38 protein-coding genes, 2 tRNA genes and 7 pseudogenes (1 of these 47 running past the window's edge) are annotated in these 57,671 nt (G+C 57.3%); 21 read left to right on the forward strand and 26 right to left on the reverse strand.

From position 1 onward, the window contains the following. Window positions 1–300 (forward strand): ATP-binding protein (locus N551_RS0118725; RefSeq protein ID WP_027568209.1); only part of this gene is annotated, 300 nt, incomplete at its 5' end. A gap of 954 nt (window positions 301–1,254) precedes the next feature. Here N551_RS0118725 and N551_RS37170 read toward each other — a convergent pair. The 5 genes from N551_RS37170 to N551_RS37175 all read right to left on the reverse strand — a co-directional run bounded on the left by N551_RS37170 (window position 1,255) and on the right by N551_RS37175 (window position 2,445). Beyond that, the gene (locus N551_RS37170; RefSeq protein ID WP_027568210.1) at window positions 1,255–1,455 is read right to left on the reverse strand and encodes a hypothetical protein; all 201 of its coding nucleotides are present in this window, start codon (window positions 1,453–1,455) and stop codon (window positions 1,255–1,257) included. Window positions 1,456–1,516: 61 nt separating this feature from the next. Further along, window positions 1,517–1,592, reverse strand: a tRNA-Thr gene (locus N551_RS0118735). A gap of 9 nt (window positions 1,593–1,601) precedes the next feature. After that, a complete protein-coding gene (locus N551_RS38145) occupies window positions 1,602–1,754 on the reverse strand; it encodes a hypothetical protein (protein WP_155809798.1) in 153 nt (50 codons plus the stop codon). Between the two features lie 199 nt (window positions 1,755–1,953). Continuing rightward, entirely contained in the window at window positions 1,954–2,103 is a 150-nt protein-coding gene (locus N551_RS38150) for a hypothetical protein (RefSeq protein ID WP_245287813.1), read from the reverse strand. Window positions 2,104–2,205: 102 nt separating this feature from the next. Then, window positions 2,206–2,445: a helix-turn-helix domain-containing protein gene (locus N551_RS37175; RefSeq protein WP_081747888.1), complete on the reverse strand. Its 240-nt coding sequence runs from the start codon at window positions 2,443–2,445 to the stop codon at window positions 2,206–2,208. Between the two features lie 453 nt (window positions 2,446–2,898). On the opposite strand from N551_RS37175, the gene N551_RS36660 reads away from it, so the two are divergent. Continuing rightward, window positions 2,899–3,144, forward strand: coding sequence for a PilZ domain-containing protein (locus tag N551_RS36660; RefSeq protein WP_051462829.1), 246 nt, complete (start codon window positions 2,899–2,901; stop codon window positions 3,142–3,144). A 143-nt stretch (window positions 3,145–3,287) separates the two neighbouring features. Here the strand turns inward: N551_RS36660 and N551_RS35830 are convergent. The 6 genes and pseudogenes from N551_RS35830 to N551_RS38160 form a co-directional block, all read right to left on the reverse strand. Further along, window positions 3,288–3,782, reverse strand: a pseudogene (locus N551_RS35830) (DNA ligase); the annotation flags it as partial. A 326-nt stretch (window positions 3,783–4,108) separates the two neighbouring features. Next, window positions 4,109–4,336, reverse strand: a complete 228-nt coding sequence (locus N551_RS0118765) for a hypothetical protein (RefSeq protein ID WP_155809799.1) — start codon at window positions 4,334–4,336, stop codon at window positions 4,109–4,111. A gap of 15 nt (window positions 4,337–4,351) precedes the next feature. Next, the gene (locus tag N551_RS38895) at window positions 4,352–4,516 is read right to left on the reverse strand and encodes a hypothetical protein (RefSeq protein ID WP_197031161.1); all 165 of its coding nucleotides are present in this window, start codon (window positions 4,514–4,516) and stop codon (window positions 4,352–4,354) included. Next, a pseudogene (locus tag N551_RS35835) lies at window positions 4,513–4,878 on the reverse strand (hypothetical protein). Before N551_RS35835 ends, N551_RS38895 begins: the two are co-directional and overlap by 4 nt. A gap of 170 nt (window positions 4,879–5,048) precedes the next feature. Further along, window positions 5,049–5,291: a hypothetical protein gene (locus N551_RS38155; protein ID WP_155809800.1), complete on the reverse strand. Its 243-nt coding sequence runs from the start codon at window positions 5,289–5,291 to the stop codon at window positions 5,049–5,051. Window positions 5,292–5,371: 80 nt separating this feature from the next. Further along, window positions 5,372–5,656, reverse strand: a complete 285-nt coding sequence (locus N551_RS38160) for a hypothetical protein (RefSeq protein WP_155809801.1) — start codon at window positions 5,654–5,656, stop codon at window positions 5,372–5,374. Between the two features lie 182 nt (window positions 5,657–5,838). Between N551_RS38160 and N551_RS37180 the strand changes: the two are divergent. After that, window positions 5,839–6,212: pseudogene (locus N551_RS37180) on the forward strand (DNA ligase); the annotation flags it as partial. Window positions 6,213–7,686: 1,474 nt separating this feature from the next. Here N551_RS37180 and N551_RS35845 read toward each other — a convergent pair. After that, entirely contained in the window at window positions 7,687–7,974 is a 288-nt protein-coding gene (locus tag N551_RS35845; protein ID WP_027568216.1) for a hypothetical protein, read from the reverse strand. 2,415 nt (window positions 7,975–10,389) lie between these two features. Beyond that, window positions 10,390–11,050 (reverse strand): annotated as a pseudogene (locus tag N551_RS35855) (NAD-dependent epimerase/dehydratase family protein); the annotation flags it as partial. Between the two features lie 76 nt (window positions 11,051–11,126). Between N551_RS35855 and istA the strand changes: the two are divergent. Then, window positions 11,127–12,434: pseudogene (istA, locus tag N551_RS39715) on the forward strand (IS21 family transposase). Further along, complete coding sequence (istB, locus tag N551_RS0118840; protein WP_027568218.1) at window positions 12,434–13,294, forward strand: IS21-like element helper ATPase IstB; 861 nt, start codon at window positions 12,434–12,436, stop codon at window positions 13,292–13,294. The pseudogene istA and the gene istB overlap by 1 nt, the downstream one beginning before the upstream one ends. A gap of 62 nt (window positions 13,295–13,356) precedes the next feature. Here the strand turns inward: istB and N551_RS0118845 are convergent. Continuing rightward, window positions 13,357–13,670: pseudogene (locus N551_RS0118845) on the reverse strand (NAD-dependent epimerase/dehydratase family protein); the annotation flags it as partial. 899 nt (window positions 13,671–14,569) lie between these two features. Here N551_RS0118845 and N551_RS38165 point away from each other — a divergent pair. After that, entirely contained in the window at window positions 14,570–14,785 is a 216-nt protein-coding gene (locus tag N551_RS38165) for a hypothetical protein (protein WP_155809802.1), read from the forward strand. A gap of 671 nt (window positions 14,786–15,456) precedes the next feature. Here the strand turns inward: N551_RS38165 and N551_RS35865 are convergent. Beyond that, a complete protein-coding gene (locus N551_RS35865; RefSeq protein ID WP_051462831.1) occupies window positions 15,457–16,587 on the reverse strand; it encodes an acyltransferase in 1,131 nt (376 codons plus the stop codon). A gap of 1,465 nt (window positions 16,588–18,052) precedes the next feature. Here N551_RS35865 and N551_RS0118860 point away from each other — a divergent pair. Then, window positions 18,053–21,733, forward strand: coding sequence for an Ig-like domain-containing protein (locus N551_RS0118860; RefSeq protein WP_081747891.1), 3,681 nt, complete (start codon window positions 18,053–18,055; stop codon window positions 21,731–21,733). Window positions 21,734–21,983: 250 nt separating this feature from the next. Here the strand turns inward: N551_RS0118860 and N551_RS0118865 are convergent, their stop codons facing one another. After that, window positions 21,984–23,834 (reverse strand): calcium-binding protein, encoded by a 1,851-nt coding sequence (locus N551_RS0118865; protein ID WP_051462833.1) that lies wholly within the window; start codon window positions 23,832–23,834, stop codon window positions 21,984–21,986. A gap of 524 nt (window positions 23,835–24,358) precedes the next feature. Here N551_RS0118865 and N551_RS0118870 point away from each other — a divergent pair. After that, window positions 24,359–24,433: transfer RNA gene (locus tag N551_RS0118870), tRNA-Thr, on the forward strand. 359 nt (window positions 24,434–24,792) lie between these two features. Here the strand turns inward: N551_RS0118870 and N551_RS0118880 are convergent. From N551_RS0118880 to N551_RS35875, 3 genes are all read right to left on the reverse strand, one after another. After that, window positions 24,793–25,710 carry an alpha/beta fold hydrolase gene (locus N551_RS0118880; RefSeq protein WP_027568223.1) on the reverse strand — a complete coding sequence of 306 codons (918 nt, stop codon included), beginning with the start codon at window positions 25,708–25,710 and terminating at the stop codon, window positions 24,793–24,795. Continuing rightward, a complete protein-coding gene (locus N551_RS36665; RefSeq protein WP_197031163.1) occupies window positions 25,698–26,360 on the reverse strand; it encodes a serine aminopeptidase domain-containing protein in 663 nt (220 codons plus the stop codon). The genes N551_RS0118880 and N551_RS36665 overlap by 13 nt, the downstream gene beginning before the upstream one ends. A 120-nt stretch (window positions 26,361–26,480) precedes the next feature. After that, window positions 26,481–32,801, reverse strand: coding sequence for a non-ribosomal peptide synthetase (locus N551_RS35875; RefSeq protein ID WP_051462837.1), 6,321 nt, complete (start codon window positions 32,799–32,801; stop codon window positions 26,481–26,483). A 310-nt stretch (window positions 32,802–33,111) separates the two neighbouring features. Here N551_RS35875 and N551_RS0118895 point away from each other — a divergent pair, with 310 nt between their 5' ends. Further along, window positions 33,112–34,575 (forward strand): oligosaccharide flippase family protein, encoded by a 1,464-nt coding sequence (locus tag N551_RS0118895; RefSeq protein WP_027568224.1) that lies wholly within the window; start codon window positions 33,112–33,114, stop codon window positions 34,573–34,575. 1,333 nt (window positions 34,576–35,908) lie between these two features. Then, a complete protein-coding gene (locus tag N551_RS0118900; RefSeq protein ID WP_027568225.1) occupies window positions 35,909–36,622 on the forward strand; it encodes a hypothetical protein in 714 nt (237 codons plus the stop codon). Window positions 36,623–36,754: 132 nt separating this feature from the next. Here N551_RS0118900 and N551_RS0118905 read toward each other — a convergent pair whose 3' ends face one another. Beyond that, window positions 36,755–37,870, reverse strand: a complete 1,116-nt coding sequence (locus tag N551_RS0118905) for a GNAT family N-acetyltransferase (RefSeq protein WP_027568226.1) — start codon at window positions 37,868–37,870, stop codon at window positions 36,755–36,757. A 12-nt stretch (window positions 37,871–37,882) separates the two neighbouring features. Next, window positions 37,883–38,713: a glycosyltransferase family 2 protein gene (locus N551_RS0118910; protein WP_027568227.1), complete on the reverse strand. Its 831-nt coding sequence runs from the start codon at window positions 38,711–38,713 to the stop codon at window positions 37,883–37,885. 867 nt (window positions 38,714–39,580) lie between these two features. On the opposite strand from N551_RS0118910, the gene N551_RS38170 reads away from it, so the two are divergent. Both N551_RS38170 and N551_RS38175 read left to right on the forward strand, forming a co-directional pair. Further along, window positions 39,581–39,844: a hypothetical protein gene (locus N551_RS38170; protein ID WP_155809803.1), complete on the forward strand. Its 264-nt coding sequence runs from the start codon at window positions 39,581–39,583 to the stop codon at window positions 39,842–39,844. 968 nt (window positions 39,845–40,812) lie between these two features. Then, window positions 40,813–40,995, forward strand: coding sequence for a hypothetical protein (locus tag N551_RS38175; protein WP_155809804.1), 183 nt, complete (start codon window positions 40,813–40,815; stop codon window positions 40,993–40,995). Window positions 40,996–41,215: 220 nt separating this feature from the next. Here the strand turns inward: N551_RS38175 and N551_RS0118925 are convergent, their stop codons facing one another. Next, window positions 41,216–42,676 (reverse strand): undecaprenyl-phosphate glucose phosphotransferase, encoded by a 1,461-nt coding sequence (locus N551_RS0118925; RefSeq protein WP_027568228.1) that lies wholly within the window; start codon window positions 42,674–42,676, stop codon window positions 41,216–41,218. A gap of 303 nt (window positions 42,677–42,979) precedes the next feature. Between N551_RS0118925 and N551_RS0118930 the strand changes: the two genes are divergently transcribed. From N551_RS0118930 to N551_RS0118940, 3 genes are all read left to right on the forward strand, one after another. Continuing rightward, entirely contained in the window at window positions 42,980–43,921 is a 942-nt protein-coding gene (locus N551_RS0118930) for a heparin lyase I family protein (protein WP_197031165.1), read from the forward strand. Window positions 43,922–44,062: 141 nt separating this feature from the next. Further along, complete coding sequence (locus N551_RS0118935; protein ID WP_051462840.1) at window positions 44,063–45,058, forward strand: glycosyltransferase; 996 nt, start codon at window positions 44,063–44,065, stop codon at window positions 45,056–45,058. Window positions 45,059–45,449: 391 nt separating this feature from the next. Continuing rightward, a complete protein-coding gene (locus N551_RS0118940) occupies window positions 45,450–46,580 on the forward strand; it encodes a polysaccharide biosynthesis/export family protein (protein ID WP_249802590.1) in 1,131 nt (376 codons plus the stop codon). A gap of 173 nt (window positions 46,581–46,753) precedes the next feature. Here N551_RS0118940 and N551_RS0118945 read toward each other — a convergent pair whose 3' ends face one another. The 4 genes from N551_RS0118945 to N551_RS0118960 all read right to left on the reverse strand — a co-directional run bounded on the left by N551_RS0118945 (window position 46,754) and on the right by N551_RS0118960 (window position 50,353). Further along, the gene (locus N551_RS0118945) at window positions 46,754–47,542 is read right to left on the reverse strand and encodes a heparin lyase I family protein (protein WP_027568232.1); all 789 of its coding nucleotides are present in this window, start codon (window positions 47,540–47,542) and stop codon (window positions 46,754–46,756) included. Window positions 47,543–47,621: 79 nt separating this feature from the next. Next, window positions 47,622–48,425 (reverse strand): 4'-phosphopantetheinyl transferase superfamily protein, encoded by an 804-nt coding sequence (locus N551_RS0118950; RefSeq protein ID WP_197031166.1) that lies wholly within the window; start codon window positions 48,423–48,425, stop codon window positions 47,622–47,624. A 25-nt stretch (window positions 48,426–48,450) separates the two neighbouring features. Beyond that, the gene (locus N551_RS0118955) at window positions 48,451–49,290 is read right to left on the reverse strand and encodes a hypothetical protein (protein ID WP_027568234.1); all 840 of its coding nucleotides are present in this window, start codon (window positions 49,288–49,290) and stop codon (window positions 48,451–48,453) included. Between the two features lie 139 nt (window positions 49,291–49,429). Continuing rightward, on the reverse strand, window positions 49,430–50,353 hold the full coding sequence (locus tag N551_RS0118960) for a cupin-like domain-containing protein (protein ID WP_197031167.1): 924 nt from the start codon (window positions 50,351–50,353) through the stop codon (window positions 49,430–49,432). A 352-nt stretch (window positions 50,354–50,705) separates the two neighbouring features. On the opposite strand from N551_RS0118960, the gene N551_RS0118965 reads away from it, so the two are divergent. From N551_RS0118965 to N551_RS0118990, 6 genes and pseudogenes are all read left to right on the forward strand, one after another. Then, window positions 50,706–51,740 carry a glycosyltransferase family 4 protein gene (locus N551_RS0118965; RefSeq protein ID WP_197031168.1) on the forward strand — a complete coding sequence of 345 codons (1,035 nt, stop codon included), beginning with the start codon at window positions 50,706–50,708 and terminating at the stop codon, window positions 51,738–51,740. Between the two features lie 194 nt (window positions 51,741–51,934). After that, window positions 51,935–53,248, forward strand: a complete 1,314-nt coding sequence (locus tag N551_RS0118970) for a nucleotide sugar dehydrogenase (RefSeq protein ID WP_027568237.1) — start codon at window positions 51,935–51,937, stop codon at window positions 53,246–53,248. Beyond that, window positions 53,232–54,551 (forward strand): glycosyltransferase family 4 protein, encoded by a 1,320-nt coding sequence (locus tag N551_RS0118975; RefSeq protein WP_027568238.1) that lies wholly within the window; start codon window positions 53,232–53,234, stop codon window positions 54,549–54,551. The genes N551_RS0118970 and N551_RS0118975 overlap by 17 nt, the downstream gene beginning before the upstream one ends. A 391-nt stretch (window positions 54,552–54,942) precedes the next feature. Next, a pseudogene (locus N551_RS39720) lies at window positions 54,943–55,092 on the forward strand (DapH/DapD/GlmU-related protein); the annotation flags it as partial. A 395-nt stretch (window positions 55,093–55,487) separates the two neighbouring features. Continuing rightward, window positions 55,488–57,395 carry an amino acid adenylation domain-containing protein gene (locus N551_RS35885; protein ID WP_051462842.1) on the forward strand — a complete coding sequence of 636 codons (1,908 nt, stop codon included), beginning with the start codon at window positions 55,488–55,490 and terminating at the stop codon, window positions 57,393–57,395. Further along, a protein-coding gene (locus tag N551_RS0118990; protein ID WP_027568239.1) for a hybrid non-ribosomal peptide synthetase/type I polyketide synthase crosses the window boundary here: on the forward strand, window positions 57,392–57,671 show its 5' portion. Its footprint extends 7,802 nt past the window's final position; the window shows 280 of its 8,082 coding nt (coding positions 1–280); the start codon lies at window positions 57,392–57,394; the stop codon falls past the right edge of the window. The genes N551_RS35885 and N551_RS0118990 overlap by 4 nt, the downstream gene beginning before the upstream one ends.

Consider the following 57,671-nt stretch of genomic DNA (forward strand, 5'->3'; position numbering starts at 1 on the left):
TACGAGCGCACGTCCATCGTCGTCACCACCAATCTCGCGTTCGGTGAATGGCCCAGCGTGTTCGGCGACGCCAAAATGACCACCGCGCTTCTCGATCGCCTGACCGACCATTGCGACATCGTCGAGACCGGCAACGACAGCTGGCGCTTCAAAAGCCGCGACGACGATCACGCAACCCGCGCTCGCACCGTCTCCGCAACCCCGACCAGCTCCGACGGTGCGAGCGCTACCGCCAAAACCCGCCGCTCGAAGGGGTCAAAATTGGACGCCGATACAGGGTCAAATTTGAACGCCGATTGACAGGCGCTATTCAACAACCTGGCAAAGCATGGCTTTTTGCTATCTCCTATCTGCCTTCCCGCGGACATAGCTACGAGAAGTGACAACGAGCAGGACGAAAGTGTCGCGGGGGCAGCACTCGGTAGAGCGGAGCCGAGCTCTGAAAAGTCGGCGGGCTCAGTGCCTCTCCCGCGCCAGCAACGTCCACACCGGCGACGTGCCGTCCCAACGTCGAAGTCGTCCGTAAAACCGTACCCCAACCCCGGCCTCTTTCAGTCGCGCGACTACGAGATGTAACGCAATCACGTCCCCCTCTGCTAGCTCCACACAACCCCGCTTGCGAGACCACACCGCCCGCAGATTTGGTTCTAAACTTGCGGCCGTTTTTATCCAAAAAGCCATTGCACCAACTTCCAGAATGCCCAGCCGATCGCGCTGATCCATCCTAGCATTGCTACGACAACTGCGACGGCCCAAATGATCTGGACATGCCAGCGGCGACCTTTTGTGTGCCTCCGCTGAATGTTCGCCGCATCGGCGTGACGCAACCCGTCGTCCCCTGTTCGCGCGCTCTCGCCAGGCTTTAATGCATTCGCCGTTGTGATCGTTGGGAACTCAAACTTCACATTACTGGTCCGTTGCGAAGCCACTCACCTACCGTTGCGATCGGCCGGTCAACGAGGGGTAAGGGCGGGACCCGTTGACTCCTCTCGGGTGTAGCACTCGCACGTTAGCATGCCGAATTGCAGACTCGAGTTCCGTCACCGCGACTTCAAGCCGCAAGTTCCGAAGTTCATCCATAGCCTTGCTAATCTCTTCTTCCGACAGCCGCGCCGGCTTTGAGAAAAAAGGTAGCCACATCGAATCGCCTCTCTCCAAGAGACGCCGGGTGGCTTGTTTGGTTGCTCCAGGTCAAAAAAAAGAAGCGGAGCCGGGAACTTGATGTGGATTGAGGCTTGGCAATGGCGGAATTGACTACTCCGACTGAGACGGCCAATTGATTGGCAGCGCAAAGAGATCCCGGCGATCAATCTCCCTGCGAATTTCCTCGGCTCGCTGTTTGGCCGCTTCACCCAAAAAATGGTATCGACCGTTGCTTATGTCGGCCGCGGCCTGCTGTCTGATGTTCTCGTAGTGATACAGAAGGCTGGCGTCGCTCAACTGCTCGTAGCTCATGGAGTCAAACCGCATCGAGAAAGGGCGAAACCAATCGACGCGCGCCGGCGTCAAAAGTAAGTGGTGCCAGTTGAGAGGAATCGAACCTCCGACCTCCGCCATACAGGGACGGCGCTCTGCCACTGAGCTAAACCGGCGCTGATATATCAGTGGAGCCAGACGGGCTTGCGGGCTGGTCTGGTCCGAGCAATCCATTTTTCAAGACGGCGTTGCATATCAACAATCATCGCGAGGCGTTCCTCGATCACCTCAATGGAATCCAACTGGCAATCACTGCGTGTCTGATCCGAGTCGCTCATGATGTCCTCGTAACGGTTTAAAATAGGCTGCAGTACAAATGACGCTTGGCGGACCGACCGGTAAAAATCCTTGAAATGAATTTAGGCTGCCGGCCCTGTATATCTTTATTGTGCGAGAACGTATCGGCGGAGGCAAGCTAGCCGTTGGATTAACCTAACCAAGCAAGGTTAGCAGCGGAAGTCGCCTCCAGAAGGCCATTCATTTGTACGCATCCATCACCCGCGTCATCGCCGGATGCGTCCGGTTCTTGACCTTGATCCAGTCTTTCGACCGGGAGCCGCCGTAGCGGCGATCGCGGCGTTTCGACACCAGGCCCTCGAGGCCCCACGCGGCGGGAGAAACAGGCATGGGCCGACTCCTTTCCCTTCGCGAACGGCGCCACGAACATGCGAGGCGGCTAGGCCCGAACAGCGGCAGCTTGCCGCAGGGATGGTTCGTACGTCATCCGATTCATTGCGCGAACGCGCGTCCGCTGGTGCGGTTTACTCGGCCTCGCTGCTTGCGGAAACGTTGCAGTCGACCATAGACGGCCTGACGCGACCGACCAAGCCGCTCGCCGATCTCGGTTGCAGTCTTCCCTTGATCGAGCAGCGCAAGCAGTTGTGCCTCTTCTTCATGTGACCACGGACGGACTTCTTGTCGATTGTTGGACATTGATTTCAAGCCAGCAAAAGCGCTGCGGACCATCATGCTACATCAAGATGGTAAATGACGCGTTCGAGGTGTTGAGGAGCGAACGTGTCCGGACTTGCTTTGCGGACCGAGCTTGTTCGTTGCCGCGCCGGCGTCCCAAGGTAGGGCGGTCCACGGGACTCGCGTAACTCTCTTTAAGTACTATGGATGTAAGATAAAGGCCTTTCAGCGCCGCCCCATTGTACAAATGAGATTGCCGTGACCCCAGACAATGATGATGAGCTCACTGTTTTGACGCGAGAGATCGCTGACAAGTCGACTTATGTGCACGATCAGACACTTCTGATCGAGGTTCTTGAGCAGGACGGACATGACCTGTCCGAGTATCGAAGTGAGCTAGCCAGGGAGCGATCCCATTTGGCAACGCGGATCGCAAGGCAGTTCAGATTACTTGAAATAACATCGGCTAGGAAAGTAGACGACTCATCCTCGTTAACTCAGGGATGATCGATGTCCGACCGCCGCAAGCTTGATCGTTCGGATGTGGACTTAGCAGCCTACATTTTCGGAGATGGAGGCAGCCGACGTTGCCGCGTGTTCAACATCTCAGAGAACGGCGCGGGGATCGAGTTACCGACGAAGCTGTACATGCCGGCCACATTCAAGTTGATGTTGGAAAGAGACCGCATCATTAGAGTTTGTCGTCTAGTCTGGTCTGGCGATACTCGCATCGGCGTCGTGTTCAAAATCGATTGAGTCGGCCACCAACTTTTTCCTGGCGAAAGCTCTCTCAGCCAAATGACTCCATTACCCGCGTCATCGCCCGGATGGGTCCGGTTCTTCACATTGATCCAGTCTTTCGACCGGCCGCCGCTGTAGCGGCGATCTCGGCGCTTGGACACCAGGCTCTCTAGGCCCATGCGGGCGGCGGCGCCGAACAGCTCGGTGCCGATCTCGCCTGGCTCGAACGGCGCGACGAACATGCCGTCGGGCCGGCCGCGCAGCAGCCGAGCCAGATTCGTCTTGCGTATCGACAGCGGCAGTGAACGCAGATCCCCGCTGCCGAGCGCGAGGGCGTCGAAGGCGTAGAGCTGCACTTCGTGGTCGTGCTTGCGTGAATGCAGCGCGTTGAAGTCGGACACGCCGTCCACGCCGAGCACCACGGCCTCGCCGTCGACCACGAATTGATGCTCGCGATTCTTCAGCGCCGCTTCGACGATCCAGGGGAAGCGCTTCGTCCAGTCATGGCCGTTGCGCGTGATCAGTCGCACGGCCTTACCCTGGCGCTCGACGCGCAGGCGATAACCGTCATATTTGATTTCATGGATCCAGCCGGGGCCGTTCGGCACCGCCTTTGCGGCGGTCGGCAGGCAAAATTCGAACGTTGTACGCATAATCGTCAGATAGGTCTCACAAAGGGAAAATTCTATCGGCGTGAGGTCGCGGGAGAGGGTCTTTTAACCACTCAAGACAAGAGCCGCGGCGGGTACATCGCTGCGGCTCTCGCATTCTTCAAAAGTGGCCGGGTTAAAAATGAAGGTAAGAAAATGGACCAGCCCCGGTCGGGAAAAAATAGCAACGAAAACCCTGCGAATCGAGTCGCTTCTTTCGACGGAACAATGATTTAGCTGGAACTGTGTGCACATTAACGAGCAGAAATTCCCGGATACTCAAGTTCGATAGGCGTGTGGGGGTGTGGGCCAGTAACCCCGGTATCCGGTCAACGCGGCTTCCGGCGCGGCTTCCCGGCCGCGTTCCTGACCAGCGGACGCATCGCGTCGATGCTGGTGAGGCTGGGGTCGAAACCCTTCGGCAGCACCGGCATCTCGTCCGGAGCGGCATCGGTGCAGTCCGGGCAGGGCTCGCCGGCGCCGCCACAGCCGCAGGCCTTCGGCCCGTCCCACGGGCGATCAGGATGATTTTCGCAAACCCAGCGGGCGCATGCCACGTCCATTTCCTTCCATCAGTGCGCCGTGGGCTCTTCCTCGATCTCCTGCCCATGCAGATGGTCGAGCACGTCGCCGAGTTCGCGCATGTCCAGCATCTTGCCGCAAACCGGGCAGCGGATGAAGTGCTCACACTCGCTTTGCGGCGTAGGGCCTGCCGGCTTGCCCTCGCGAAACATCATGCTGCGGCGCCCTTCAGCGGCAGCGTGAGCTGTATGTCGAACCGCCTGGTCGCGTTGACGCTGATGAAGCCCGCGAGGGCCGGGGAGACTTCGTTGTCGTTGTCGACCGCGCGCTGGGCCAGCGCATCGGCGACGTCGGATGTCACGTCCCGGACCCTCCCTCCATCGCGTTGAAGCACACGATCCGGACCGGATAGGCATACTGGCCGGAGAGGAGGGCCGTGCAGCACGGTCTCGAGATCGGTGTCCGCTTCATCAGTCTCGCGTCAGGCGCAGCCGGCACGGGCGCCAAAGTCTTCAAGGACAGGGTCGATGTCGCGATCGAGGCGATCGGCCGGTACGATCGAGGGCGAGGAACGCATACGCTTACTCATACTATCGGCCGGGCGGAGACACGGCCCCGGCTTCAGGGGGGCTCTTGAGGGTGGCCGGGGCCGCTCCGCCAGCTCGGGCGGTGAGCCAGCGGAGGTTAACTTTCAACTAAGTTCCATTGTTCCTTTCCGGGATTAGTGGCTGCACAATTTCGCGTATTTCAGTGTTCCGTTTTTCCGATGAGGTCTTTGCCATGTCCCAAGGAGTTGAAGATCTGCAGATGCTGCGCCTGATCACCGCCTTCCAGAAGATCGCAGACAAGGACGCGCGACGCCTTGTCTTGACGTTCGTCGAGAAGCAGCAGGCGCAGTCGCCTCAAAAGCCCGGGCGGACCGAGCACTAAGACACAATTGCGGGTGTTCGAGTTTGCCGGTAGCGCTTTCCAGCCGAGGAAGCGCTTCATGAAAGACATGCTCGAACATCTTGCGACACTGCGCGAGCAGATTGTGAAGTGCGAGCAGTTGAGGGACGCAGCAAAGTCCGTCATGAAGCGGGTCGTCGCTGACGCGCTTGCAGCATCTCCGAACGATCGGCAGTTAACTCTCCAAAGCGCGCTCCGATGAGCGCGGCTGCCCCCTCGTAGAGAACGCCTTCACCTTGGAGCTCGCGCGAGGAGGCTCGCTCGATGTACAGCTGGCCGACGACCAGCATTACCACTGCGAACACCTCAGCGAGCATTGCCGTCGAGAACTGGTGAAGCTCATCCAGGGTGCGGTAATCGGCAATGAAACGGCTTCGTTCCGAAGCATCGGTCAGTGCAAGAAACACAGTTAATCAAGCTCGCTCCCCGAGTTAGCGCTCCCCCACAAGCACACTCAGTCGGGGTTCAGTTTTACCAAAGCGTTTAGGCTCTGCTGCCCGCAAGACACGGGCGAGGACCGGCTACAGACTTTGCCGCTCGCCTACGCCGGCCAGGACCCGCGGCAGTTCAGCCTGCGCCTGGTCTAGCAGTGGCGTTTCAGCGAAAGAAACCGGAGGCAATCGGCGTAAAGGCGCCGCTTCCCGGATTCATCGAGCCAGCCTTGGCGACGTCGATCGACCGCGTGCCGTCCGGCGAACGCTGGGTCCATGAGATCAAGTTCGACGGCTACCGCGTCCAGGTGCATCTCGCCAATGAGACGGTCACCGTGTTCACCCGCCGCGGTCATGACTGGCCAACCGCTTCAAGAAGGTCGCCGCAGATGCTTGGCACATCGAGCCCAGCGCGGCGATCGTCGATGGCGAAATCGTGGTACCGGCCGCTGATGGCACCACGGATTTTTCGGTGTTGCAGAACGAGCTCAAAGGGACGTCGACCAAAATCGTCCTGGTTGCGTTCGAGTTGCGTGCTCGCAAGAAGGAGCACAAGGGCACTGGTCCGCTGATTGTTGGCGTCGATCCCGCCCGGTTCGGTGCTGACAGCACGGCCATTGCCTGGCGTCGTGGCAGCAGCATCGAGAGGATCGAAAAGCGGAACGACCTGGACACCATGCAGGTTGCGGGCTGGGTGGCTCAAATCATGCGGGACGACAAGCCAGCCAAGGTGAATATCGACGTGGGCGGCCTTGGCGCCGGCATCTATGACCGTTTGGTTGAACAGGGCTACGGCGGCTCATTCGGTAGTGGCCAGCTTAATGCCGTCAACTTCGGCTCAAAGCCGATCGATCCCCCGCCGTTGGATGACAGCGGCAAGCCTTCTGGCGGCCCTGCCAATCGCCGAGCTGAGATGTGGTCGCACCTGAAGACAGCCTTGGAGGGCTCTCACTTCTCCCTGCCTGACAGTGACAGCTTGCAAACCGACATCTGCGGCCCAGGGTACCGCTACATGAGCGACGGTCGGCTTCTGCTGGAGAGCAAGGACGACATGAAGAAGCGCGGCATGCCCAGCCCCGATGAAGGCGACGCGGTGGCGCTGTGCTTCAGCGAGCCTGGAGGAGCGCCCGTGGTCTCGAACGTCAATTTGAATCGGCCAATCGCTTACCCCGCCATGGGATATGTCTGATGATCGATCGCTTGGTGGAGGCCTGCGAGACCGGCGAGCGTGCTGCATGCGGCGTGGCGTGGGGGCAATATCCCTCAAGGGTTTTGAACTGCTTGCCAAGCAAGGCCTATGGGCAGATGCGGCGCAGGCAATCGTTGCTCTGGAGGCCGTACATCCCCGAGCACAATACCGGTTCGTGAATGTTTGGACGCAGCGGTCGTTTGCGCGCTACATCACCGATGAGACCTTGCCTGCTTGCCTTCTTGCGCAAGGTGATGCCGCCCTATCTCGGCGGGGACGTGGACCTTTTTCGCGGCCAGCGTAGCGACGACCGGCCAGGAGTGTCCTGGACGCTTCCCCCCACATCGCTTTGAAGTTCGCGATGTTTGGAGATCAGAATATTGACCGCATTGACCTGACGCTTGATGGACCGGGCAAAAGGCAACCCCGGTCGGATGGTATCATTCTGCAAGCGTGCGTGCCCGCTTCGAACATCATCTGTGCGCCATGCCTGCTGACCGGCCTTGAGGGCGAGTACATCATCGATCCGCGCGGGATAGTTCTCGGCTGCACCCGCCACTGATGCGGCAGGCTGGATCAGAGACGAGCTTGCAGGCGCGCTGGACGATCTGGGGGACATTGCTAACTGGGTCTGCGCCGTTGTGAATAGGCACGGGCGGCGACCTGATGAGCAGATAGACGGGCTCCTGAAACGAGCCGCAGATGAGGGCGACGCTGATGCGGGAGCCCTGATCGATAGTGGGCTGCTGCACCCGTTTTTAGTCCAAATAGTCTCAAGCCTCTGCGAACCGAAAGAACTGTCATGACTCCTGTGGCGTTAAACCTCGCGGCGCGGCTTGTCTACACCTACCAGCATCAACCTCATTTGCTCGATGATGCGGAGAGTCTCCGGGAGGTGACCGGCCTTGGTTCCAGCGCCAATGCTGAATTGCTCAGCATGGTTCGCGGCATCATCGAACGCCTGCAAGATGGGGACTCGAAAGCCCACATTTAGCGCGCCGAGTCTCTGAAGCAGGCAGGTCAAGACAAACTGCATCGCCAGGTTCTCGGCTGAGATTTTGACAACCTGTTCTTCAATCTCGGCCAGCAGATCACGTTCAGTCATAACGCCCTCATTCTTAGCCGCTCTCGGGGCGTGACTCAATCGGAGCGGACGCGCAAAGGCAATGCCGTCATCCACACTTAATCCGGTTGATTGCCATTGCCGAGCCCCGACTCAGGCGCGCCCTTCCGCAGCGCAATTAGATGCGATGGAATTCGACGGTCTTCCGACTTAGCGAAACGCCAACAGTTTTAAATCCAGCGCTTGTCCACGCTTTTGCGTGGCCGTGCCCAGCCTTAAGCGAGCTTTCGTTTCCCCACCAGGCGTTGAACTTGTAGGCCGACCGAGGTAGCGGTCTTCCAAGAATTTCCTCGATCTCGGAAAAGGTGAGTTGGATAGTAGTCTGTTGCAGACTCTGGAGCCAGCGGCGCAGCGGATCGTAAACGCTCATTGGACATGGTGTCCTTAAAGCACTGATCCAATCTCAATCCACGCTCGAGATCAACGTCGCGTTTTCATTCCGATCTTGACCAATTCAGCAGTGCCTCGATCGATACTATCGGCAGCCCGGTCTAGAACGCGTTGGTCGATCTTGGGCTTTTTTTGACGAAGCCTTCAGTCCGATCTCGACCAGGCGGCGGATGGCTTCGGCCCGCGTCGGCTGATCAGACTGCTGAGTTACCCAATGATCTAGGGCCGCTAACGGCGACGGCTGCATGCGGACAACAACTTGCGTGCCTTTGCCCGTTGCGGGAGGACCTCGTTTTTTCTTTGCTAGCACAGTTTTCTTTGCCATAGAACCATGCTAGCATAGAAACAGGCCGAAGAAAAGTTTGCACCCTCTCTCCGGCCCTAACCTCAACCACGAAGGGTATCCAATGATCGAGGCTGATAGCGTGCATAGCACGCCACCCCTAAACACGTCTGCTCTGTTTCACGGATGAGCTTCGCTGATTGTGATGGGCCGTCGAAATCGGAGCTCGTCGCGATCTTGGATTGCACGAGCTGCTGAGATGCCTTCCATCCGCTTGGTGCCTCGCCTAGCGTCGAGACGCATCCTTGTCGTCCAGAGGCAAAGTCAATGAGTGCCTCGAGTAGCTCGCAGGCAAGTTGCAGCGTCTCTTTTATTATCGAACGCTCAAGTGAGGCGCAGCGACAGAGTAGTACGTACGTCGCAGGCTGAGCGCTCACAAGGACGGAATTGATGCGGTTCGAGCGCGATGCTGACGGTGCCTCCGTCGGCGATCTCTGCAGCCGGTTGGAACTATTGTACCTTAGTACTTCTATCTGCTTCAATTTGAATCGATTTGCTTATCAACATGACCCAAGGCAAGTCTCTTCACCGGGGCTGGCTGCATATTTATTTGGATCTTTTTGCCCGGTTTATCCCTGACACGTATTTCGCGGGCCGTGTCGGTCCCGCATTCATATTTTGTGCCATAGCAATGGCCTCTTTTGAGAATGATCGTGAGATGCTTCACCTGATCAGTGCATTCAAGGAGATCAAAAGTCCGGAAATGCGCCAGGCGATAGTCTCCTTGTCGAAGAGCTAGCGCAGAAAAGGGATTTGGTTCGAAGGGCACCTAGAAAAGACGGTTAGCCGTCTTGTTGTGCCGGCCGTCTACTCGCGTTGGTAACCTGCAACACAAGTTCACTCCGCGTTCGCTGTCTCGCGCGAGGACGACTGCTTGGACGTATGACAGCCGAATGGAAAATTAAGCTACAGCTTGCGCCACAGAGGAGCCCGATTACGCTGTCGTCGAGCAGCAACTCGCCAAAATCGATGGAATTATTTCGAAAGGGGAGAAGGTCAAGATTGCCCAGCAGGCGGCTCAACTCTCCGGCAAATGCCCGCCTCCCGATCTTTTTAGCTCACCCAGTCTCAGCCGGTTAGCGAGAAAGCATTTGAGGTGATCATCGATGAACCTTCCCGACCCGGTCGAGACTAATGAGAGGACACGAAAGCGCGAGGGCAACGTGAGTCACGCTGATACAGCGAACGTTGGACCAGGGCCGGGTAGAAGTCGCCTCTGGCCTGCTTGCATAATTTGGGCTTTTGCATGCGTCGTGGCAATGCTCGGATGGACAAGCGCGCTCGCATGGGCATTCTGGAAGTTACTAGGCTGGCTCACAAACCTAGGCTGAAGAGCTGCGGGCGTCCCAACAAAATCTGCACCAGCTTGACCCCTGCGCAGATGATCATTCCCCATAATGCGATGTTGACTTGTATTGTTGTGTGCATAAACCACCTGGCGGGACCGCCTGCTGAATGCGTGGGGCCCAACAATTGCAACACAATGCCAATGATTCGATAAAGTTCCCTAGTAGAGCGATTTGTGCAGCGCACTTGCAGGCGGCTTTAGCAAGCTCAGGTTCTGCTGCGACACAATATTCAGGGACGTTGGGCGGCGTTGACGCAAAACAGGATCAGCGCGGATTAAGGTTTGCGGCCGATACCGTGCAATGCGGGCGCGCGAATTACCTGAGCGGGTGTGCTTTCTGGTGCCAAGTCCAGGCGGTGCAGATCACCGTAGCGAGGTCGGAGTGGCGCGGCACGAAGTTCAGCACCTTTCGTGCAGCGGATACATCGGCGACGAGATGGGATCGCGAGCGCGATGCGGCTTGACGGTGTGCGGCACCTCGCGCCCGGTCTCCTGCCTGATCGCGTTCAGAATGTCGCGCACCGAGAAGCCGGAGCCGGTGCCAAGATTGAGGCTGCCGGCGGCATGTCCAGTTTCAAGAAGATTCGACGCCGCGCCATGCGCCGCGGCGAGATCGGTGATATGGATGTAGTCGCGGATCGCGGTGCCATCGGGTGTGTCGTAGTCATCGCCGTAGACGGCGAAGTCGATATCTGCAGCGCCATCATGGCGCGCGGAATGAGATGGGTCGTTGTCGCGTAGCTCGCCGATGCCGCCGGCGGGATCGGCGCCGCTGGCGATGAATAGCGTAGGCAGAACGCGCCGAAGCCGTACGCCGAGCGATAGTCAGCGAGCATGCGTTTGATCATCTACTTCGAGGCGCCGTACGGATTGATCGGGGCGCAGGGGAAATCTTCCGGCAGCTCTTTGGAATCGGCGTTGCCGTAGACGGCGCCAGTCGAGGAGAACACGATGCGATTGCAGCCTGCGTCGCGCATGTCGCGCGCCATGGAAAACTGCCCCCTCGGCGCCATGAGGAATTGCCCCCTCCTTGGATAGCCAAGGAGAGAGCAAATGAACGAGGAACGAATCACTAGAGGCTCGTCGTGGAGTGATCCACGGGGGCAGGTAATGAAGACGCCGGACGACGTGGCGGAGATGTTGCGCCTGAGCGCGTGCGGATGGGGGCTGAAGCGGATTGCGCGCGAGCTGGGCTGCAGCCATCACACGGTGAAGGGTTATGTGGCGGCGGGCGGGATGAAGCCGTTTAAGTCGCCCGAGAGGCCGCAACGGCTCCATGGCCTTGAGGGCTGGCTGCGCGAGAGGTTCATTCGCCATCGTGGCAATGCGGACGTGGTGCGCCAGGATCTGTTGACTGAGAAAGGCGTGACAGTCAGCCGGCGAACGCTGCAGCGCGCGGTGCAGCCTTATCGGCAGGCGCTGAAGGCGGAGGCGCTTGCGACGACGCGGTTCGAGACACCTCCGGGTCGCCAGCTGCAAATCGACTTCGGGGAGGTCTGGGCGAGATCGGCGGAACCAAGGTCAAGGCATTCGTGTTCGTGGCGACGCTCGGACATTCGCGACGGCTCCATGTGCGAGCGTTCCGGGCCGAGAAGCAAGAGCACTGGTTTGCCGGGCTCGAGAGCACATTCACCACCTTCAGCGGTGTACCCGAGGAAGTGCTGATGGATAACCCACGCGCACTTGTGGTGCGCCACGACGCGGTGAGCCGGTCGGTTCAGTTCAACGACAGGCTGATTGCCTTCTCGAAGCACTGGGGCCTTCCGTCCTCGCGCCTGCGCACCATATCGGGCACGCACAAAGGGCAAGACGGAGAATGGCGTCGGCTACGTGAAGAAGAACGCGATCGCAGGTCATTCCTTTGCAAGTTGGGAAGCGTTTGAGGCCCATCTCGCCAGGTGGGAGCGAGAGGTTGCGAACGTCCGCATCCACGGCACGACCGGCGAAGCGCCGATCATCCGCTTCGCACGAGACGAGGCCCACCGGTTAAAACCGCTCGGCGGGCGGCCCTCGTTCGGATCATTGCGTGAGCTAACCCGGATCGTCGGCAATGATTGTGCCATCGAGATCGACACCAATAGTTACTCGGTACCGTGGCGCCTTATTGGTGAGCGCGTCGCGGTGACCGTCGCGGCTGGCGAGGTGCGGATCCGCCATGGCGTGCACCAGGTTGCGGTTCACGAGCAATCGAAGGGGCGTCGACTGCGGATCGTCGATCCGCTCCATCTCGATGGTGTTGCCGGGCGCAATGGCGCGGTCCGCCGGCTGGAGATTGCAGCGGCGGTGCCGGAATCGCCTCCACCGCATTCGTTGTTGCGTCCGCTTGCCGAATATGAAGCCGTGATCGGAGGAAGCTTCTGATGACGCGCGCAAAGAAGGCAACCGAAGCACCGATTGAGCCCCTTGATGCCATGCTGGCGCGATTGCAGCTCTCCGGCATCCGCGATCAGCTTGATAGTTTGCTCGACGAGGCGGCGCGCGCGAACCTGTCGGCGCGTGAGACGCTGATCCTGCTGTGCGAACGTGAGATCGCGCGCAAGGATCATCGCCGCATCGATATGGCGCTGAAGCTTGCACACTTCCCGGCCGTGAAGGAGCTCGCAGGCTTCGACTTCGAGGCGCAGCCCTCGATCGATCCCAAGCAGATCCGCGACTTGGCCGCGTCACGTTGGATCGCCAACGGCGAGAATGTGCTGCTGCTCGGCCCGCCGGGCGTCGGTAAGACGCACTTGTCGATCGCACTCGGGCGAGAAGCGATCCTGTCCGGTTACACCGTGCAGTTCACCACGGCGACGACGCTCGTCGCGGGCCAGGCCAAGGCGCATGGCGAGCGGCGCCTGGACGAGAAGCTGCTCGCGCTGGCGAAGCCGAAGCTGCTCATCGTCGACGAGCTCGGCTATCTGCCGCTGGAGCCGGACGCCGCGCATCTGTTCTTCCAGCTGGTCAGCCGCCGTTACGAAACCGGTGCCATGCTGATCACGTCGAACCGCAGCGTTGCCGAATGGGGCACCGTGTTCGCCGATGCCGTGGTCGCCACCGCGATCCTCGACCGGCTCCTGCACCACAGCCACGTGATGACGATCCGCGGCGACAGCTACCGGCTCCGCGCCAAACGGAAGAGCGGCCTCATCAAGGCGCCGCCCGCCGGTGACGGCCCTCCGGTCGGCTCCGCCTCCCTCCGTCCCGTCACCGGCGGAAACGACCATCAAACGACATCATGAAGCCGAGGGCGGGGGCGGTTCTTCATGACGCAAAGGGGGCAGTTCCGGATGGCGTTTGACACGCGCATCGCCTGCAACAGCGACAGAGTGCCCTGAACATTGTTGATGTAGTATTTTTGCGGATCGGTCATGGACTCGCCGACCAGGCTCGCCGCTGCGAAATGCATCACCGCCGTAACTTTGTGGTCGGCAAAGGCTCGCGGCAGCGCGGCGCCGTCGAGGAGATCTCCAACCACCAGGGGCGCGGCGACGAAGCTGCGATGACCTGTCGAAAGATTGTCATAGACGACGGGCTGAAGGCCGGCGGCAATCAATGCGCGGCAGGTGTGCGAACCGATATAGCCGGCACCTCCTTGACGAGGACGGTCGGTCGATCATGCCAATGCTTTCTTGGTAATTGAAGGGCCGGCTGAGGATGGGGCGCCTAAAGCTCAGCGATGTTGCAGCCGCAAGAGTGTGAAATTCGACAAGTGAAGAGCAAGACGACTGCATTCGTGGCGGCTTCGTCGAAGTCGTCGAGTGGAAAGGCGGTCGCCAAGGGTTCTGAAAGACACGCTCAAAGATAAACATTGAATCTGCCGAAATAAAAGACAAGCGCAACGGGCGCCCATGGGGCATAATCTGGCTTTCTCAGTGAGGTGCATCCTATGAGGTTCCATCTCGGTTCAAATCCCAGGCGTCTTTCGGACCAAGACATTGCGGCAGCCATGGAAGAACTCCTGCAACTGCGCATGGAAGTTGCCGCAGAAGAGTATCACGCCCAACTTTCGTCGGTACGGAACACTGTCGTCGTGAGACCTTACGGATCCCGCCCGCGAACAACGACATTGACGGATTGGACCTAGCTCGTTGCTTCAAGCCGGCTATTAAGCGGGAATTTCTTGAAATTCAGCGCCGCATTCATTGAATTGCATGAGTGGGCACAGGCAGCCGGCCAAATCCTTCGTCAACGGAAGAAAAGCACGAGCCCCCATCCGACGAGGTAACAGAAAAAGACTTCTGGGAATGTAACTCTCATCGCAAATCCCTCGTTCTGAAGCGTACTAATTTTCCGCGCTGTTGAAAGTCTATTGGTACGCTTGGCGTCGAGTTTGAACGCGGCCGTGGGGATCAAAATTCAAGGCCTATGCGCCTCACTCGCAAGCGCTCGCATTGCGGCAAGGCTATCTCTCAAATGGAATATTCATCAACATTATAACGGAATACCTATTTCGTCGAACCTCAATTGGGGCTAATGTCTGCCTGTTGGCGGTTATTTTGTGGCCGGAGGGGCCAATGGATATTTTCAGACAGCGTCTTAGGCGTATTTCTGAGGAAAGTCAGCGATTGAACGGCGTCATGGTCGAAGTTCAGCGTTTGCGAAAATTGGTCGATGTGGCGGCAGCCGAAGCCCAAAACAGACAGCAAGAGCGCAAAGTGCAAAAAGGAACGTCGGCGTCGCCGTTCGTCTCCCGGCGTGCGGGCGGGCTTTCAGGGGCGTGCCTTGATTGAGTAAACGAACCTGTTGCTGAGTTAGAGGAGACGTTCGATCCAACGCGCTTCCTCGGTTCATCTTCGCGGGCTTCTTTGCGAGGTCGGGCATCCCGGCTGGAGCGACCGCGGTAGTTCGACGTGGGGCAGTGCAGTGTTCGTGTTGTCTTGATGAGGTTGCGGCGAATGAGATCCGTGCCCAGTGGCGAGCGGAGGGAGCGCGGTGACTTTGGAGAATGGCAGGTGCACCGGTTAGAGAGACTTGAACTCCAGCCCTTGTTAGGGGGGCGGAAGCGTGTCCTCAAAACCGATAGCTCGGTTCGACGATTCAACCGAGATGTGGTTCAGAATAGATCGTCTTGCGGAGCTAGTGTCGAGGACACCTTGTCCAGTTTGTTGCGCCTTTCGTGCTCCAACAAGTATCGGATGCGACGTGCGCGAGAAATGCGGTCTCGCCACGAGTAGCCCATCAGAAATCCGGCGGGCAACCCAACAAATACGATTCCCAATGCGGCGCCTAAAGCCAAATCCATCTCAGCGCGCCCTCTGACCGAGGTTGCCGCCAAGTTCACCAAGTGCCGAGACAAGCAAGCAAGTATCTAACATCGGTTTTCTGTCGCATTTCCTAAGCGAAATCGCACGAGACGATGGGGTCTGCGCGGCGATGGGTGGAGGGAAAGTAAGTGGGCCGATCACTCGAGTTTCAATATCTTTCGAAGGGGCGGAACCGATGTGGCGTCCCGTCTAATCAAATTCTTTAGCCGCAATACGGGTTTCTCGACCAGTTTCCACGACAACATGGCAAACACAACAGTAAGCGGAAGGCCGAATAGCAAAATCACCCATCCATGCTGATATTCGGCCGGCAGGAAGTAGACCAACGTCTGTTGTATCGGGAATCCAAACAAGTAGACTCCGTAAGAATAATCTCCGCTTTGCAGAATGCGCGCGAGGTAAATCTTGCGCGTACCGAGGTAGATGACGAGGTACGTCAGCGCGAGCAGGCTAAATATGACGAGCGGCTCGTACGACAGGGCCCCAATCGCGACAACGAAAGCTGCGACGGCGTTGCCTGGCGACATAACCAGACGATCGTTCCAGTGGAAGGCGCAACAACCAACGACAAACGAAACAATCAATATCTTCCAGTCGGCGACGGCCAAGAAATTATAGAGTTGTCCGCCTCTCAATACATAAATGCCTGTCAGGCCCAGTGATAGCTGGGCAATCAGCGTGCAGTACTTCCTGCTGAATGCTGCAGTCGATGCCATCATGAGTGCCATGAAGAGGTAACAGAAGAACTCCGGCTTCAGCGTCCATAGATTCAGATTCACGGCGTCAGGCACCGGATTGTGCAAAAATAGTCCGGGCAGGAAAAATTGCGCATTGCCCAGAATATTCTGGAAGTACCTGAGAAACAGAGGGTCGGAGAAGTATTCGGACAAATTTTTCTCGCTGAGCCACGGGCCAAGAACCAGTGCACAGAGCGTAACCTCGACAATCAGCGCAGGTGCAATCCTCAATATGCGAAACAAGAGGAAGGTCGAAACGGCTCTCGTGCGGATGGCGCTTCCAGCCACGAGATAGCCGCTGACTATGAAGAACATCGGAAGCACGGGCTTGACGAGCAACTTGTGAATGGGATCGGCCGCGAATGCTTCGGCGGCCTCTGCGCCGTCACAAATGAACATGGCGTGGAGCGTGAAGACCCAAACCGCGAGCAGGAGGCGGAGGGCGTCGAAGCCTGGGCCGTTGCCGTTGTGGACCTTCAGGATGTCTGCGGCAGTCAATCCGTGCGGCTTGTCAGTGCGATCTAAAGGCATACAGGTTCAATCGATGAAATAACGAATTTTAATACATCGCGCGGCGAGCGGGCTGGACTTTTATTAAATCACGCCGACTGGGTTTACCAGCTGCGATGATCGTGCTGGTTACCGCGCCCGCGTCTGCCCCGCACACCGCCGGCGCTCGGTCGACCGAGCGTTATTCGGCTCGGTTTTTACCTTGACTGGTTGATTGTCGGGCATTTTAATATGCAGATCAATTGGATTTACTGGGGAGTTAATTGTATTAATTGAGTGACCAAATAGATTATCGGCTAATCTAAGTTGTGATGTCGTCAGGCGGGTGCCGTCTGCGAAAACGACGGAATGGATGACCGGGAGGAACGATGTCAGTAGCATGTCTCAAGTCGGACAGGGCGAAAGGCGCTCGAAAATATGCGGTCGCTATAAAGTTCGCACGGTAATTCTGTGCCTGATCGCAACGGCTGGCTGGACGTCCGCCCTCTTTTGGGGGGCAGTGCGTCTGGTCCACCTGTCGAGCCTAGCGCATCAAGGAAACGATGGGGCGACGACGGAGCGCTGTTATCGTGAGGTCATGCCCCCTGCCTCGGCCGCAAAATCATCGCCTCCCGGCGCTGGATAGTTTCCATCTCAACCACATGCCAATTTCACCCGGTCTTTAGCCAATCCCGAAGATCGATCGCTAAATCTTGCTTGCGTGAGGGCTCCCGCAGCTTAGGTTGCATTTAATCTGATTGATTCAATTTTCAAAGTCGATCTGTCTGATTTCGGGATGCGGAAAACGTTTCGAGTTGATGAGAATTCATGTCTGGGGATCTACACCGTCGATTTCAGGAATTAAGGCGCTTGCGAAAATTGGTCGCCGAGCTCGAACGGCGACTCGCTTTGCACCGTGCCCGTTCTTCTCAAGACGCCGTTCGTGATGCACAAGAGCCAACGGAAGTCAACCTGCCGATTGCGGATCGTAGCGACTAAGACTGCTCCGCTGTAAGGGACCCAGATCTATTTGACGCCGCGCTTGATCGATTCTCGAAATAAGACCGGGCTCGTCTCACTAAGTGTCAAGCGCACATAATACGTGACGTCGTCAAACTGGTTGGGGCGCTTCCGTCGATTGACTGATTAACGAGCGTGCTGCCGCCGTGACGTCGGCAGGTGAGGGCGCCGAGGTCGCAATTGCACCTCTACCGTTGAGACCGGTGCTACCGACTGCCCATTAAATGCGCGCGAAATCGCAATCTGCCAACGCAGCAACGGCTTTTCCCAGCGGTGGAATGATTGTGGGGCGTTCATTGTTCCCATGGCACATCTCGGTCGCAAAGTTATCACACGAGTACCGCTATCGGTTCAAATCCTCGTCGCCTGCGATGCCTAAAGGCCGTGTGGGGCGTACGTACCAACTGGACGATTCGGGCTTCGCTCGCTCACGTCAAGCCGCTTGGCGTGGCGTTCCTTGGGGTTGATCTCAGAAAGAGAGCTGTCAATGGCTGTTCAAGTGCCAACCATCGTGAATTTCTCTGCGGACAGCGGCACACTTGATGACGGCGTTACGGATGCGAATGTCGTAACGGTGTGGGGCAAGGCCGATGCAAATACCACCGTATCGGTTTTTGACGGCACGACCCGGCTGGGGACGGCTACGACAAACAGTTCCGGCTCATGGTCGTTCACGACCCCGAAGCTCGCTGACAGTACACACAGCCTGACCGCTACGGCAAGTGACGGATCGAGCACCAGCGCTGCGTCGTCAGCTTTGTCGATTAAAGTGGTGCCAAGCGTAACTAAATTTGTGCCGGGCACGGACAATTGGAGCAACCCAAGCATCATCGACGCGCAAGGTTGGTACAGCGAAAATGCTGGACAATCGTGGAGCGTGACCACGCCAGACACTCACACGGTCCGGATGGAATTGCGCGCCGGAGACATCTGGGCAGATGGGGACAGCTCTCGCTCTGAAATCCTCGCCGCAAATTCGGTTGCTAACGGCGATATTTTCAACGCTTCCTATTCGATGACGATCGAGCCCGGCACGTCAAACGTCAATTCCGGTCTGTCTTGGCTCTCGCTTACCCAAATGTACGGCCTGAATGGAGCCACGTTTTCCATTCAGCTCAAGGGAGAGCAGATGGCGGTTGTGGTCAATCTCAACGAGCCCACAGAAAAGCAGGTCTACATTGATCCCAGTGCGATTCAGCGAGGCCACGCGTACAGCATTCAGATTCAGGCGCGCTTCGCCGCGGATTCGTCTGGCTATCTCGAGATGTGGCGTGACGGTGTACAAATTGTCGACTATCACGGCGTGCTGGGAGACCCCGGAGCCAACTACAATCTAAAGCTTGGCATCTATCGTGGGGAGCCATCCGCCGCGAACTACACAATGGCGGCCGACTACAGCAATATCATCACGTCGACTGATCCGGCATTTCCGACGCCGCCGTTCGGAGGGACGACTGCTCTCGGACAAGCGCCTGTCATTCCGACGATCGGCTCGTTCTCAACCGACAGCAACGTGGTCGGCGACGGGATTACAAACGACAATACTCTGACGCTGACCGGCACGGCATCCGCGGGCAACACTGTCAAAGTCTACGATGGAACGACTTTGCTCGGGTCCGCTACGGTCGGTACGAATGGCACGTGGAATTTCACCACCACCGCGCTCTCGAACGGCAAGCATAGTTTCTCCGCTTCGGCAACTTCCGCGGGTGGTACCAGCGCGCTTTCCAAGGCCCTTGCTGTAACTGTTGACACCGTTGCCCCCACAGCGCCGGTGATCAGTTCGTCTTCTCCCAACGCAAGCCGCAACACGGTTCTGACGCTTAGCGGTGCTGCCGAAGCGACCAGCAACGTCAAGGTATTCGATGGAGCAACTCTCCTCGGTTCAGCGACGGCAAACGGAAGCGGGGCCTGGAATTTCACGACTGCCGCGCTGTCGACGGGGGCCCATCACTTCACCGCGACAGCCAGGGACGCGGCGGGCAATAGCAGCGGCGCTTCGTCCGCCTTTGACGTTACGCTCCAGGCGCCGGCTAGCACGCCAACGGTATCTTCCGTGTCGGCGTCCAGTTCCAAGATCGTTTCTGGAAATGGCAATCTCGCGGCCGGAAGTGTGGTCACGCTGGCGGTGAAGCTGAGTGAGGCGGTGACAGTGGCTGGCGGCACGCCGACGCTGACGCTGAACGACGGCGGCAAGGCGACTTACACCTCCGGTTCGGGCACCAATACGCTGACCTTCAGCTATACCGTGGGAGCCGGCCAGAACACCTCCGATCTTACAGTGACGGCGGTCAACCTGAACGCGGCGACAATGAAGGGCGGGACAGGTGTCGCGGCCAACTTGACGGGGGCGGTGACAAATCCGTCCGGGACACTTCAGATCGACACCACGGCACCGACGGTGGCATCGGTTGCCGCCTCGGGCAGTGGCATCACGGCGGGCAGCGGCAAGCTGAGCACGGGCAATGTGGTCACGCTGGCGGTGAAACTGAGTGAGGCCGTGACGGTCGCCGGCGGCACGCCCACGCTGACGCTGAGCGATGGCGGTACGGCGACCTATACCGGAGGCTCGGGCACCAATACGCTGACCTTCAGCCACACCGTAGTCGCTGGCCAGAAGGCCTCTGACCTCGCGGTTACGGCGGTCAACCTCAACGCGGCGACGGTAAAGGATGGCGCGGGTAACGCGGCTAACCTGGTTGGTGCGGTCGTCAATCCGTCCGGGACGCTTCAAGTAAACGCCACGACGCCATCCGCACCGACGACGACACCGACGGTGGCGTCGGTTGCCGCCTCGGGCACTGGCATCACGTCGGGCAACGGCAAGCTGAATACCGGCGATGTGGTCACGCTGGCGGTGAAGCTGAGCGAGGCGGTGACAGTGGCTGGCGGCACGCCCACGCTAACGCTGAACGACGGCGGCAAGGCGACTTACACCTCCGGTTCGGGCACCAATACGTTGACCTTCAGCTATACCGTGGGAGCCGGCCAGAACACCTCCGACCTTGCGGTGACAGCGGTCAACCTGAACGCGGCGACGGTCAAGAACAGCAATGGTAGCAGCGCCAATCTGGCCGGCGCGGTCACGAATCCGTCGGGCACGTTGCAGATCGATACTGCGGCGCCAGCCGTGTCGTCGATGATATTCTCCGGAAACGGCCTCACTGGTGGAAGCGGCAAGCTCGTGTTTGGTCAAACCGCCTCGCTGACAATGAGTTTCAGCGAGCCCGTGACCGTCGTCGGGGGCACACCCACCCTAAAACTAAACGATGGTGGTACAGCAACCTATGCTGGTGGTTCGGGTACCAATGCCTTGAAGTTCAGCTACTCGGTGGGACTTGGTGAGAACACCTCCGACCTCGCGGTAACAGCGGTCAACCTGAATTCCGCGACCGTCAAGGACGCCGCTGGCAACGCCGCCAGCCTGGCTAACGCGATCATCAATCCCTCAGGAGCGTTGCAGGTCGATACGGCGATCCATCTCACGAAGGCTGGGGATTCCTTCTACCTGCTGAATGCCAATGGTACAGGGCCGTCGCTCAAATATGAGGGGACCACGCTCACATCGAGCCGTGACTTCACGTGGTATCGACCAATAGCCGCCGTGCAGACTGAAACGGGCTATGACGTCGAGCTCAAAGACAACAGCAAGAGCCAATATATGATCGTCAGCGTCGACAAGGGGGGCAACTGGACCAAAAACCTCTCGCCTATCGTGCCGGGAACAGATCCGGTGCTCAAGCCGTTCGAGAGCGTTTTCCGCCTGGTTATGAATGGCGATGGTGTCATTGCGGCATCAAACGCGAGCAATGTCTCGAAGGCCAGTGCAAGCTCCTCCGTCACCGATAGCAGCGCCGCGTCTACGGACGGGTCTGACACCGTTGCAGCCATGAAGTTCGCCGTCCCGGTCGGTGATCCAACAGCGTCGGTCCAACCAAGCCAAAAGGTGGACGCATCCACGAGCAGCTCCTGGGACAATTCGGCGCTTACGTTGGATCATCGCCTTGCGCTATTCACGCAACATATCGCTTCGGCTTTCCCATCCTCGCCAATAAGCGGGGTCGACGAGTCGTCGTTCGGTCAGTCCGCGTGGAGAGGCACGGAGCCATCGAACCTGGCGAAGCCAGTGGTGGCCCAGCAGCATGCTCAAGCGGGGGCAACAATCTGATATCGCGCCAGTGCGGGAGGAGTGTCGTTAGATGCTACTCCCGCGCGAACCGAGCGCCTACGACCGCGTCAGCAGCACCTCACCTTGAATTGCGCTGCCGCTTTGCGAGCTTCAGTCCGAAGTTGGCCGCAAGCCGTCCGAGCAAATGGCTGGAGCAGGCTGAGCATTCTCTTGCTGGTCACAGGAGAATTGCTCCGCGTTGCCCGGCGAGATTAGGGCTCCAAGTCAGGACTGATTCCAGTAGCGTCGCTTAGACGGCGAAGATGAAATCGTGGGCCGTTAGCACATGCGCGCTATGCACGACCACTTCGTTCCCAGCGCTGAACGTTATCGTGCTTTCGTTCGTGGTCATATCGAACGCTGCAATGTTCAGCTGGCTCATATTGGTTATACCCAAGCCGGCAACGTCGATATGATCTCTTCCCAGGGCGGATCCGCCGCCTTGTCCGAAATCCTCGATCTTGTCGTGGCCGTTCCAGGCAGCGAAGACGAACGCATCATTTCCGCCCCGAGCATTGCCCAGCATCAATTGGGCATCGCCCCACATGTCATCATTTCCGGTCCCGGAGATGATGGTGTCAGCTCCACCCCGGGTGTGGTCGGCCATCAACTGTGCGTCGCCAACCAACACGTCGTTGTAACTGCCGATCGCTAAACCATTGGCATCGTTCCCGCCGCTCAATACGTCGTTCCCACCAACAGCATGACCATATATTTTCTCGGCGTCGCCGTAGGCGAAATTGAAGGAAGCCTCTCCGCCGGTGAAATGATCGTTGCCTCCGCGAGAGTTGCCAATCATTTCCGCGGCGTCGCCAACGAACGTGGTTGTCGAGTTCAAGACGCCTACGAACGAATCGTTGCCACCCCGTGCGCTACCGAACATCTGACCGCCAGCATCGCCATAGAACAGATGCGTTGTTGTCAGGCTGGTCGAACCGATTCCTGAAAAGGAGTCGTCGCCCCCAACCGAGTGGCCACCCATGCTGGCGCCTACGTCACCGTAGAACGTCGATGATGCCTTGGATACGAACATGACGTCGTTGCCACCATGAGCGTTTCCGGATGCATCTCCTGCGGCGTCTCCATAGAAGAGGAATGACGTGGATCTTATCCCAGTGCCGCTTCCCGTAAACGAGTCGTCGCCACCGGTCGCATTAAGGAGCAAATTGCCGCCAGCATCCCCGTAGAATGTGGCCGCTCCGCCAAATCCTCCAACGGTGACCGTGAAGGAATCGTCTCCCCCCTGCCCGTGATCCGTAATATCGGCGCCCGCGTCGCCGTAGAAGACGCGTCCTGGGGGAGTCAGGGTCGAACTTATGATGGCTACGTCGTTCCCGCCGTTGGCATGGCCGGAAATGTTTCCGCCGGCGTCACCATAGAACGTCGCTCCGACGCCGGTTAAGAGGTCATCGCCGCCGTGGGCATGTCCTGCCAGATTTTGGCCTGCATCCCCGTAGATCGTTAGCGCGCCGTCGCCGCCCGACGAGTTGATCTTGTCATTTCCGCCAGACGCGTAACCTAAAACGGAACCCGCTGCGTCACCATAGACCGTGTACTTGCTGTTGAAGCCAATCACCGTGGTGAATGTGTCGGTGCCTCCGGACGCATGCCCGAGCAAGTCGCCGCCCGCGTCGCCGACGAACACGGTGCGAGCAATTGTCTTTCCATAAAACGTATCGTCGCCACCGGCCGAAAAGCCGGACATGTTTCCACCGGCGTCACCATAAAAGTAGTTGCTCGAGTGGATACCCGTGTCGCTGCCGGCGGCCACCGAGAACGAGTCGTTTCCGCCCTTGGCATGCCCCGAGGCGTTGCCGCCTACGTCACCAAAGAAAGTGTTTTCGGAGCTTCTGTCGGCAGTAAAGGTGTCTGCCCCGCCGACTCCGAAGTCTCTGATCGCTGTAACCCCGTCGCCAAAAAAGATGTTCGTGGATCTGGCCCCACCGGTGAAAGCATCGTCTCCACCGACCGCGTGATTTAGTATTGCCTTTTCGGCGTCGCCCACGAAAACATTATAAGAATTATCGTCACCGATATAATCGTCGTCAGTTCCGTCTTGATGGCCGCGCAGGTTTCCCCTTGCCAATGGAACCTTTTTCATGCGACGCTCCTCGAAATTTCATGGTTTATTTAAATTAAATAGCAGCCTGATTGTCCATCTACTGATTGTCAATGTGATTTCGTTTCAAGGGTCCCCGTTCATATTTGCGGGGCTTATGAATGATCAAATTGTAATTTGAACCCCTGTCGTTGGTCGACTAGTTTACTCTTTATTACTTTATTCCATCAAGTAAAGTGGAGTGATCATGAATTGCTCCGACGGCATTTCCGTCCAGGCTTTGCGCCAAAGGATGCAATGGATGACACAGCAAATCGATGAATTGCTGGAGCTCCAGGGGTTCGCGCGGCCGACACCAAGCGCTCAGGCCCTGACTTGCGATCGGCCAGTCGGCGTCAAGCTCGCAACCCGGGGCAGCGCAGCAGCTAGATCGGGATCCCGGAATCCCGTGCCAAGGCAAGCAAAGTTGCCTTAGACGAGTTCTTACGATGATCGGGAAGCCGATTAACTCTCTTCTGTCTTAGCTCTGTTTGAATGCGCGTTATTGCTTTAATGTTTTTTCTCTAGCCGGTTTAGCTCAGGGTAGAGCGCCGTCATCGTATGACGGAGGTCGGGAGTTCAAGTCTCTTCAACCGGCACCAGTTTCGTGCAGACCAGATGAGTGGCCGCCATACTGGCCCCGGGTCGTCGGCTTGTGTCCGGCGCGTCGCTCTCGATTAGCTTCCCGACATCACCATTTCCGAATTCGTGCTCGAGCACGTCAACGACCTCAAATCGCCCCATAAGCCACTCGCTCAATAGACGCGCCGGATGGCGTTCTGGCTCTCCTAAGCGACTACGGCAGCCACAATCTCTCCGAAGAGTGGATTGGTCCTCATTCTGACGCGCTGTGGTCGCTGGCCCGCGGGCGACGTGCTTATTTGATTAGTCGAGTGAACCATTGCGAAGCGTTGAAGAAGCGATGGTCTCCGCGCGCCAGAGACGCCAACCCGGCTTTGTTTTAAGCGAACCAGAGGTCTGCGACATCGATCTTTGACGTCGGCTGACATTGCGAGCGTTGAAACGTCGTGGTTTCGCACCATCGTGCGAGCAGTTCGTCGAGTTCGTCTCTCGGCTTCATGGAGCTGAAGGTGTGATCAGCCTCCTGAAAGAATTCCAACTGCAGTGATGCACCGAAAGAGACCCTGGGAAAGGCGTTGATGAATTGTTCGCGGTAGGTTTGACGAGGCGCATGGTGACGACCGGTACAAACAACCAAGAGCTTTATCCCTGCCCGGGTGGTAACTCCATAGACCTTCTCAAGCGAGGCCTGCGCGTCCAATCCCTGATACACAAGATGCTGGGGGCCCCCCTCTCTACGAAGTACTCGTTCGACGATGCGCCGAATGAGCTTGCTCTTGTGCAGACGGAAATCTTTCCAGCTCCGGACATCGCGCAGACGGCGATAGAAGTAGTCGATGAAATAACGAGTGGTCGGAGGGATGTAAGGATCGATCAAGACCAGTCCGACGACCCGCTGATCTGAAAAACCATACAGGATCGCGTGATCGGCCCCGGAACACAGGCCGACCAGAACGACCCGCTGAACTCGACGCGTCGTCTGCAGCCAGTCCAGGGCCGCTCCAATGTCTCCGAAGTTGGATTGGAGCAGAGGTTGTTCGGATGAGTGCGGCGAGCTGTCCCCAAGGCCGGAGAAGTCGAACCGCAGAACTGTAACACCGGCCCGCGCAAGCTTCCGTGACATCGATACGTACATTCGATGATGGCCGACGCGATGAATCGTTCCGGTGTTGAGGATGACGACCGCCAAGTCGCTTTCGCCACCCGGCCCGACAGGGTCTACGACGATTCCGACGAGACTCTTCTCCGGACCGAATTGCGCAACGCGTTCGACGATTTCGTGCTCTATCGCAGCCACTCGGTGATCCGTTCAAATATCTCGACTGGCAAGCCCTCTTCCTGCTCGGCGGAATCTTTCCAGGGGGAGGACGCCTTCAAGGTTACAGTCTCGCTGTTGTTCGATGTGCTTCGGATATTGAAGCCAGGGTTGTGGGTCTCGCTGAAGATCGTCAAAACCCTTGGGGCGGGGGGTATCTCCTGCGAAAGCAGATCAATGGAGTTGAGCCCATGAACAAAGGACGATGACACCAGGAGGCCACCCAATTCAGACGCCGCGGCGTCTGATGCGCCACTCATCGTCAAATCAAAAGCCCTCATATGATGGCCGCTCCGCCAATCCCGCAATTCTTTTACGTATTGGGAGCCGGATATGATTGGCTCCCACAGTACGATGCTTTCGACGTCGGCAGGGAGGCGAGGCGCCAGTTCGACGGCAAGAGTGGCGCCAAGCCGCATGCCGACGATGACGATACGCGCCCTGCCGCTTAGCTCCTTCAATTCTCCCAGCGCTGTCAATATGTCGTTTTTCCAGCCACCAAGTTCAGCGTCGACTGTCTCCCCGCCGGAATCTCCAGCGCCAAAATAGTCGAACCTCAGCGTGTCAAAACCAGCCGCGCACAGGCGTCTGGCGAGAATTCGCATCGCTCGGTGCGCGTTCGTATACTCCATTCCCCAGGAGCCGCAGAGCAACACCGCCCCAGCGCCAGCGCTGCGCACTGCCGGCTCATATGCCCCGAAGAGCCGCCGCTGTTTTGATCCGAAGAAGAACGGTAACATCGACTGAACTGGCTAAGCAGTCTTACGAGCGACAACTTCGGCGATCTGTCGCAGAGTTTTGAAGTACAGCGTTCGCGGATCTAGCGCCAGTCCAGTGCGCTGCCTGATGATGCCCACCATTCTCACTGCCAGGAGCGAGTGACCGCCCAGTTCAAAAAAATTATCATCTGCATGGATGCTCCTTGCCTTGAGTAAATCATGCCAGATGTCGGCTATCAGCTTCTCTGCTTCTGAAGCCGGCGCCGCGCGCTCCTCGGTCGCGTGTGCGCCAACAGCGAACGGATCCGGCAAAGCTTTACGATCGATCTTTCCGTTCGGTGTCATGGGCACGCTATCAACGTTCACAATGAGAGCGGGGATCATGTAGTCCGGGAGATACGTCCGTAAATGGCTTCGCAACTCGCTGGCAGTTGGCTCCTCGTCCCGACAGACAACATAGGCGACCAGACGGTTGTCATCCGCCGTTAGTTCGCGCGCCACAACGACCGCTTCCGTCACGGCAGGATGCTGCCGCAACGTGAGTTCAATCTCGCCGGTTTCGATCCGAAAGCCACGAACCTTGATTTGGCTGTCAATCCGGCCGAGATGGAACAGTTCGCCAGAGCAGCCCCATTTACCAAGATCGCCCGTCCTGTAAGCCCTCTCGTTGCGATCATTGGCGAAGCGATCGTGGACGAAGCGGTCGGCCGTCAATTCCGGACGACGGTGGTATCCAACGGCTACGCCTTCCCCTGCTATAAGGATTTCGCCTGGAATGCCGATCGGTGCCAACGCACCTTCGCGATCAACGACGTAAATGCGTGTATTGTCTATCGGGCGCCCGATTGAAATAGCCGCTTTATCGGGCTGGATCCTCATCACTGTCGACCAGATAGTCGTCTCGGTCGGGCCATATAGATTCCAGAGTTCGCTGACTCGCAAGAGCAGCGCATCAGCGAGATCGCGAGAAAGAGCCTCGCCGCCACAAAGCGCCTTGAGCTCTTTGCTTCCATCCCAGCCGCTCTCAATCAGCATGCGCCAGGTCGCAGGTGTTGCCTGTAGCACCGTAGCTTCGCTTTCGGCAATGAGGCGCGACAGCGCAGTCCCGTCGGAGGCCGCCTCCGCGGACGCCAATTCAATTCGGGCGCCGACGCTTAGCGGCAAGTAGAGTTCGAGGCCGGCGATATCAAACGAGATCGTCGTTACGGCCAACAAGACGTCATCCTGATTCAGGCCGGGAGTACGTGACATGGAGACCAGGAAGTTCGAAAGCGACCGGTTCGAAATGGCAACGCCTTTTGGCTGCCCCGTCGAGCCAGACGTGTAGATGATGTATGCAATGCCCGACAAAGAGAGTTCGTGATCTGCCCCAGCATCCGCTGTCTCGCCGGCGGAGACGAGGTCCTCGTATACAACGATGCGAACACCGGCCGGCGCCTCCAGCCGCTCCTTCGATCGATCGTCAGACACAACTACACTGCAGCCGCTGTCGTCCAGCATGTAGGCGAGGCGCTTTGCCGGGAAAGACGGATCGAGGGGAACGTAATGGGCGCCTGCCTTTTGTATTCCAAGTAGCACAACGATCAGCTCAATCGATCGCGTCATACAAAGTGCGACACCAGCACCGGATCGAATGCCCAGGTTTTGAAGAGAGCGCGCTACCGCGTTGGCCCGCTCGTCGAGAGCGGCGTAGCTGATTGTTTGGTCCTTGAAGGATATCGCCGTGGCATCTGGTTGCCGGTCGACCTGGCGTCGGAACATGGTGAGGAAGTGGGAAGGACTGGCGGATGCCGAGGGGGCGTTCCATTCTCGCAGGAGCAGCTGCTTTTCGTCCGACGGCAGCATCGAAATCGAAGCGATGCTCAGGGCCGGATCATCGACGATGCCTTCCAGTATCTGCAGATATTGGGCGGCGAAGCGCTTGACCGTGCTCGGCTCAAACAAGTCAGTATTGTACTCAAAGGTCACCGTATGCGACAGCTGTGCGTCAATCGATACGCTTAATTCGAACTGCGCGCCGCCTCTGTCTATGATGGCGGGCTCCCATTTCAATTCGTCGAAGGTGACGCCGTAGAATGGCGCATTCAGCATGTTGAACATCACCTGCACCAGCGGCGCTCTGCTGTTGTCTCGTGCCTGATGTACTTCCTGAACGAGCTTGTCGAAAGGGACGTCCTGATGCGCATAGGCATCCAAGGCCGTTGCACGTACTCGCTTTAGAAAGTCCAGAAAGCGCGGAGTCCCGCCGAGATCGACGCGCAGCGCCAGCGTATTGACGAACGTACCGACCATGTTCTCCATGTCGCGATGCGTGCGGTTTGCTATCGGTGCACCGATCGCAAAATCGGTCTGCCCCGTCAGGCGGAACAGTTGAACCGCAAATGCTGCAAGCATGGTCATGAACAGCGTGCCGCCCTCGTTCCTGCTCAATTGATCGAGCTTGGAAAGGAGCGACGGGTCAATCGGCAAGACGTGACTGGCCCCGTTGAGCCCACGCACCTTGGGGCGGGCGAAATCAATGGGCAACTCCAGCGCGGGGAGTTCATTCAACTTTTTCAGCCAGTATTCCAGCTGGCCACGTGTCTGATCTTCGGGTTGGTGTCGGTGCTGCCACTGGGCATAATCCCTGTAATGCAGCGCTATCGGTTCGAGGCCGACGGGCCGGCCTGCGCGAAGAGCGTTATATGCGACCGCAAGTTCGCGGCCGACAATGCCCACCGACCATTGATCGCCCGCAATGTGGTGGAGCGTCAATTGCAAGAGGTGCTCGTTGTCCGCAACGCGAAAGAGCGTCGCACGAAGAACCGGTCCTCGGGCAAGATCAATGGGCACTCTCGCCTCTGCCTGAGCTCTCTGCAGCGCCTCGGTGAGGGCTCCAATTCCGAATGAGCGCAGATCGGTAACCACAAGCTCTTCAGGGTGCCACGGCTGAATCTTCGGTCGGACTTCGCCATCCTCCTCGAAATAGATCGTCCGGAGATTCTCGTGTCGCTGGCGCAACTCATCCAGAGCGCCGGAAAACGCACGAACGTCCAATTGCCCAATGAGCCGGATCGCGCCACTTAGATTGTAGGCTGTGTTGGTCGGATCGAGCGACTGGATGACCCACATGCGCTGCTGCGAGTACGAGAGGGCATCAAGCTTCTCGGATGAGGGCTCGATCTGAGGTCTGATCGCAGACCTCTCGACCGCCTGAAGCGCATCGTCGATGCGACGGCTCAAGGCCGCGAGGGTCCGCGCCTCAAAAATGGCCTGTAGGGGCAATTCGACGCCGAAAACGCGAGTTATCCGCGAAGCAACCTGCGTCGCCAGCAACGAATGTCCGCCGAGGTCAAAAAAGTCGTCGAGTCTGCCAAACAGGTCGGTCCTTAGAACCTCTCGCCAAATGTCGTAGAGAGCTTGCTCAGTCGCGCCCTGCGGCGGAACACTTGATTCGGGAGATCGAGATTCTCCGGGCCATTCCCTTGCGGCAAGCGATTTTCGGTCCAGTTTTCCGTTCGCGTTGAGCGGCATTCCAGCCAATCGCACGAAAGCAGCCGGATGCATTGGTTGAGGTAGTGTGCGCGAGAGGACATCCCGGATCGTCTGCATGCGCGGTCCTTGCTCTGGATGAACATCGGTGTAGTAGGCAATCAGCTGCGGTTGCGCAGCCTGATCCTCACGTACGACAACAGCCACCTGTCCGATCCCCGGGATGCGGGCCAAAGTGAGCTCGATCTCAGGCAATTCAATTCGGACACCGCGAATTTTGACCTGGAGGTCATTGCGGCCAAGAAATTCGATCGCACCATCTTCGCGCCAACGACCGAGATCACCGGTCTTGTAAAGCCGCGCCCTCGGAACCGAATGATCGAAAGGATCCGGTACAAATCTCTCGACGGTCAGTGGCTCATTGTTCAAATAGCCACGACCGACGCCGGTGCCCCCAATGTAGATTTCGCCGGTAGCTCCGAGCGGCACCGGCTGCATAAATCGATCGAGAATGTAAAGCTGGAGGTTCGCGATTGGGCGCCCAATAGGTACAATCCCTGCCAACTCGGTTTCGCTACAATCCCAATGGGTGACATCGATGGCGGCTTCCGTTGGGCCGTATAAATTGTACAGCTTCACCCATGGCAGCGCAGCGAGACATCGTCGGGCCAGGCTGGCTGACAGCTCCTCGCCGCTGCAGATCACGCGGCGCAGCGTTTTGCAGTCCTCGAGACCGGGGCCCTCGAGGAACGTCGCCAGCATCGACGGGACGAAATAGATCGTAGTGACCGCGGTCTCTCGAATGACCCGCTTCAAATAATCTGCATCCAGGTGGCCTAATGGTTCAGCCACCACGAGCCTCGCCCCCGCAAGCAGGGGCCAAAAAAACTCCCAAACGGATACGTCGAATCCGAAGGGGGTCTTCTGCAACACAGCATCATCGCCGGTGAGACGATACTCGTCCTGCATCCACTGAAGGCGGTTAGCGACGCTCCGATGCTCGTTCATGGCGCCCTTCGGAGCGCCCGTAGAGCCCGAGGTGTAGATCACGTAAGCCAGGGACCGTTCGGTCAGTCCAATTTCCCGGGGGGCGATATTCTCGCCGGAATACCGGGCGATGTCGTCGGCATGTGCATCAAGTAGCACGATCTCGGCCGTTGACGCAGGAAGACCCGCGCGCAAGCCCTGCATGCTCAGTACGATGGATGGCGCGACGTCGGCGAGCATCGCTGCAATTCGATCTTTGGGAAGCGTGGGGTCGATCGGGACATATGCTGCGCCACACTTCAGAATCCCCAACAAGGCGATCACCATCTCGGCGGATCGTTCGAAGCAAGCGGGGATCAGCGTGCCTGGCCCGGCACCGCGTGAGCGGAGAAAATGGGCCAGCTGGTTCGCGCGGTAATTCAATTGCGCGTAAGTCAAGGAAGCGTCGCCAATAGACAGCGCTGTGGCGGTTGGGACCGTCTTGACCCGCTCCTCGAAAAGCTCGTGAATCAAGCGGTCGTCGTAAGATCTCTTGGACGAGTTGAATCGGCGCACGACGTAATCGCGTTCAGTGGCTGACACAATGTCGACGCGGCCACAGATCGTCTCCGGCGTCACGGCACATTGGTTCAGGAGCATAACCCACCGGTCACGGTGTGCTTCGAGCTCACGCGAGGAATACCGGACGGAATTGGCTACAATGTCGAAACGATAGCCGGTCTCGTTATCGTCACCATAGTAGACAAGCTGGATGTCTTCTACCCGCCAATTTCCAAGTGGCCGACGTCGAATCCTGCGCCCGGCAAGTTCCACGCTTTGATCCAGTGGAGTGTAGTTTACGAAGGCTGAGTAGATATTCGGTTGACTGGGGGATAAGCCCAAGTCACGGCGCAAATCTTCGGCGCGATAGAGTTGATGCCGGTAAGCCTCGCGCAGGGCGCGTGCCGTCCGGCCCAGTAATGAGTCGAAGCTCTCATCCAGGTCGATGGACAGCCGGACGGGAATGATATTGGTAGCCAGGCCAACGGCGCGTCTTGGTCGAGGCCCCAGCCGGCCGCCGACCTGCATTCCCAAGACAAGATCACTTTGTCCCGTCATGCGGCAGAGATAAAGCGCCGTCGCTGCCATCAAGACACAAGGTATGCCTGCCCCATGCCTGCGTCCCAAGACCTCCAGATTGGAGGACAGCGGGATTCGGCCCGTGATTTGATTGACGTCCGGGCCGGGGGGTAAACGTCGCGTGGACAAGGTTACGGGAGCTGGCGGATCCTTGAGGACGCCGAGCCAATAGCCATGATCCCGCGCGCGCTGGGCCGATCCCTGGTAGATCAGTTCGGCTTCCAAAAGGTCGTTGAATGGCCCGACCTTGTTGGAGAGAAGCTCCCGGCCACTCACGAACCCATTGTACAGTTCGAAGATTCTGCGAACGACGAGCGCCCAACCAGCTCCATCGTTCGCGATGTGATGATTTACTGCATACCAAAAGTAGTGTTCGGCTTCGATTCGAAGTAGTGCAAAACGAAACAACGGGCCTTTGGACAATTCAAAGGGCCGCGCCATGTCGGCCCGCATCCATGCCTCGGCGGCAGCGTGCGCATCGGGCTCTTCGCGAAAGTCGAGATGGTGCATGATCCAATCATCGTCGCTTCCTGTGTACTGTCTTGGACCAGCATCAGTCTCGATCACGCGCACACTTAACGCATCGGCTTCTTGTACGGTCGACCGCACCGCTCGTTCGAAGGCGTTCTCGTCAACGGCATGGCAAAGTTCGATGCATTCGCCGATGTTGAATGCGGGGTCGCTCCGGTCGAGCGCCTGAGCCAGCCAAATGCCTAGCTGACCTTGCGTTAGAGGCAGAAGTTCTGAATTCTCTAAATTTGAATTATCAAAGTCCAAGGGGAAATCTGCTCCCGGCCGGTCCGAAATTTACCGTCCTCAATCACTTCGCAGCTATGCTGTTGCGATACCACAGATTTCATAATACTGGAATAATCTACCGCGACACCAATATTCGCGAGCATAGGATTAACGAAGCGCCCAACGGGGAACCGCAGCGCGATTTGTCCAAGGCGCGGAAGTGTGATTTCGGGTGTGTCGATTTGCCGCCGGATACTTAACAGCGCGACGTGGTGCACTGCCCCCGAACAGCTTGAACGGGGCGCCCTGAAAGGGGGACGAAGCCCACAAGTTCCATGGAGAGCTCTAGATGCACGTGAGGCGGGCCTTCCTGTGGGCTACGTTCGGACGATACCTCGTCATGTTAATCAATCTCGCGGTCGCAATTGTCGTCGCAAGACTGATCGGACCTGCCGCCTTTGGCGTTTCAGTTCTCGGCAGCTCAGCTTTTGTCATCGCGGAGGCGCTGCGTGAACTGGGCGGAGGCGCCTATCTGGTTCAGCAGAAGGAGTTAACCCTCAAGAAGATCCGTACGAGCATCACGACGAGTGCTCTTGTGTCGATCGCGACATCGTTCTGCCTGTACTTTGCAGCCACGCCGATAGCTCATCTTTACGGGCTGCCGGAGGTCGGTCCCTACATTGAGGTGGCCGCTATCGGCTATCTTCTCGGTCCCTTAATTTTTCCCGCTTTTGCGCTCATGAGCCGCGAGATGGCTTTTGGGTCCTTTGCCTTGGTGAACACATCGATGTCCGTCGTCGGTGGACTCACAGGCATATGCTTGGCGAAACTTGGTTTCGGTTACATTTCGCTGGCTTGGGCGACTGTTGCGTCCGCGGCTGTGGGAAGTATCCTTTGCTTTTGTCTTCTGCCCGATCGCTCGATATATCTTCCGTCGTTGGGCGATTGGCGTGGCGTGCTGGGATTTGGAACCTTTGATAGCGCGGCAGCCCTCATGGCAGCGGTTGGCGAGTATGCTGCCTATCTCGTCATCGGAAGGGCGCTGGACTCCGCGAGCGTGGGTATCGCGCAGCGGGCTGTCCTGCTATCCGCGTTTCCAGAGCGCGTGATACTTGCCGGCGTCGGCGCAGTTGCGCTTCCGGTCTTTTCGAGAAGCGCGCGTGAAAAGTCTGATACAAAGAAAATCTATCTCAATGCGCTTGAATTGATCACTGCGGCACATTGGCCGTGTTTGATCCTGCTGGGCGTCCTTGCGGCGCCGTTGGTCAGGTTGCTGCTTGGGCCTCAATGGCTCGAGGTGGCGCCACTTGTTTCAGTCCTGTGCGTTGGCGCGGCTTTCTCGTTCACCTGGACTCTCCAGTACCCAGTGCTTGTCGCGCTGGGAGCAGTCAGATCTTTACCGCTTCTGGTAGCTGGGCAGGCCATGCTTAATATCGCAGCGGTTGCCCTTGGCGCAGGTCATGGCCTCTTGGCGATCGCGTGGTGCCTGGTCGGCTTAGTGCCCCTGAGGGCTTTGATCGCCATTGCTGTGGTTCGCCAGTATTTGCCCTTCAGCTGGGCTGAACTGTTCGTGGCGCTCCGAAAGAGTGCTGCTCTTGCAATCTTCAGCGCGCTGGGCCCGATCTACTTGCTCATGACGCATGGCGGGTCGGAAGGCTTATCGATGGAAGCGGGGGGGCTCAGTGTATTGCTGGCCGCCGCGGGATGGAACGTCGGCTTGGCCCTCACGCGACATCCAATTCGTCACGAACTGGTCCGTGCAGTCATGATGTTGAAACGGAGCCTTGAAGGACGGCTAAGTCGAATAAGCTAGATGGAATGTGCCGTTACGACTCATCCAGATGCGCGCCGCATCGGAGATGCACAACTCGCGCCAGCTGGGTCGATTTAGGCGCGGTGAATAGCACGATGTAGCAACTGAGTAGGCCAAGGGTCCGGCTTCGAAACGCTGGGTTCGTCGCCAGACAAGATGGTCACTTGCTGTTTTCGGCCCGACACGGGGCGAGCAATCATCGCACTGGCATAAATCGCCAACGCGAGCGCAGCGGTCAGTAGCGCACCCACGGACAAAAGCAGAAGCCATATGACTGACATTCGGTTCCCCTCGAAACGCGCTCGCCGTGGCGCACGAACGGCTCGCCAGCATTCGGTAACGAACGCCAGCAAGACTCATCCACCACCCACCGCGAATCGTGGAACCCAAATCTGGCGACTTCTGGGCGCGATGAACGCTAAACAGTCGACTAACGGTCGGATGCAAAATTAGTTCAAAACTAATTAACGTTGAGTTCCGCCAGCGTCGCGAAATTGCGGGAACTACGGGGCAGGAAACTGCGAACCGGAGCGGGAGTCGGGTTGGCCCAATTGAAAGATTGGATTCTTCAATGACTGGTTGTAGTCGTGTCCCCGGCTCTTATTCTAACGCAGAGGACGCGTCCCGTCTTGAAGGCGTGGTGCATCGGGAGAATTTCGTTGGTCAACCTACGTTGAGTGGGGCAATCCTGAGTTCACATGCCCCGCAAAGTACACGCCGCGACGTGTTTGCCTACTTCCCAAGGCACCAGCGGTTGGGAACATCGCGCGCAACTGCACGGTAGCTCCAAGAGCCGAAAGGACTTACGGCCGTCTCGTTGAAGAACGTGGCAGTCATGACTGTCGGATAGCTGAGGCGTTCACCGACGATCGGGCAGCCGGCATAGACCGGATGATTGAAGTTGGCGTAGTTAGGGCCCCAAGAATAAGCAAACGTGCCCCCGTAATTGCTCACTCGCCGTCCCTTCGCGTCTGCGGAGGCCGTTAGAGCGAGCACGATAATGGCTACAGTTCCGGCCAAACGGGCCGCTGAATTGTTCATAAAATTCCCTTTCGTGATGAGTAGGCGAAGCGCGGCAACTGTGGCCCGATTTGGCATATCACCCCAGTTTAGCAGACTCCGCGACTTGTCTTCCTGTTTTCTTGGCTGATCGAGGCGTGCCTGCCTCGGCCCTTGGTGTCTTGGCCAATCCGGGTTGAGGAATCGCCCCTCCGAAGCTCAGCTGAAAACTGCAATTCCGTCGCTCAGGTCGTTCCCGGTTTGTTTCGTGCGAGGTTGCGTTGCTTCGCATGCCCAATAATATATTTAATTATTTAAATGAGATGATGTGAAAATGTATATCGCCGGCGGGGCTCTCCTGGTCGTTGGATTTTTACTTTGCATTTCAGTCGCTTGGGCTGCGTTGGGCTTCGTCCTAATGAGCTGCGGACTTATCGGCTTCCTGATCGCAGATAGACGAAAAAGAGCACGGGAAATTCAACTGGCAGCAACGTCGGCTCAGACGGCCCCCTTTATTTGTGGCTCACCCACTCCGACACAAAGGGGCGAGGTGCTACAGCAAGAACAGAGTTGGCAGCTGCTGATGGACGCAGACCCTGATCTTGCAAGGATCGCCACAATCCTTGCGCGGTTTGGACCGCGATACGTCGACCAATTGGCCACCGTGTACGCCGTATTCGACAGGAAGGACTTTCTGCCCATCATACTTGAGATGATTATCAGCGCCGACAAGTCGTTGAGCGAGGCGCTGGCAGGGCAATCCGACTTTGGGACCCACTATAATGACCCCATTCGGGAGGTTGCGATTGAGGAAAGATCGCAGGTTTGGTCGGCCAGGACAGACGAAGACGAGATGTCAGTCCAACCGCGCGTATTGCATCGCGAGCGCGATGAACCGCTGCCTGCAGATATTGCCGTCGATGCATCTGATCCTGAAACGCCCGACCTTGATGACGAAGACAGTCTCAGGAAATTGTTCGACAAACTGCTCGTTGACGAAAAGGTCGTGGATACCTTTGGTGCTCCGCCCGAACTGAGCAGCCGGTGATGTTGCAGCCGGTCAAGCACCGATGTCGCGGCGGGAATTCGAAAAAGGGACGATAGGCCCCGGGCGTCAAACGCGGCGAGTGCTCGCCGGCGGCGAAGGCATTGTCGATGTGACGCGCGTTTACGTCGACCCTTATGGCAGCACCTTGAGGGCACCCCGTCGCCAAATTTCAGATTTTGCGGCGAGCTGGCTGCGCACCGATGTTGTTGATTGCACGATGTCATGAAGGACGATTTCAGTAGGAAGCCAGCGCAACTTCGATTGATCTTTGCCCGTCGAGAGATTGAGACGCCGGAAACCGTGCTCGATCGACCATTTCATGATCTCAACGACGAGAGTCGTCATTACTCCGTATTTCTTCCAGGCAGGGTCGAAACCAGAGAAGTAGAGATATAAGTCTCTATCGAGGACGAAGGCGATCCGCGATGCAACAACAGCTCCGTTGACTTCAAGTTCGAAGAAGCGAACGAGACCGCGTGATCCCAGCGCGTTGATGACTTCATTCAAAAACTTGCGGCTCTGGCTCGTCTGAAAGTTGTCGCGATGTTGCCTCATGTCGGCTGCGGACGACCGAGCTTGATGAAGACGGAAAAACCGGCTCAGATTTTCATCGACGTTCGAGTCTTCCGCCAAGCGAAGCGATGGCTTGTGTCCATCGCGGTCAAGGAACTCGTATCCCTTCCGGATGCTCTTGCGGGTGTTGTTGGAAAGTGTTGCGTGAAGGGCTTCCCAGCGATCGGGCAAATCGACGATGTAGTCAGGAAGTAGACGTTCGGTCCTTAGCTGATGGCTGGGAAGTTGGTCAATTGAACCCGAATGGATGCCACTCCACTTCAACAAGTCCCAATCCTGTTCCCGTTCACTGAAGTGCTTTGCAAGTGCATGTAACGCGTCTTTTTGTCGTTCAGCCTTACATACTATGCCACGGACTTCGGTGAGACTTGGATCGGTGCCAAAGAACTGAACCTTGCACATGCGGATCGGGCCAAAGCCTGGCTCGAACGTCCGCATCAACGGAGCGATCGCAACGAGTTCGCCGTCCTCCTGCCGGACCTGGTGCAAGAAGAACTGGTCGCGCCTCAGCAGTCCGGAACGCGCGAAGTGCTTCCACCACAGTTCGTTCCATATTGGCGAAGTAAACGGTGTTCGAGGTTCCAAACTGCAGTCAAGGCGCTCCCACTCTTGCCGCATTGGGCCGAACGCCTCCGAAAGCGATACTCTGCCGACAATTAGCGGTTTTTTCGTCATGAAATTGTTAGCTCACACAAACTTTAATACCGAACGAGCAAATAGCTTCATTACGTAAAATTCAAGGCTGCCCCACGTCGACTTATACCTCGCGTTGGTCCGGGATTGAGCCGCGCGAAGATCGTCGAGATCCGATTGGGTGAGTTCGGGGGCATGCATGAGCGAGGGGCTTCCGATGCGATATTTAAGTCCAATTCTATCGAGAAAGTACACGTCAAATTGCCGCATCGCTCTCGAATACAGATCGACGTCCTCGCGAAGGCGGAGGTGAGGATCAAACCCCTCGAGTTGTTCAACGCATTGGCGACGCATGATGCCCGCGCTGCATACCATCAATGCCCAATGAAACATCAGACAAGCCGCAAAAGCCCGTCGCGAGTGAAGACGTTGACAGAAGTTGGCGAGCGCGGCCGCTTTCTCAAAGTACTCCTTTTCGCGTTGCAGCTGGGTCGCTGAACAACTGCCGAATGGATCAATTCGACAAAAAACGACACCTACGTTCGGATGCTTCTCAAAGGTTGCCTTGACAGCGGCATAGTGCCCGGCCGGAATGATGTCGTCATCATCGAGGAAGTGCACGAACTCTCCGCGGCCGCGGGGCCAGCCGAGGTTTCTCACCGCACTGGGAAAGCCGCCAGTGGGCTTGGGGTTCGCCAAGTAAGATACTCGCGGATCGGAAAGGCTTGAGACGACCGACGCCGCAGACTGCTCGGGGCTATCATCAACGACAACAATTTCGATCTCGACTTCGACCTGCGCGAGCACGCTGGAGATGGCCTCGCGGAGCTCCGTCGGGCGTCGGAAGGTCGGAATGACGACCGTGAAATCGACGGATCTCACCATTCATCACCAGAATTTGAGAAATATGAAAAAGCACACATTGAAATACGGATTAGTATCATGATCGAGAGCTGCTTTATAGGCTCAAAATTTGCCTTCATGAGTTAATGCTCGATCCTCAAGGAGGTGCAAGGCAACCGGACCCAAGAATCGCGCGAAGTTGAATTGTGCAAAGCATGGTCGACCATTTGCCGAGCGAGGGCTTGGACCCGGTTGAGACAGACCGGATCTCTCCGAAGCTTGCAGATTCCGGTCCCGTGCTCGCCGGCCTCTCGACCTGCGTCGGCTAGGATGTCATCGGTCTTGCACCTTGCTCGCGGGCTTGGCCACGACAATTAGACGATGAAGTTAATTCCAGGGGCCAGGAGACCCTCGTCCGCCTCCCTGAGGCAAGAAATTGCACAGAGGTGACAAGCCGGTCCCGACTGGCAAGTTCTCCAAAAAAGTGTAGGATTAGCGTACTGCGAGGAGGTAATTATGCGACTGGCTCTTGCTCTGCTCTTCATGACTACATCGGCAGCGTACGCGCAGAACTGCCAACAAGGTTATTATCCGTGCGGGCAGAGCGAGCTCTCGAGCGGACGCAACGGGGGCACCACGAATTGGAGCGATGGAGACGTCTCCCGGCGCTTTGGAAGTACGTCCTACAGCAGCAATGGGACGACCTTCCAGACCTATGGCAACAACACGTACTTTGACAATGGCGCGACGGCGCAGTCGTATGGGAATACGACCGTTTTCAGCAATGGTCGCTCCTGCCAACGCTTTGGAAATAATCTGTTCTGTAACTGAGTTAATTGGTGGGTTGGGTAGTTTGAGGGCGCCCATGTATGGGGCAGGCATAAAGCTCGCCCCGAGGATGGGGAGTTTATGACAGCTAGCGATCGCTTCTTCGATTTTCCTTATGTCTACCGCTGGGCCAATAAGGGCCGGCAAGGGCAGCGTTGCCGCGTACTGGTGGTCGGAACACTGTACGCCTGCCTAGTTGAGTTTCCGGATGGTTTTAAGATGGTGAGTACGGTCAATGCATTGAAGGAAGCAGAGATTCCTTCTCCAATGACGCCAAGCAAGACCGCGACCACAATGCTTTTTCACCAGGGTAATCTCACGGCTGACGGGATCAATGGACTGTAGGTTCGGCCGTGACTTGGCCGGCTAGTCCCTGCGAAAAGCCGCTACCCGCGTTGTCTCAGACTGGTTCGCACAGGCTTGGGCCGGGTGCCGCGAGCGATGCTTCGATTAGGCATCTCAAGCGAAGGCGTCTGCTTTCGCTCAATTTAACCGTGCCGAGCATCAAATCGCAGCTAATCAAATATTAACTATACTTTGGGATGAATTAATTCGTTCCACCAATGACCGTTGCCGGGGTCCACGATGGCTAGGCGTTTCGTCTTCGTGCTAGCCGCAGCCTTGTCCCTCTGCGGATGTTGTAGGGAGCCAGGAAGCTTCAGTCCTCATTCTGCACGTGCCGTCTCGAACTGGGATGGCTTGGCGCCAGCGCCCGACCAGGGACGCATTCCTCGCCGACACGGTGATATCGGCGGCGCAAGAGCCCGGGCCATAGACGTGCAGCAGATAGCTGCGGAAGCTGATCCTTTTGATGAAGACCTTTCCAAGCTTAAGCGATATTCCAAGGAGTGGGTCGCCGCTTTTGACGCTTCGAATCGAGCCGCAGATGAAAGGCTGAATAAGAAGCTTGTCATTTGCCGCGGTTGTCTGTCTCCCGAAATAGATGACCCAACTGGATCGATCGTTTCGCGTTAGCCGGCATGTCAAGGTTGCAGCTCGACGACCAGCTGCGCGGGCTTGTGTCGCCTCGTCGCCGCACGCGGTCATTTGACACTCAACGCAAGCCGAAACTCGCTTCCCTGGTATCGCCTTGTGAGGTCAGTGAGCCTTGTCTGATCAAGGGACTCGCGCTTTGGTTTGTCATTTCTAAACCAAGAAGATCGGCCAAAGGGAGCCAGTTAGGCATTTGCCAACTCGATCGCTGTTAACGGGAACAGGCCATCATTTGAATCCGCGTTAGGCACTCATCAAATGGAGTTCCGCAATGAACAGGCGCCGAGCAAAGCGTGCGAAGACCTATAAGCTTGCCAAAGATGTCGGTTGATCGCGGCGGTTTCGATCTTTGCGTCGTCCACGATCGCACCGACCGTGGCCTTTGTATTGAACTGGCGTTCGGTGCTGACTGCCTGCCCGATGCATTCGAACTGAGCTTTGACAGTTTCGGACAAGCCATGCCTGCAAGGTCATTTGGCGCGACGACCGAAGCGCTGGAATAGAATTTTGTGCTGCTCCTCCCGAGTCATTGCGGAAGCGCAGAGCTTCGCTGAGAGTGGTTGCAGGCTGACCGATCGTTCAATGCTGCAGTAAAGGGCGAGAACTGCTGTCACACGGGTCCGATTGTCCGGAAGGGCTCTTCCCGCAGAAGCTCACTCGATCGGAGTACGAATTCCGTGGTGACGCGGACGTGAGGAGAGTCTTCAGCTACGCTGCTTAGCGCTAATACGCGTTGCGCTGCTTCATCACCTCGAAAAGCGTTCGGACCAGAATCTTGACATCGAGCTTCATGCTCCAGTTGTTGATGTACCAGAGATCCAGGCGAACCCTTTCGGCAATATGGTCAAGTGACGGTGTGGCGCCCCTTGCGCCGTTACATTGAGCCCAGCCGGTGATGCCCGGCTTGACGTGCTGACGAACGGCATAGTTGCTCAGCATCTGTTCGAATTGATCGTCGTGAGCCAGGGCATGCGGGCGAGGCCCTACCAGCGACATCTCACCTCTTAAGACATTGAATAGTTGCGGCAGCTCATCGACGCTTGTCGCTCGCAATATTCGTCCAATCTCTGTCACCCGTGGATCGTCCCGCGTCGCTTGCGATACGGTCGGGCCGTTGTCCTGGCTCGTCATCGATCGGAACTTGAATATCTTGAAGCGCCTGCCGTTGAACCCTTTCCGATCCTGCCGGAAAATGATGGGCCCGGGAGTGTCGAGTTTGATTGCGATTGCTGTAATCGCGATGATTGGTGAAAAGAACAGCAGGGCCAAGACCGCCAGAGCGATATCGACCGAGCGCTTCATCAAACATTGAGCTTCGCTTAGCGGGGCACTCTGAACGTTAATTGCCAAGGCACGGAGGCATTCCGGCGCAGCACCGCGCGTGAGCGTGCGAACGTTGGCGTCAGGCAGGAGCCAGGCGGCTGTTGGAGTGGCGCTTATATGATTGCATACGAAATCGAGGCGTTTCGTGTCGGCCCACGGCAACGCGAGTAGAATTTCCCGACAATCGTGTCGTCTTGCAAAGGCGGCTGCCGAATTCAGGATTGTCGCGTCTACCGAGGAAGCGTTGGTCGCATCCGCATCGCGAAGCATGAAGGTCTTCACGTCTCCTGTGCTAAACTCCGTTAGCAAGCTCTGTTCTCTCAATGCGGCGAACTCGCGCGGCGCGCCTATCACTACGATAGGACGCCATCCGATGACCTTGTGCGATACGGCTGCGGCGAGAAATGTTTTCGCGAGGCTCCGCCCGGCGAACAAAAGGAGCGGCGCGAGCATCGAAAAGGCAACCAATGCGCCGCGAGAATAGCTGGGGCCTATCTTGAGCAGGAATGCGAGAAGGGCCAACAACAACGCCGTGATAGACCAACAGGATGCGATCCGGCTGATTTCGAGCCGCGGTCTTATCGCCTCCGTGAAATTGTAATGGCCCTTTCCGCCCATTCGAAGAATGTAAAGAAGGCCTGAGAGGATCCCGATCGCGCAGTAGGGAAGCAAATTGGGGAGCTCGTGGCTAAGTAGCCAGTCGTAAGATCCCCCGGCTACAATGCTCGACAGGAAAATAATCGAGAGGTCTATCGTCGACAGCAGATAGGGGACGACGCTCTCGGAAATGCGAAAGGGAGTTGCTGCGCGTGCCGGCCCGATCGCATTGACTTCGTTACGAAATTCCGTGCTATCTGACAAAGTAACACCCGAGATTAAATTAACTCATGACAATTGATTTAAAATCTCATTAAATAAAAAATGAATTATCAGGCTTGTATCTTGATATTGCCAGCCGCGCAAATATTAAATTCATATTTTGGTGCTGGAGGCGGAGATAAAATCCCTCCCGGCGGCTAGCCCGAAGTTGGCGACTAACCGAATTCAACGAGGGGCGGCGGGATCACGCAGTCTCGGACACGTCCCGCAAACTTCGATCAGCCTGGGATCGAGTTTCAGAATTGTCCTGCAAGGTGACCGATTGTGTTGAAGAGGGCTCTATTCGTGTTTTTTGTTGCTGCCTCGCCTGCTGGCTTGGCGCAGCAATTCCCTGACCGACCGGTGAAAGCAGGAGATGAGGCATCCTCGCCAACCCCGGATTCATCGAGAGAGTGCCCCGCCGTATCTGCTGGTCAGCGGCGGGTGAGCTATCGGCTTCCGCCACACAGGCAGGTGGTAGAAGGCGTCACTTTTGCCACGAGCTGGGAAGATATCCCGACGGGGGGCTGGTTCGGTCGGCAGGCGGTGGACGATTGCCGAATTCGGGTCGACGGGTTTCGGACCTGGCACGGCAAGGCTGCAGTTCGGGTTGAGGTGCAGGCGAACGACGACCCGCTTGCCCTGAACGCCAACAGCGAACGGGCCGAAATGTTCTCGATGCAAGACATCGGCGGGAGAGAGATCACAGAAGGCATCTGGAGCGCAGTTCAGTATTACGCCACCAGCTACTATTTTCCGAGCAACTGGCGGGGGCAGCAACTCCCTTGGTCGGCATTTGCTCCGGCCCGTTGCTCGGCTGACAAGAATGCGTGCAACAGCTGGTCCTTTGTTCTGCAATTTTACGGGTGGGGTGGGCTCGTTGCAGCTCAACGAGAGGTGGGGGGACCTCAGCGATATCTGTTTAATCAAGCCGAGTTTTCCGATAGCGGCCGCTTAGCGATTGGTCGATGGACGGATTTCATATTCAGGATCGACTGGCGCACGGGCACGTACGCGATTTGGCGGCGTAACGAAGGTGAGAAGCCGTTCAGGCTGGTACTGGAGGGCATGTCCAGGGTTCCGCCCGGGCGGCCAATATATGTGAAGCAGGGACTTTACCGCGGTGGGAAGGTCGAAGGGCGGACCGATGTTCTTTGGATTGGTCCGACGGTTCGGGGCGCGACCTTTTCTGCAGTCGAGCGTCAAGCATTTGATAGCAATGACGGGCAAACAGATGGCCGCGACTAGGTGTGCTCGGCGAACGTGTGCCGGCGAAAGTCAGAGCGTTCAGCATGTCTCGAGGTGCCGGCACACCTCGATGGATTCGGCACCGGGGTCCCGCTAGAGTGTCATTCTGGCCCTGATTTATCGGGGCATTACAGGTCGAAAATGATTAAGATCAGCATTATTATCAAGACGCTCAACGAAGAGGCCAATGTCGAAAAGGCGATCGAGAGCGCGCTCGCAGCAATTGCCGGTTACGAGGGTGAAGTCATTGTGTCCGACAGTGCGTCGACCGATCGCACCGTAGCAATAGCAACGCGGTTCCCTACGTCAGTCGTCGTATTGGAGGATGCCTCGGAAAGGCGATGCGGCGTCGGTCCCCAATTGGGCTTTCAACATAGCAAGGGCGAATACGTTTACATCCTCGATGGCGACATGGAGCTTGATGCGGGCTTCATCAAAAGAGCCATTGCCATCCTCGACGAGCAGAAAGAGGTCGCGGGAGTGGGCGGATACATTCATGAGATGCGTACGGATAACCTTGAACTCCAGGGGCGGATCAAGCGGTTCCAGCGCGCGCGCCGGAAAGGCCGGCTCGATGTTGATTGTCTGAATGGAGGCGGTCTCTATCGGCGTGCGGCGATTTTGCGGGTGGGATACTTCTCTGACCGCAATCTTCATGCGTTCGAAGAGTACGATCTCGGAGTTCGCCTTCGGTCGGAGGGGGGACGGCTTGTGCTGTTGGAAGACAAGGCTGTGGATCATTTTAGTTATGCGATGGGTACCTGGCAGCTACTTTGGCATCGCATTTTCAGTGGCCGCTTTTTGAGCTCCGGTGAACTCTTTCGGGCAGCACTGGCCAGCCAATACGTCGGACGGGTGTTCCGCGAGGTGCGAATTGTCCCAATCTCAATCGGCGTGTGGGCCTATTGGGCATGCGCGGTCCTGGTGGGACTGCTGACCCAGCCAGCCCCGGTGCTGTTGACCGCGCTTGCGATGCCGATAGCCGTGATGACTGTTCGAACGAGATCGCTGAATCTGGGACTCTTCAGCGTACTGACATGGCATCTTTCTGCCGCCGGCTTTGCTGCTGGTATTCTCAAGAAGCGCTGTCCGCCGGCGACGCCAATAAGAAGTAAGGTGGTCCAGTCGGCGGCCTAAGTGAGAGCGAAATGCTGCAATGCAGCGATTCTGCCGGCGTTCAAGCTGAGCTTTTCCCTGGCTGGTTGGGGCGTGTCGATTCGGATGCCGCCTCTAGCGCCCCGCGACCATCAAAAATAGCGGTCCGTTTACTCGAATCAGCTAGAAAGTTCGGGGTAGGAGCTCCAATCGACAGATCGAGCGGCCTTGGATGCAATCGCGTGTGCCGAAGCCGGTTATTTTCTGTGCTTTTTGGGGAACACTTAATTGAGAATATTAAATTGGACGCCTCAGGTCACCCTACCCTGAAGCTCTAACGTGTTAGAGGGGAGTTGAGACGGGGGGGCGCATGCAATTGCGATTGGCATTTCTAACGGTACTGATTTCCGCGGCACTGAGTGGGTGCGCGATCATGCCAGTTGCAGGTCCCCAGAGCTGGGACGTAACGTCTGGCCAAAGTGAATTTCCTTACGCGCTCGTCCGGCTTGGACCGCAGACGCTCAACGTTCTCGCAGCGCACGCTCCACGGATCGCTGGTCGGATTGCTGACGGACGCGGGCCACAGAGGGTCGTCGTCGAGATCGGGGATATCGTTGGCGTAACCGTGTACGAAACGGGCGCCGGCCTCTTCGTGCAGAACGATTTGGGGGTCCGTCCGGGAAACTTCTTCACCGTTCCCCCGCAAGCGGTGGGTCCTGGTGGTAACATTTCGGTCCCGTCGGCGGGCCAGATCCCCGCCCGGGGGAAAACGACTTCGGAGATCGAACAGGAGATTGCAGCCGCTCTGAAGAAGCGTTCGCTGGAACCGAATGCGGTCGTGACCCTGCTTGAGCAGCGCTCATCAGCATTTACTGTGCTTGGAGATGTCCGCACCGCTGGCCGCTTTGCGGCAAATCCGGGCGGGGAACGTCTTTTGGAGGCAATCGGACGCTCGGGAGGTCTTTCGGGCCCGGGCAACGAGTCTTGGGTCGTTCTTGAGCGAAATGGTAAAAAGGCCGCGGCTCCATTCGGAGCCCTCATCGATGAGCCTGCAAATAACGTCTTCGTTCGACCGCGAGACATGGTCTATGTTTTCCGCGAACCGCAAACATTCCTCGCTTTTGGTGCGTCTGGCCGCCAAGGGCAGTTCCCCTTCGATGCTTGGCGAGTTTCCCTGTCTGAGGCAATTGCGAAGGCGACCGGCCTGAGTGATCTGACGGCCGACCCCGCTTCCGTTTTCCTCTATCGCGGCGAAAGCCGAGAGGTCGCTACGCAGCTTGGGGTCGATATTTCCCGGTTCGAGGGACCTGTTATCCCGATCATCTATCAGGCAGATCTACGTGATCCCGGCGGTTACTTCCTCACGTCGAGATTCGAAATGCGCAACAAGGACGTGATTTATGTTTCCAACGCTGCGGCGGTCGAATCGACGAAGTTCTTGAACTTCGTCCGAACGATCGTGGCAACGATTCAAGATCCGGTCACGCTTGCGAACTCGGCAAAGGCCTTGAGCACTGGTTCGGGCGCCACGATCGTGACGCAACCGATCAGTGTCGGAAACTAAGCGTCGCTCTGCCGTCGGTACACGATCTACCGACGCATTTTTGGGGCGCGTGACATCGGGGGAGGGCGGCTTTGGGGCCGCTCCAGCGGACCCATGAGTTGAGCCTGCCAGGCTCGGGCTGACCGCCGGCGAAGCCTCCTTTGGCGCGGAACGGTCCAGATCGTTCACCAGGTTCATTTGGTGGGCAGAGGGGCTGTAACTCGTGCCGTAAGGTCCGATGTGCCCACTTCCATGTTGGCAAATTGAATAGCGAGTGGTGCCGCAATGGGGCCGTAGCCGCGATAAATGCCAAACTTCCAATAAGCTTGATTACCGATGGCGCCTATCGTCCCCGCGAAATCGACGATCTTTGCTCCATCCAGCCAGATATCAAGCTGACCATTGGTGTCACCTTCGCGCAGATGGAATACGAGGTGGTGCCATTTATTGCGGCTGAGCGTCCCGTTGTAGCGGACGCTTGTTTGCGCACCTGCGGGGGACCCCGAATACTCGCTATAGACGATCAATCGGCCCGCTTTGAAATGTATGTGGAACGGCCTGATCTTTGAGCCGTGCATTTGGCTGATAGCCGTCCAGTCGGATTGATATTCGGCGCCGGGCTCGATGAGAAAAGAATAAGATCCCCAAACGTCAGATCCCTGGTTGTAGCGACGCTTGTAACCGTCGAGCTCGGAACGCTCCTTGTTTTCGCCGGAGGCGCGGTCTTCGTCCCATGAATCTCCCGCGCGTACTTCGAAGCGCGTAATGTCGATCGCGCCGGCCTGAGCCTTCCGGATGCTCCAGTCATTGCCGGCGGACTCCACGACGTAAGGGATGCCCCTGATTGTGACCGGCGTCTTTGCGTTCGCAATGGCTGCCCAGTTCGAACCCAGAGCGTCTTCTGCCCGGGACGGATAGCTCGCGGTGAATAGTATCGCGAGAAATGATGTCGTCGCCAGGACGGCGTTAAATGGGGTTGGCATGCTCACTCACGGCTCTCTTTCAAAATGTGAATATTGGTTTCGGAAATAGACCTTCCCAAGCTGATTTCTTGACGGTGGATCAAGGCGAGGGAGCTTCTCCGGAGTTCGGTTCGTCGTCACGCTGACGCAAGATCGTCATCGGTCGTTCGGCGATCGAGCCTGGGTCAGTTTCTTGTCCGTGAAGATCGAATATCTGAATAGAATTCGAGATAACCGGAGCAGCTACCGCTGCGAGATGATCACCGGAAGACAGATCAGCCATTTGATAGGTCGACTCTTTTGACTGGCTATCGGGTCGCCATTGAATGTCCCATCTCTTGGAGCAATCCAGTGGCACTTCGAACCCATCCAGCCGCCCAAGCAGCCCCACTCCAACCGCTTTCAGGAGAGCCTCCTTCCGCGTCCAGCATCGCAGGAAGGCCCGTCGCCGTCCGTCCTGTTCGAGCTTCGCGAGAGCCTCCATTTCGTGTTTGGTGCAGATACCTTCAGCCAATGTGGTTACGTCGGTGTTTTCGACGGCGCCGATGTCTTCGACATCGATTCCGACGCTTTGACCGATTGTGAGCGCAAGCAAAGCCATGGAGCGGCTATGGGTTAGGTTGAACTGCAGGCCGCGTGGCGAGGCTATTTCGTCCACTGACGGCTTGCCGTGTTCGTCCACAACGATAGGCACTTTGCTCGGATCCAGTCCAAGGCATTGGCCCAGTACCAGTCGAAGCAAAAACCTGCTCTGACAAAATCGCTCGCGGTCCGGCAAAAAGCGAAATCGTTCGGCGCGCGCGCGCTCCTGGTCGCTCATGATTTGCCAGCCGGCTTGCGCCGATCCGAGGGACGAGAACTCCAGGCGCCACACGTGAATTTCGCCAAGTGCAGCTTGCAACAAGGTACGGGGTCCCCGGGCACCAACCCTAGTTATGGGCGATGCGAAGTTGATTTGTGACATGGTCGTCGATCCACCTGCCGACGTCGATGAACTCCACCGCGTTATGGGATCTAAGAAAACCCAATATCTCGTCAATGGCCTGCCAGATGTCCTCGTTGTGCGCCAAATGATGCGTCAGCAGGCCAATGGGGGCGTCAGGAGGCAGAAGGCCGAGCCTCCTGCCTCGCAATTGCTGAACGAGAAGGTCGGAGATGAATTTCCGCTTTTGAGCCGTTCTTGCCTTCCAATCGATGACGTCTAGATGAACATCGATCCTGGGACCAGACTTGAACTCAGTCATTCTGACGACTCCACGCCACAGCACGCGAGAGCCTAGTCGCAGAAGCTTCCACTCGAGTTGATTCGGCATGAGCGACACCCCGGCGTACCCCACCCCCGGTAGGGCTCTGACGAGCGCTGGTGTGATGCGATTGAAGGGGGGGACGAAAATCGGCTGCGAGGAGCTGAAACACTCCTTGAACAGCTGTAGTGCGAACTCTGCATCGGCAATCATGCTTGAGATCGGCCGATCGGGTCCAAACTCTGCAGGTTTCTTTCCCCGGTTGTAGTTGATGTGCTTCCAGCCATGGGGCATCGGATAGAAGTGACGATCGTTCTCGACGAGAAATTCCCGTAGCCCCGGTGTCACCATTCCCGGGATGACTGCCAGCCCTATCCTGGTATCAAACCGGGCGGCAACATCGCGCAGGCGCTCCAGGTCGAGTGATGGCTCGAAGGCGTCATCATCGCGAACCCAGAATTTTGCTTTCAGGTTGGAGTCCGCCCAGATATCGAGTTCGCGACGTGCATCGTCAAACAAATTCATCTCTGGCAGTCTCGAACTGTCAACAACAACCTCGTCAAGGATCGGTTGGGAAACGAAATTCTACTTCGCACGTAATGCATGTCCTCGGACGCTTCAAACAACAAGATCTCAAACCAGAAATTGGGACAATCTCGGCAACCTACGTGCTCCCGGCGCGAGCATACGTCGCTTGCTCCTCGCCGACTCTTTGTCCCCTGGCGCGGTAGACCGCGCGCGTCGCCGCGCGGGCGGCGCGCGCCCCCAGATATATGGCCTCATCGAAGACGCCAGAGTTTCGTGAAGATGGCACGCTGACGCCGAACTCCGCCAAGCGGCCTCGAATTTTATGGATCAGGCTGTCGCGCCGGGTGCTGTCAGTGTAGTACGTGAAGCTGACCGTAACGGAGGGCTCCTCACCGACCTCGACCAGGTGGGGACTGGTGGAGGGCATGTAAGCTCCCTCTCCAGGGTTCAACTTGAAGCAATGAGCTAACTCGCGAAACTCTTCCCGCCAGGTAATCAATCCGCGATCGTGTCGGGAATGAAAGCGGTCGCGGGCTTTATCGCTGACCACTCTTAGCTCGTCGGGATCCCAGACATAAACTGTCTTCTGTCCCTGGATCTGCAAGATAAAATTGTGCTCCTTGTCGATATGAAACGGCGTGACCGTTTTTGGCGAGCTCACAAAGATCCAGCCGCCACGATACCCCATGCCGGGGTCCTTGAGTTCGACATTAGGGCGGACGCTATCCAGCACCTCGTCAACGAGTTCCCGATAGACGGGGTCTGTTTGAACGTTGAGCAAGGACATCCAGGCCTTTGCAGCAGCAATATGCTCCATCGTGGCGACTAAACTATCCTTCACCGGATGCAAATCGGGAGCACTCGAGAATGAGGTTCCAGCCTCGGCTGCATTGGTGTGGGCTCGAATTCCGCCCTTGCTTTCCAGACGCTTTGCGAGTTCGACCAACTCTTCGATACGGAACCGATGATCGTCCGATAGGCGATGCTTGACCGGCGTCACCGTCCATGGGTCAAACTTGGTCCAGTCAACATCGATAAGGGGCGGGGGATCTAATACCATGAGCACCACTCCGCGTCTTTTGCGCATTGAAAACATATGGCAGTCTAAATACGTCAAATAATATCCCCAGGATATCAGGGATTGAAGCATTTTCCTATTGAGCTTAACGTCATTATTTAAGGGTTCCTATTTAAGGCCTTGGGCAAAATATATAGCCAGTTTGCGGGCGGCAGGCCCGGTTAACCGTCCCGCCCCAAAGTCATTTGTTTTCTCCATTGCCGGATTTATTCGGTGTCATTTCAGGGCTAATGGTCCCAAGTTTATTCGGCATAACGAGGTATTTTAAATGGCGTCGGCTCGGCCACTCAAGGTGCTGATGGCAACTCCTTTCGGGGAGCGTCAAAGAGGAGGCATGGATCGACTGACCGACTTGATTGTCGCGAAGGTCGACGACGGGTATTCCGGGCGCGTTCAGATATCCAGGTTGGTTACACGGGGCCCAGGTCGCCCGGTTGCCGCGCCGTTCGTTTTTGCCCGGGCCTTGGCTCAGCTCTGGATCGCGAGACGGCGAGGTGAGGTCGACCTCCTGCATATCAACGTCGCCGCGGACAAGAGCGCCATACGAAAGGCGATTTTGGCGCGGTTTGCGCGGAGCCTTGGCGTTCCATACGTTGTCCACCTCCACGGATCCCGGTTTCAGGAATTTTGGCCGGCGGCTGGACCTCGCGTTCGGAAATTGGTTGACCGTCTTTTCCTGGAGAGCTCGGCTGTGATCGTTCTCGGGACGGTCTGGTCGGAGCTGGTTCGCGCGCATGTGCCGCAAGTCGCGGACCGGATCGTCATTCTTCCAAATGCGACGGCGCCAGCTGCGTTCATGAACGAGCCGACCCCTCACCAAGGCGACGTTAGGATCTCGTTCCTTGGCGAGCTCGGTAAGCGCAAGGGCACTCCTCAACTTATCGAGGCGCTGGGGCGTCTGGATGAGGGGCTGGATTGGACAGCCACGATCGCCGGGAACGGCGATGTCGAGGAGACCAAGTTGCGCGCGGAACAGCTTGGCATAACAGGCCGCGTGAAGGTCCCTGGCTGGTTGGATGCCGAGGAGACCTGCGACGTGTTGCGAGGTTCCGACATTTTCGTCCTGCCGTCGTTTGCAGAGAATCTGCCGATGTCGATTCTCGAGGCCTTCGCCTACGGTCTCGCTGTCGTCGCCACGCCAGTCGGGGCGGTCGCCGATGTCATCCGCGATGGCTCGAACGGACTGCTTGTTCCGGTAGGAAACGTAGATGCTCTGACGTCTGCGCTTCGCAGGCTGATCGTCGACAGACAGTTTCGCAATTCACTGGGAGCTGCGGCAAAAACCGACCACGCTTCAAAATATGAAATCGGAGCGTATGTCTCCAGATTGTCCGATATTTGGCAGAGCGCATCGAATCGATCCGGATAGGCCAGGTTCCCTTCACTTCGCCTTTTGAAGCCCCGCCGGGCCAAAAAAACATTGCGCCAGTCGGCGATTATGTCACTGCATCATTTAAAAAGGTTCATGAATTAAACATGTTGCATTAATTTGCTGGTCTGTCGTACTTTGGATGAGATAATTGCTTGGTCAGCGTCATTATTTTCGAGTGATTTGAAAAAAACATGCGAGTCAGCGTTTTCGGTTTAGGGTATGTCGGAGCTGTCACGTCCGGCTGTCTTACGTCATTCGGCAATATCGTCGTCGGGGTAGATCCCGCAGAGGCGAAAATTGCCTTGATCAATGAGGGCAAGTCGCCCGTCATCGAGAAGGGCCTTGGCGATGCGATTTCCAAGGCAGTTGCCAACGGTCAGCTCCGAGCGACACGGGACGCGCGGGATGCTGTTCTGGCGACCGATTTATCGTTGATCTGTGTCGGAACTCCGAGCAAGCGAAACGGTGATCTCGACACTTCGTCACTGAAGTTGGTTTGCGCCGAGATCGGTGCCGCCCTTGCCGAGAAGCAATCCCATCACTCGGTGATCATCCGCTCTACGGTGCTGCCGGGTACGATACGAAGTGTCGTGATTCCGGAGCTCGAGAAAGCCAGCGGGAAAAAGGCGGGCGTCGATTTCGGCGTTGGGTCGAACCCCGAGTTTCTTCGGGAAGGAACTGCGCTTGAAGATTTCTTTGCTCCGCCCAAAACCGTCATCGGCGTCGAGGATGATCGAACTGCGAGCGAGCTTGAGGCATTGTATGCTGCGATCAACGCGCCTCTGATCCGAACATCGATCGAAGTTGCGGAGATGATCAAGTACTCCGACAACGTTTGGCACGCGCTGAAAGTCGCGTTCGCGAACGAGATCGGCGTCTTCTGCAAGAGCCTTTCCATCGATAGTCACGAAGTCATGGACGTGTTCTGCAAGGACACCAAGCTGAACTTGTCCAGCTATTACCTGAAGCCGGGCTTTTCGTTTGGAGGCTCGTGCCTGCCGAAGGACGTTCGAGCGCTGGTTCACAAGGCCCGATCGCTGGACCTGGATCTGCCGCTGCTGGGGTCCGTGCTTCCTTCCAATGAAAAACAGACGACGCGCGGCTTTGAGTTGATCGCGCAGTTGGGGAAACGGCCCGTAACTATTCTCGGTATGAGCTTTAAGGCCGGCACGGATGACCTTCGTGAGAGCCCCATACTTGAAGTCGTCGAGCGCCTGATCGGAAAGGGGTACGACGTACGCATTTTCGATCGCAATATCAGCCTTTCGAAGCTTGTGGGCGCGAACAAGGATTATCTGCTCCGCATGATACCGCACGTATCGTCGTTACTCGTCGAATCCCTGGACGATGCGCTTTCACACGGCGAAATCATCGTCGTCGGTAACGCAGATCCGGAATTTCGGACAATAGGTGATCGCGTGCGACCCGATCAGTTTTTGGTCGATCTGGTCCGCATCAAGGATCACTCTCAATTGAAAGGGAATTACCATGGTATTAGCTGGTGATCCATTTAGGCCGAAACGTATCCTGATCATCGTCGAGAATCTTCCAGTGCCGTTTGACCGGCGCGTTTGGAACGAAGCTACGACCCTGGTCAAGGCGGGTTACGAAGTCAGTGTGATCTGCCCCGTGGGGCACGGTGCTTCCGCTCGTCGCGAAGTCATCGATGGCGTTCATATCTACCGGCATCCCATCGTTGAGGCGCGAAGCGTTGCCTTCTACTTTGTGGAATATGCTGTTGCAGTGTTTTGGGAATTCTTTCTCGCGTGGCGTGTGCTCTTTGAGCGGGGTTTTGACACCATTCACGCCTGCAACCCGCCAGACCTGATCTTTCTGATCGGTGGGTTTTTCAAACTGTTTCTCGGAAAGAAATTCGTCTTCGACCACCACGACATCAATCCGGAGTTGTTCGAGGCGAAATTCGGCAAGCGCAATTTTCTTTACCGGGTTGTGGTCGCGCTCGAGCGCTGCACGTTCGCGGTCGCTGACATTTCGATAGCAACCAATCACTCTTACCGCTCTATCGCCGTCGAGCGCGGCAAGATGGATCCCAATAACGTCTTCGTCGTGCGTTCCGGCCCCAATTTGGAACGGCTGAAGATTGTTCCTCCGGATCCCTCCGTCAGGAAGGGGCGGGCCTATTGCGTCGGCTACGTTGGAGTCCTTGGGGCACAGGAGGGGATCAATTACCTTTTGGAGGCCGCCCGGCACATCGTTTACGATGCTGGTCGTCACGACATTCAATTCTGTATTGCGGGCGGTGGGCCCGAACTCGAACGGCTTAGGGCGCTCGCGGTCGAGCTTGGCGTCGCCGATTACGTCACGTTTGCCGGGAGGGTCTCGGACGACGAATTGCTTAGGATACTCAATACGGCGGACGTATGCGTGAATTCGGATGAGTGGAATCCGATGAACGACAAGTCGACCATGAACAAGATCATGGAATATATGGCCCTTGCCAAACCGATCGTTCAGTTCGACCTGACTGAAGGGCGGTTTACGGCGCTCGATGCTTCGCTGTATGCGAAGCCAAACGACTCGGTCGATTTTGCTGCCAAGATCCTCGATTTGCTTGGCGATGAGTCCCGTCGGAAGCAACTCGGAGAGTTCGGCAGGAGGCGCGTGATCGATCAACTCGCCTGGCCGCACGAGGCACCGAAGCTCCTTGGCGCGTACAGAGCCCTGTTCGAGGGCAAGGTAGCCGTTCATGGGCAATCGAGAGGGCAGGTTACGAGAACCGATCGTGGGGATATCCTGCCGGGAAGCTTGATGAGGCGGCTCTTGAGTCCGCTCGCTTCGAGGAAGTGAGCCAGCAATGTCCTCGCTCTGGACCAACATCAAGGCTGATGCTTTTCGCGTGAAGGGGAAGACGCCCTCGCTCCGTTCGGTGTTGGTGCTTGGGTTGTTCAGCCGCACTTTCCGACCCGTCTTGACGCTAAGGCTTTGCCAATGGGGTGCAGAGCATTCCTCATCGTTGAGGCTCCTGGCGCGGGCGCTGCATCGTTACGCTACGGCCAAGGCGGGGATCGATATGCCATCGGTCGTTCGCGCCGGGCCCGGTTTGGTGATTGTGCACGGTTGGGGAACGGTGGTGAACCGGGAGACGATCATCGGCTCGAACGTAACTCTGTTCAATGGCGTCGTTATCGGTCGCAAAGACAGGATTACACCGACCGGTCGTCACACCGAGTATCCAATTATTGGAGACGACGTGTGGATCGGGCCGCACGCCATCATTGTTGGCGGCGTCAAAATTGGGAATGGCGCGATCGTCGGTGCCGGCAGTGTGGTCACCAAGGACGTCCCTGCGCGCAGTGTGGTCGCCGGTAACCCAGCCAAGATTCTGAAGTCCGATGTACTTCCCGACGTCATGAACAGGGCTCCGACAAGCGCTCAGAACTCGGAGGGGGTGATCGGGCGAGATATGAATGGCGACGTAGCTTCGGATGGTCTTGTCTTGAACCAATCCGAGATAATCAAATGAAGTTGGGCTGAAGTGCCCCTCATCACGACCAGGCGCCGTTCGGAAATCAAGGAGACGCCGGTTTATTTGATTAACCAATGAAGCCGCAGGGATTAACGTTATCAGCAAATAGGCTGCGACCGAAGAACAAAACGGCTATGCTGTACTTAGTTTAAATTGAGATTTTAGCGCGCCAACGTGCCCGATTTCTAATTGCAGGGGCAGTCGGCGGAGGCGATAGTAAAATGGCGTGGGCAGAGGCTAATTCGCTGGCCAGAGGAATGGATCCCCAGCTTTCGCTGCCATCCTCCTGTGAAACGTTGAGCCGAGCTTTCGAGCAGCAGGCTGCCCGCACGCCCGGTGGCGTCGCAGTCCAGCTCGGCGACGACTGCTTGACCTACCGCCAGCTCGACCAGCGTTCCAACCAACTGGCCAGGACGCTACGCAAGCACGACCTGCCGTCTGACGGGCTGGTCGCAGTCTGCTTTGAGAGGTCACTGGATCTCATCGTATCCATACTCGCTGTTCTCAAAGCGGGGGTTGCATATCTCCCTATCGATCCGTCCTACCCGGTTGAACGGATTTCGATGATCCTCGAGGATGCAGAACCAAGTGTGTTCCTCACGCAGGATGCGCTTGCCCAGAAAGTGGCGCGGCAGGACAGTGGATCCGTCGTATGCGTCGACAGGGACCATCGGATCATTGCCGAAGAGGACGCCGGTCGTCTGGATGACGACGCTTCGGCCGATAACCTTGCCTATGTGATCTATACATCCGGATCGACGGGCAGGCCGAAGGGCGTAATGGTGACCCATCGAAACGCGCTGCGCCTCTTTGCGTCGACAGCGCACTGGTTTGATTTCGGTCCGAGCGATGTTTGGACGCTATTTCACTCCTCGGCGTTTGATTTTTCCGTCTGGGAGATCTGGGGATGCCTCTTGACTGGCGGCCGACTTGTGTGCGTACCGCACTTGGCCGTTCGTTCGCCGATCGATTTCCACAAGCTGCTCGTCGACGAACAGGTTACAGTGCTGAGCCAGACGCCGGCAGCATTCTATCAGCTGCTTCAAGTTGAGGAGGCCAGTACCGCCGAAGCGCTGAAATTGCGCTACGTCGTTTTCGGTGGGGAAGCACTCAATTTTGCGAATCTCCGCCCGTGGTTCGAACGGCATGGCGACCGGACGCCACAGTTGATCAATATGTACGGGATCACGGAAACGACTGTCCATGTGACATATCGCCCGGTTACGTTGAATGATGCTCTCAACGAGACGAGAAGCCTGATCGGCGTTCCTATCCCCGATTTGCGTATTTATTTGCTCGACTCCGAATTGTGCGCCGTCGCCGTCGGCGATGTGGGCGAAATTTATGTCGGCGGAGCTGGAGTTGCGCGCGGTTATTTGAACCGGCCTGAACTTACCGCGGAACGTTTTGTTCGGGATCCCTTCGTCCTGGATTCGCCAGCCTTAATGTACAAGTCGGGTGACCTGGCGCGTGCTACTGAGACCGGCGATCTCGAATATCTTGGTCGCGGTGACTCGCAGGTGAAGATCCGCGGCTACCGCATCGAATTGGGAGAGATCGAAGCAATTCTCGCAGATCACCGCTCTGTCGCGCAGGCTGTCGTCATGGCGCGCAGAGATGGTCCCGGAGAGCCAAAGCTGGTTGCCTATTTCGTCCGGAAGAAGCCATCCGCATCCACGACGGCAGAGGACTTGCGCGAGTTTCTTAAGACCCGGCTTCCCGCGCATATGGTGCCATATGCCTATGAGCAACTCGAAGCGCTTCCTCTGACAATCAACGGCAAGGTCGACCGCGCCGCACTGCCTGCTCCCCGGACGAACGACAATGTCGAGATCGATTCGACATTGATGCCGATGGAGAAGCAGATCAAGGAAATCTGGTGCGAAGTTCTCGGTACACGGTCCGTTGGTGCAGACGACAACTTCTTTGATGTTGGGGGAGACTCTCTCTTGCTCGCCAATGTTCACGGTCGTATGCAACGAGCGTTGTGCCTTGAAATCCCTGTTACAGATTTGTTCGAGTTCACGACGATACGAACGCTCGCGCGCCGCCTGAAAGAGAGTTCATCGCCGGAAAACCTGCTCGTAGAGGCACAACAGAGAGCGCAGAAGCAGCGCGCCGCGCTTGGCCGGAAACGTGAATTTCGCAGGAGTGACGCTTCGTGAGCAATCTGGACGCGGAGAACACGGTTGGAGAAGGTGTAGCCATCATCGGCATGGCGGGACGATTCCCAGGCGCGCGCAGCGTTGCGGAGTTCTGGCGCAATCAGCTCGAGGGAATCGAGTCGATCTCTCAGTTTCGCACGGACGATATTGAATCGGTGCGCGGTCACGCGAGCGATGCTCGCCATGTAAACGCGCGGTCGATCATCGACGATATCGAACTCTTTGATGCGGACTTCTTCGGTATCTATCCGCGCGAGGCGGAACTGATGGATCCGC

This window comes from Bradyrhizobium sp. URHA0013 (assembly GCF_000518345.1).
Classification (GTDB): Bacteria; Pseudomonadota; Alphaproteobacteria; order Rhizobiales; family Xanthobacteraceae; genus Bradyrhizobium.

What these genes read in the sequence shown, in the direction of transcription:
- N551_RS38895 (WP_197031161.1), bottom strand. Translation starts at nt 4,516, where the DNA reads ATGATGTTTCGCGAGGGCAAGCCGGCAGGCCCTACGCCGCAAAGCGAG.
- N551_RS35865 (WP_051462831.1), bottom strand. Translation starts at nt 16,587, where the DNA reads ATGCCTTTAGATCGCACTGACAAGCCGCACGGATTGACTGCCGCAGAC.
- N551_RS37175 (WP_081747888.1), bottom strand. Translation starts at nt 2,445, where the DNA reads ATGATGGTCCGCAGCGCTTTTGCTGGCTTGAAATCAATGTCCAACAAT.
- N551_RS38170 (WP_155809803.1), top strand. Translation starts at nt 39,581, where the DNA reads ATGACAGCTAGCGATCGCTTCTTCGATTTTCCTTATGTCTACCGCTGG.
- N551_RS38150 (WP_245287813.1), bottom strand. Translation starts at nt 2,103, where the DNA reads ATGCCTGTTTCTCCCGCCGCGTGGGGCCTCGAGGGCCTGGTGTCGAAA.
- N551_RS35885 (WP_051462842.1), top strand. Translation starts at nt 55,488, where the DNA reads ATGGATCCCCAGCTTTCGCTGCCATCCTCCTGTGAAACGTTGAGCCGA.
- N551_RS0118935 (WP_051462840.1), top strand. Translation starts at nt 44,063, where the DNA reads ATGATTAAGATCAGCATTATTATCAAGACGCTCAACGAAGAGGCCAAT.
- N551_RS38175 (WP_155809804.1), top strand. Translation starts at nt 40,813, where the DNA reads ATGTCGGTTGATCGCGGCGGTTTCGATCTTTGCGTCGTCCACGATCGC.
- N551_RS0118965 (WP_197031168.1), top strand. Translation starts at nt 50,706, where the DNA reads ATGGATCGACTGACCGACTTGATTGTCGCGAAGGTCGACGACGGGTAT.
- N551_RS0118900 (WP_027568225.1), top strand. Translation starts at nt 35,909, where the DNA reads ATGTATATCGCCGGCGGGGCTCTCCTGGTCGTTGGATTTTTACTTTGC.
- N551_RS0118940 (WP_249802590.1), top strand. Translation starts at nt 45,450, where the DNA reads ATGCCAGTTGCAGGTCCCCAGAGCTGGGACGTAACGTCTGGCCAAAGT.
- N551_RS38165 (WP_155809802.1), top strand. Translation starts at nt 14,570, where the DNA reads ATGGATATTTTCAGACAGCGTCTTAGGCGTATTTCTGAGGAAAGTCAG.
- N551_RS0118905 (WP_027568226.1), bottom strand. Translation starts at nt 37,870, where the DNA reads ATGACGAAAAAACCGCTAATTGTCGGCAGAGTATCGCTTTCGGAGGCG.
- N551_RS0118955 (WP_027568234.1), bottom strand. Translation starts at nt 49,290, where the DNA reads ATGAATTTGTTTGACGATGCACGTCGCGAACTCGATATCTGGGCGGAC.
- N551_RS0118860 (WP_081747891.1), top strand. Translation starts at nt 18,053, where the DNA reads ATGGCTGTTCAAGTGCCAACCATCGTGAATTTCTCTGCGGACAGCGGC.
- N551_RS36665 (WP_197031163.1), bottom strand. Translation starts at nt 26,360, where the DNA reads ATGGAGTATACGAACGCGCACCGAGCGATGCGAATTCTCGCCAGACGC.
- N551_RS36660 (WP_051462829.1), top strand. Translation starts at nt 2,899, where the DNA reads ATGTCCGACCGCCGCAAGCTTGATCGTTCGGATGTGGACTTAGCAGCC.
- N551_RS0118975 (WP_027568238.1), top strand. Translation starts at nt 53,232, where the DNA reads ATGGTATTAGCTGGTGATCCATTTAGGCCGAAACGTATCCTGATCATC.
- N551_RS37170 (WP_027568210.1), bottom strand. Translation starts at nt 1,455, where the DNA reads ATGAGCTACGAGCAGTTGAGCGACGCCAGCCTTCTGTATCACTACGAG.
- N551_RS38145 (WP_155809798.1), bottom strand. Translation starts at nt 1,754, where the DNA reads ATGAGCGACTCGGATCAGACACGCAGTGATTGCCAGTTGGATTCCATT.
- N551_RS0118960 (WP_197031167.1), bottom strand. Translation starts at nt 50,353, where the DNA reads ATGGTATTAGATCCCCCGCCCCTTATCGATGTTGACTGGACCAAGTTT.
- N551_RS0118910 (WP_027568227.1), bottom strand. Translation starts at nt 38,713, where the DNA reads ATGGTGAGATCCGTCGATTTCACGGTCGTCATTCCGACCTTCCGACGC.
- N551_RS0118865 (WP_051462833.1), bottom strand. Translation starts at nt 23,834, where the DNA reads ATGAAAAAGGTTCCATTGGCAAGGGGAAACCTGCGCGGCCATCAAGAC.
- N551_RS0118970 (WP_027568237.1), top strand. Translation starts at nt 51,935, where the DNA reads ATGCGAGTCAGCGTTTTCGGTTTAGGGTATGTCGGAGCTGTCACGTCC.
- N551_RS38155 (WP_155809800.1), bottom strand. Translation starts at nt 5,291, where the DNA reads ATGAAGCGCTTCCTCGGCTGGAAAGCGCTACCGGCAAACTCGAACACC.
- N551_RS0118895 (WP_027568224.1), top strand. Translation starts at nt 33,112, where the DNA reads ATGCACGTGAGGCGGGCCTTCCTGTGGGCTACGTTCGGACGATACCTC.
- N551_RS0118945 (WP_027568232.1), bottom strand. Translation starts at nt 47,542, where the DNA reads ATGCCAACCCCATTTAACGCCGTCCTGGCGACGACATCATTTCTCGCG.
- N551_RS35845 (WP_027568216.1), bottom strand. Translation starts at nt 7,974, where the DNA reads ATGACTGAACGTGATCTGCTGGCCGAGATTGAAGAACAGGTTGTCAAA.
- istB (WP_027568218.1), top strand. Translation starts at nt 12,434, where the DNA reads ATGACGCGCGCAAAGAAGGCAACCGAAGCACCGATTGAGCCCCTTGAT.